This is a genomic window from Deltaproteobacteria bacterium (assembly GCA_028818775.1).
In the GTDB taxonomy this organism is placed as follows: Bacteria; Desulfobacterota; Binatia; order UBA9968; family JAJDTQ01; genus JAJDTQ01.
Genome location: JAPPNE010000155.1, coordinates 1 through 57,671, shown reverse-complemented (window position 1 = coordinate 57,671; position 57,671 = coordinate 1). Strand labels below are relative to the sequence as shown.

Annotated in this window: 47 protein-coding genes and 2 other RNA genes (1 of these 49 running past the window's edge); 14 read left to right on the top strand and 35 right to left on the bottom strand. The window is 67.9% G+C overall.

Translation table 11 applies throughout. From position 1 onward, the window contains the following. Positions 1-836, top strand: the 3' portion of a protein-coding gene (locus tag OXU42_17080; GenBank protein ID MDE0031102.1) for a hypothetical protein. Its footprint begins 13 nt before the window's first position; only the last 836 of its 849 coding nucleotides appear in the window; its start codon lies beyond the left edge, outside the window; it ends in the stop codon at positions 834-836. A gap of 65 nt (positions 837-901) precedes the next feature. After that, complete coding sequence (locus OXU42_17075; GenBank protein MDE0031101.1) at positions 902-1,963, top strand: NAD-dependent epimerase/dehydratase family protein; 1,062 nt, start codon at positions 902-904, stop codon at positions 1,961-1,963. A 58-nt stretch (positions 1,964-2,021) separates the two neighbouring features. Here the strand turns inward: OXU42_17075 and OXU42_17070 are convergent, their stop codons facing one another. The 7 genes from OXU42_17070 to OXU42_17040 form a co-directional block, all read right to left on the bottom strand. Continuing rightward, positions 2,022-3,053, bottom strand: a complete 1,032-nt coding sequence (locus OXU42_17070) for a tripartite tricarboxylate transporter substrate-binding protein (GenBank protein MDE0031100.1) — start codon at positions 3,051-3,053, stop codon at positions 2,022-2,024. 24 nt (positions 3,054-3,077) lie between these two features. Continuing rightward, a complete protein-coding gene (locus tag OXU42_17065) occupies positions 3,078-3,491 on the bottom strand; it encodes a heme-binding protein (protein ID MDE0031099.1) in 414 nt (137 codons plus the stop codon). A gap of 149 nt (positions 3,492-3,640) precedes the next feature. Further along, the gene (locus tag OXU42_17060; GenBank protein ID MDE0031098.1) at positions 3,641-4,867 is read right to left on the bottom strand and encodes an MFS transporter; all 1,227 of its coding nucleotides are present in this window, start codon (positions 4,865-4,867) and stop codon (positions 3,641-3,643) included. Positions 4,868-4,897: 30 nt separating this feature from the next. Further along, a complete protein-coding gene (locus OXU42_17055; GenBank protein MDE0031097.1) occupies positions 4,898-6,478 on the bottom strand; it encodes an acyl-CoA synthetase in 1,581 nt (526 codons plus the stop codon). After that, complete coding sequence (locus tag OXU42_17050) at positions 6,475-7,380, bottom strand: enoyl-CoA hydratase-related protein (GenBank protein ID MDE0031096.1); 906 nt, start codon at positions 7,378-7,380, stop codon at positions 6,475-6,477. The genes OXU42_17055 and OXU42_17050 overlap by 4 nt, the downstream gene beginning before the upstream one ends. A 33-nt stretch (positions 7,381-7,413) precedes the next feature. Then, positions 7,414-9,093 carry a UbiD family decarboxylase gene (locus OXU42_17045; protein ID MDE0031095.1) on the bottom strand — a complete coding sequence of 560 codons (1,680 nt, stop codon included), beginning with the start codon at positions 9,091-9,093 and terminating at the stop codon, positions 7,414-7,416. 92 nt (positions 9,094-9,185) lie between these two features. Continuing rightward, a complete protein-coding gene (locus OXU42_17040) occupies positions 9,186-10,376 on the bottom strand; it encodes an ATP-binding protein (protein ID MDE0031094.1) in 1,191 nt (396 codons plus the stop codon). Positions 10,377-10,516: 140 nt separating this feature from the next. On the opposite strand from OXU42_17040, the gene mfd reads away from it, so the two are divergent. The 9 genes from mfd (at position 10,517) to OXU42_16995 (ending at position 23,628) form a co-directional block, all read left to right on the top strand. Then, positions 10,517-14,017 (top strand): transcription-repair coupling factor, encoded by a 3,501-nt coding sequence (mfd, locus tag OXU42_17035; GenBank protein MDE0031093.1) that lies wholly within the window; start codon positions 10,517-10,519, stop codon positions 14,015-14,017. A gap of 68 nt (positions 14,018-14,085) precedes the next feature. Continuing rightward, entirely contained in the window at positions 14,086-15,312 is a 1,227-nt protein-coding gene (locus OXU42_17030; protein MDE0031092.1) for a peptidylprolyl isomerase, read from the top strand. A 34-nt stretch (positions 15,313-15,346) separates the two neighbouring features. Next, positions 15,347-16,342, top strand: coding sequence for a 4-hydroxythreonine-4-phosphate dehydrogenase PdxA (pdxA, locus tag OXU42_17025; protein ID MDE0031091.1), 996 nt, complete (start codon positions 15,347-15,349; stop codon positions 16,340-16,342). Continuing rightward, positions 16,339-18,888, top strand: coding sequence for an excinuclease ABC subunit UvrA (gene uvrA / locus OXU42_17020; protein ID MDE0031090.1), 2,550 nt, complete (start codon positions 16,339-16,341; stop codon positions 18,886-18,888). The genes pdxA and uvrA overlap by 4 nt, the downstream gene beginning before the upstream one ends. 95 nt (positions 18,889-18,983) lie before the next feature. Further along, positions 18,984-20,192: an IscS subfamily cysteine desulfurase gene (locus OXU42_17015; GenBank protein MDE0031089.1), complete on the top strand. Its 1,209-nt coding sequence runs from the start codon at positions 18,984-18,986 to the stop codon at positions 20,190-20,192. A gap of 59 nt (positions 20,193-20,251) precedes the next feature. Further along, positions 20,252-20,581: an iron-sulfur cluster assembly accessory protein gene (locus tag OXU42_17010; protein MDE0031088.1), complete on the top strand. Its 330-nt coding sequence runs from the start codon at positions 20,252-20,254 to the stop codon at positions 20,579-20,581. A gap of 5 nt (positions 20,582-20,586) precedes the next feature. Then, positions 20,587-21,783, top strand: a complete 1,197-nt coding sequence (nifS, locus tag OXU42_17005) for a cysteine desulfurase NifS (protein MDE0031087.1) — start codon at positions 20,587-20,589, stop codon at positions 21,781-21,783. A gap of 102 nt (positions 21,784-21,885) precedes the next feature. Further along, a complete protein-coding gene (locus OXU42_17000; protein ID MDE0031086.1) occupies positions 21,886-22,827 on the top strand; it encodes a lysophospholipid acyltransferase family protein in 942 nt (313 codons plus the stop codon). A 30-nt stretch (positions 22,828-22,857) separates the two neighbouring features. Continuing rightward, positions 22,858-23,628, top strand: a complete 771-nt coding sequence (locus tag OXU42_16995; protein MDE0031085.1) for an SDR family oxidoreductase — start codon at positions 22,858-22,860, stop codon at positions 23,626-23,628. 4 nt (positions 23,629-23,632) lie between these two features. On the opposite strand, the gene OXU42_16990 is transcribed toward OXU42_16995, so the two are convergent. After that, positions 23,633-23,959 carry a hypothetical protein gene (locus OXU42_16990; protein MDE0031084.1) on the bottom strand — a complete coding sequence of 109 codons (327 nt, stop codon included), beginning with the start codon at positions 23,957-23,959 and terminating at the stop codon, positions 23,633-23,635. A gap of 147 nt (positions 23,960-24,106) precedes the next feature. Between OXU42_16990 and msrA the strand changes: the two genes are divergently transcribed. Next, positions 24,107-24,718, top strand: coding sequence for a peptide-methionine (S)-S-oxide reductase MsrA (msrA, locus tag OXU42_16985; GenBank protein MDE0031083.1), 612 nt, complete (start codon positions 24,107-24,109; stop codon positions 24,716-24,718). A 587-nt stretch (positions 24,719-25,305) separates the two neighbouring features. On the opposite strand, the gene ssrA is transcribed toward msrA, so the two are convergent. From ssrA to OXU42_16850, 27 genes are all read right to left on the bottom strand, one after another. Then, positions 25,306-25,655: a transfer-messenger RNA gene (ssrA, locus tag OXU42_16980) on the bottom strand. Positions 25,656-25,678: 23 nt separating this feature from the next. After that, complete coding sequence (gene smpB, locus OXU42_16975; GenBank protein MDE0031082.1) at positions 25,679-26,152, bottom strand: SsrA-binding protein SmpB; 474 nt, start codon at positions 26,150-26,152, stop codon at positions 25,679-25,681. A gap of 59 nt (positions 26,153-26,211) precedes the next feature. Then, positions 26,212-27,075: a pantoate--beta-alanine ligase gene (gene panC / locus OXU42_16970; GenBank protein ID MDE0031081.1), complete on the bottom strand. Its 864-nt coding sequence runs from the start codon at positions 27,073-27,075 to the stop codon at positions 26,212-26,214. A 24-nt stretch (positions 27,076-27,099) separates the two neighbouring features. Beyond that, positions 27,100-27,903, bottom strand: coding sequence for a 3-methyl-2-oxobutanoate hydroxymethyltransferase (panB, locus tag OXU42_16965; GenBank protein MDE0031080.1), 804 nt, complete (start codon positions 27,901-27,903; stop codon positions 27,100-27,102). A gap of 310 nt (positions 27,904-28,213) precedes the next feature. After that, positions 28,214-29,557, bottom strand: a complete 1,344-nt coding sequence (locus OXU42_16960) for a glutamate--cysteine ligase (protein ID MDE0031079.1) — start codon at positions 29,555-29,557, stop codon at positions 28,214-28,216. 40 nt (positions 29,558-29,597) lie between these two features. After that, positions 29,598-30,635 (bottom strand): S-methyl-5-thioribose-1-phosphate isomerase, encoded by a 1,038-nt coding sequence (mtnA, locus tag OXU42_16955; protein MDE0031078.1) that lies wholly within the window; start codon positions 30,633-30,635, stop codon positions 29,598-29,600. A gap of 224 nt (positions 30,636-30,859) precedes the next feature. Continuing rightward, complete coding sequence (gene ftsZ / locus OXU42_16950; GenBank protein MDE0031077.1) at positions 30,860-32,083, bottom strand: cell division protein FtsZ; 1,224 nt, start codon at positions 32,081-32,083, stop codon at positions 30,860-30,862. A gap of 51 nt (positions 32,084-32,134) precedes the next feature. Then, positions 32,135-33,361: a cell division protein FtsA gene (gene ftsA / locus OXU42_16945; GenBank protein ID MDE0031076.1), complete on the bottom strand. Its 1,227-nt coding sequence runs from the start codon at positions 33,359-33,361 to the stop codon at positions 32,135-32,137. A 37-nt stretch (positions 33,362-33,398) separates the two neighbouring features. Continuing rightward, entirely contained in the window at positions 33,399-34,244 is an 846-nt protein-coding gene (locus OXU42_16940) for an FtsQ-type POTRA domain-containing protein (protein ID MDE0031075.1), read from the bottom strand. Then, complete coding sequence (locus tag OXU42_16935) at positions 34,237-35,202, bottom strand: D-alanine--D-alanine ligase (GenBank protein MDE0031074.1); 966 nt, start codon at positions 35,200-35,202, stop codon at positions 34,237-34,239. The genes OXU42_16940 and OXU42_16935 overlap by 8 nt, the downstream gene beginning before the upstream one ends. Further along, positions 35,199-36,113, bottom strand: coding sequence for a UDP-N-acetylmuramate dehydrogenase (gene murB / locus OXU42_16930; GenBank protein ID MDE0031073.1), 915 nt, complete (start codon positions 36,111-36,113; stop codon positions 35,199-35,201). The genes OXU42_16935 and murB overlap by 4 nt, the downstream gene beginning before the upstream one ends. Next, a complete protein-coding gene (gene murC, locus OXU42_16925; GenBank protein MDE0031072.1) occupies positions 36,110-37,519 on the bottom strand; it encodes a UDP-N-acetylmuramate--L-alanine ligase in 1,410 nt (469 codons plus the stop codon). The genes murB and murC overlap by 4 nt, the downstream gene beginning before the upstream one ends. Continuing rightward, a complete protein-coding gene (murG, locus tag OXU42_16920) occupies positions 37,516-38,646 on the bottom strand; it encodes an undecaprenyldiphospho-muramoylpentapeptide beta-N-acetylglucosaminyltransferase (GenBank protein ID MDE0031071.1) in 1,131 nt (376 codons plus the stop codon). The genes murC and murG overlap by 4 nt, the downstream gene beginning before the upstream one ends. Further along, positions 38,637-39,743: a putative lipid II flippase FtsW gene (ftsW, locus tag OXU42_16915; GenBank protein MDE0031070.1), complete on the bottom strand. Its 1,107-nt coding sequence runs from the start codon at positions 39,741-39,743 to the stop codon at positions 38,637-38,639. The genes murG and ftsW overlap by 10 nt, the downstream gene beginning before the upstream one ends. Beyond that, positions 39,740-41,125 (bottom strand): UDP-N-acetylmuramoyl-L-alanine--D-glutamate ligase, encoded by a 1,386-nt coding sequence (gene murD / locus OXU42_16910; protein ID MDE0031069.1) that lies wholly within the window; start codon positions 41,123-41,125, stop codon positions 39,740-39,742. Before murD ends, ftsW begins: the two co-directional genes overlap by 4 nt. Positions 41,126-41,145: 20 nt before the next feature. Beyond that, a complete protein-coding gene (gene mraY, locus OXU42_16905; protein MDE0031068.1) occupies positions 41,146-42,222 on the bottom strand; it encodes a phospho-N-acetylmuramoyl-pentapeptide-transferase in 1,077 nt (358 codons plus the stop codon). Between the two features lie 3 nt (positions 42,223-42,225). Beyond that, positions 42,226-43,623, bottom strand: a complete 1,398-nt coding sequence (locus OXU42_16900; GenBank protein ID MDE0031067.1) for a UDP-N-acetylmuramoyl-tripeptide--D-alanyl-D-alanine ligase — start codon at positions 43,621-43,623, stop codon at positions 42,226-42,228. Positions 43,624-43,653: 30 nt separating this feature from the next. Further along, positions 43,654-45,174, bottom strand: coding sequence for a UDP-N-acetylmuramoyl-L-alanyl-D-glutamate--2,6-diaminopimelate ligase (locus OXU42_16895; protein MDE0031066.1), 1,521 nt, complete (start codon positions 45,172-45,174; stop codon positions 43,654-43,656). Between the two features lie 5 nt (positions 45,175-45,179). Then, positions 45,180-47,123, bottom strand: a complete 1,944-nt coding sequence (locus tag OXU42_16890) for a penicillin-binding transpeptidase domain-containing protein (protein MDE0031065.1) — start codon at positions 47,121-47,123, stop codon at positions 45,180-45,182. Then, positions 47,120-47,467 carry a cell division protein FtsL gene (ftsL, locus tag OXU42_16885; GenBank protein ID MDE0031064.1) on the bottom strand — a complete coding sequence of 116 codons (348 nt, stop codon included), beginning with the start codon at positions 47,465-47,467 and terminating at the stop codon, positions 47,120-47,122. The genes OXU42_16890 and ftsL overlap by 4 nt, the downstream gene beginning before the upstream one ends. A 132-nt stretch (positions 47,468-47,599) precedes the next feature. Continuing rightward, positions 47,600-48,553, bottom strand: a complete 954-nt coding sequence (rsmH, locus tag OXU42_16880) for a 16S rRNA (cytosine(1402)-N(4))-methyltransferase RsmH (GenBank protein MDE0031063.1) — start codon at positions 48,551-48,553, stop codon at positions 47,600-47,602. A 12-nt stretch (positions 48,554-48,565) separates the two neighbouring features. After that, a complete protein-coding gene (locus OXU42_16875; protein MDE0031062.1) occupies positions 48,566-48,934 on the bottom strand; it encodes an STAS domain-containing protein in 369 nt (122 codons plus the stop codon). Between the two features lie 34 nt (positions 48,935-48,968). Next, on the bottom strand, positions 48,969-49,421 hold the full coding sequence (gene mraZ / locus OXU42_16870; GenBank protein ID MDE0031061.1) for a division/cell wall cluster transcriptional repressor MraZ: 453 nt from the start codon (positions 49,419-49,421) through the stop codon (positions 48,969-48,971). A 351-nt stretch (positions 49,422-49,772) separates the two neighbouring features. Continuing rightward, an RNA gene (rnpB, locus tag OXU42_16865) (RNase P RNA component class A) lies at positions 49,773-50,151 on the bottom strand. A 68-nt stretch (positions 50,152-50,219) separates the two neighbouring features. After that, on the bottom strand, positions 50,220-50,954 hold the full coding sequence (locus tag OXU42_16860) for a C4-type zinc ribbon domain-containing protein (GenBank protein ID MDE0031060.1): 735 nt from the start codon (positions 50,952-50,954) through the stop codon (positions 50,220-50,222). 184 nt (positions 50,955-51,138) lie between these two features. Then, positions 51,139-52,524, bottom strand: a complete 1,386-nt coding sequence (locus tag OXU42_16855) for an FAD-binding oxidoreductase (GenBank protein MDE0031059.1) — start codon at positions 52,522-52,524, stop codon at positions 51,139-51,141. Positions 52,525-52,556: 32 nt separating this feature from the next. Continuing rightward, positions 52,557-53,327 (bottom strand): 3-oxoacyl-ACP reductase FabG, encoded by a 771-nt coding sequence (locus OXU42_16850; protein MDE0031058.1) that lies wholly within the window; start codon positions 53,325-53,327, stop codon positions 52,557-52,559. A gap of 214 nt (positions 53,328-53,541) precedes the next feature. Here OXU42_16850 and OXU42_16845 point away from each other — a divergent pair, with 214 nt between their 5' ends. Beyond that, a complete protein-coding gene (locus OXU42_16845) occupies positions 53,542-55,611 on the top strand; it encodes a hydantoinase/oxoprolinase family protein (protein ID MDE0031057.1) in 2,070 nt (689 codons plus the stop codon). Between the two features lie 37 nt (positions 55,612-55,648). Further along, positions 55,649-57,433 carry a hydantoinase B/oxoprolinase family protein gene (locus OXU42_16840; GenBank protein MDE0031056.1) on the top strand — a complete coding sequence of 595 codons (1,785 nt, stop codon included), beginning with the start codon at positions 55,649-55,651 and terminating at the stop codon, positions 57,431-57,433. Positions 57,434-57,671 lie beyond the last annotated feature (238 nt).

The window sequence follows — 57,671 nt, the reverse complement described above, 5'->3', positions numbered from 1 at the left end:
CGCTTGCGCTGGTGGTATTGCTGACGGCCGCCTGTTCGGAATCGGACAAGAAGCGGGTGCTGGAAGGCCTTGGACACGTGGACGTGGTCGGAGGAATCGCGGAGGTGCTCGCCAAGTCCGATACCGTGATGGTGAGCGATGTGTTGTCCATTGAGGGGACCCCTTCGCTGACGCAGTACGAGTGCATCACCGAGACCAACACGTGCACGCGAGACAGCATGCCCTTGTTCGAGTTCGCCGATACGCTCGAAGGACTCGTCGCGGTGACGGCCAACCCTGATGTCGAGCGATCCGACATTCGCCAGCACAATGGCATCGACCTGGCCGAATACAGCGTCACGACGACCCGTCAGGGAGTCGAATGGACGACTTCCCACTACGGTGCATGGCTGGACTACAGCGCCTTCGAGACCAGCATCGCGCGCGGCGTGAAGCCCGACAACGTGAACGTGTTGGCGGCCTACAGTCTCTCTTTCGGTCAAAGGACGCCGGACGACGCCGCGCCCCTCCAAGGGGACGCTACGTGGGAAGGGATCATGTTGGGCCACACACGAGGGACCGGCGCACTCCACGCGCTCCAAGGTGACGCAACCATCGGCTTCGAGTTCGCCACGACGACCGTCGATGTCTCCTTCTCCAACATCACGATCGTGGAAAGCGGCGAGGCCCGACCCGGAGCAGAGTTTTCAGACGTCCCGGTCAGCAACGGGGCATTCACGAACCGCACGGCGACCGCCCACATCGCGGGGCGCTTCTACGGCCCCACCCATGAAGAGGTCGGCGGCGTGTTCACCCACCCAACGGCGTTGGGAGCGTTCGGCGCGCGCCGGCAATGACGGGGACCCGAGGAGCCGGGTAAGGGTCGGCGATGACCTCCACAGTCTCGGCGGAGGCCGGCGGGATGTCGTCTGGCCTCCGCTCCCCCTCCGAAGCGCCCAAGACCGCACTGGTCACCGGCGCCAGCGGCTTCATCGCCAAGCACGTCGTTCTTGAGCTGCTGAACGCGGGCTACCGGGTGGTGGGCTCGCTGCGGTCGGAATCGCGCCGGGACGAGGTGCGCGACGCGGTGCGGCCGCGTCTCACGTCGGCGGCCGGCCTCGACCGGCGCCTGCGCTTTGTCAACCTGGACCTCAACCAGGACGGCGGCTGGCTCGACGCCATGTCCGGCGTGGACGTATTGATGCACACGGCGTCGCCGCTGCCCATGGGGCAGCCGCGGGACGAGAACGAACTCATCCGGCCCGCCGTCGACGGCACTCTGCGGGCGCTCCGGGCCGCCTGCGCCGCGGGCATTCGCCGCGTGGTGCTGACATCCTCGTCCGCGGCCGTGACGAACCGGAAGCCCGTCCCCGGCAAACAACGGTTCGACGAGTCGGACTGGAGCGACCCCGCCTGGCCGGGCATCACGCCCTACACGAAATCCAAGACGCTGGCCGAACGCGCGGCTTGGGACTTCGTCGCCGACGAGGCGCCGGACATGGAGCTGACCACCATCAATCCATGCCTCGTGCTCGGCCGCCCCCTCGACGACCACTACGGCACCTCGCTAAAGGTGGTGGAGCGGCTGCTCCGGGGCCGGGATCCAATGCTGCCGAGAGTCGGCCTTCCCGTGGTGGATGTCGAGGACGTGGCGCACATGCACGTCCGCGCCGTCACCGCGGCCGGTGCCGCTGGCAAGCGCATCATCGGAGCCGACGAATTCATGTGGCTCACGGAGATGACGGGAGTCCTGAGGGAGGAATACCCCGGCCGGCGAATCCCTGCCAGGACGGCACCGGACTTCCTGATCCGTTTGACCGGCCTCTTCGACCGCACCATCCGTTCCATCGTCCCCCTGCTGGGACGACGCCAGGAACTTGACAATACCCGCGCGCGGGAACTCCTGGACATGGAGTTCACTCCGGCAGCCGACAGCCTCCGCGCCACCGCCCGCTACATCATGGAGCGCGGTCTGGTGCGTTGACGCGGGAGTCCGCCCTCCTGGATCCCTCTTCGGACCCTTCACCCACTCCGGCGACGCGCTACTTCCCGGACACGATCTCCTTGTACTTGTCGAGAAGCTCCTTCGGCGCGCCGTAGAGGCCGGCGACGGTCTTCTCGATGTCCTCCGGAGCGGCGGGCGAGATGACCAGGTTCTGCCGCTCGGCCTGCTTCAGGAGCTCCGGACTGCTCAGGGTATCCATGAAGCCCTTGCGCAGGATCGCCACGCGGTCCGGGGGCGTGCCCGGAGGCACGGCGAACAACCGCAGCAGCTTCCACGTCCCCACCAGGAAGTCCGCGATGCGTTGCTGCTCGGCATTGAGATTGAGATCCTTGAGCGTGGCGATGCCCTGGATCGGCTTGAGCCGCGGCTCCTCCCCCATGGAGAGGATCGGGCGCACGAGCCCGGCCTTCACGTAGCGCCGGTAGTTGCCCTGCATGGTCTGCTGGGACATGACCCGCGCGTCCAGTTCCTTGCGTTCCAGGGCGGCCATGACGTTGGACGTACCGCGATAGCCCATGACCGCCTTGATGGGATAACCCAGGTAGCGCAGGAAGAGGGTAGCCGCGGTGGAGGCCGACCCCAAACCGGTGGATCCGGCGTGCAGGATCTTCTTGGAGTTCCTGAAATCGTCGAACGTCTTGACGGGAAGGTCGCTACGGACCCAGAGAACCTCCGGCAGGCTTCCGATGGCCGGATCCGTGATCCAGATGTACTTCCGCGGGTCGAACTTGATGGACGAGTCGCCCACCACCGCATCCACAAGCGAGCCCGCGTTGAATGCAACGATCGTACGGCCGTCGCCCGGTTGCATGGCGTAGATGCGGTTGGCCGCGGCTTTGCTCCCTGCACCCGGCATGTTCATCACGATGATTGACGGATTGCCGGGGATGTGGGCGCTCAGGTAGCGGCCCACCAGGCGGGAGAACGTGTCGAAGCCGCCGCCGGGACTGTAGCCCACGACGATCCGGATCGTCTTGCCTTTGTAGAATGGCTCGTCCGCGGCCCAGGCGGCACCCGCCACCAGCGACAGCGCGACGAGTCCCATCAGCGTCGAACGCAGAATCTTCATCGGAAATTCCTCCTCTGGACCCATTCAGAGGCCCGCCTTCGCCTTCAACTTGTCGATCAGCCGCACGGCCACCTCGATGTCCTCCTCCATGGTGCGCCCGCTCACGCCCACGGCGCCGGCCACCGCGCCCTCCCCGTCCTTGACGAGCACCCCGCCGCCGATGGATGTCAGGTTGGCGTCGCCGTAGGCGGCGATGCCGCGGTTCCCAACCATCTTCTCGATCTCCACCGAGTCCCGGCCGAACCACAGGGCCGAGTATCCCTTGTTGTGGGAGAGGACACTGGAGCGGTAGGGCGCGCCGTCCATGCGCGTGTAATGCACCAGCTCTCGATGCGGGTTGAGCACCGCCCAGGACACCGGCCGCCCGGTTTCGTTGGCCAACTCGGCCAACAACTCGCCGGCCGCTTCGTGAATCACGCTGTGAGACAGTCCTGCCACTTTATCACCTCCCTTGGGGGTCACCGGTAAATGTGTTGTCTATTTTATCGCGGCCCGCGGAGTCAAGCCGATTCGTCGACCTCATGCCGTCGTCGATACGCAACCCGGAGACCGGGTTACCCGGCACGCACCGGAGGGCGAGTGGATGGCTACAGGTCCGCTCTCCGGAGGTCGCGCCGCCACGCGAGCATGCCAACCGTAGCGCCCGCGCACACGACCGCGCCGAGCAGCAGCGTGACCGCCGACCCCAGGAAGGACGCTACCAGCCCGGTCTGGGCCTCGCCGAGTCCGGGCATGCCCACGCTCAACATCCGGGTGAAGCTCGACACCCGGCCGCGCAGCGCGTCCGGCGTCACCGCCTGGATCACGGTGTTCCGCGGGATGGCCTGCATGGCGTCGAAGAAGCCGAGGAAGGCCACCATCGCGAACGACGCCCAGAACCAGGGAGAGAGCGCGAGGCCGGCCAGACATACCGCGTAGGCCAGAATGCCGCCCACCACCACCAGCCCCTTGTAGCGGATATCGCCCACGCCGATCATGGCCGCGGCACCCAGCAGCGCACCCACCGCCGGCGCGGACGAGAAGAGCCCGAAACCCGCCGCCCCCATGCCGAAGCTCGCCGCGATGATGGGCAGAAGCACGCGGAAGCTGCCGAAGTACACCGCCACCACGTCCATGGCCACCAGAACGGCGATGATCGACTCCGCGCGGACGAACGACAGGGCCTCCACAAGGCTCCTCCACGCCGACTGAGCGTCGCCCGCATACGTGGCCCGATAGTTGACGAACACCAGCACCAGCGCGCTCACGAGATAGACGCAGCCGTTCAAGCCGTAGGTTGCGCTCGTGCCCGCGAAACCGATCATCAGGCCGGCTACCGCCGGACCCACGAGTTGCGCCAGCTTCCATGCGGTGGAGGTGAACGCGAAGGCGTTGAGCAGCAGCCTCCTGGGCACCATGTTGGGCGTCATGGCGGTGCGCGCGGGCGCGCTGATGGCCACGAAGGCGGAGCTCACCATCGAAATGAGCAGGATGTGCCACAAACGAACCGCGTCCGCGGCGATCAAGGCCGCCAGCAGCAGGTTGGCCGCGGCGCTGGCGAGCTGCATCGCCATGATGAATTTCTTGCGGTCGATGCGGTCGGCGATGATGCCGCCGCCCAGCGAGAAGACCACGATGGGAATGCCGCGGGCCAGACCGGTGAGGCCCAGGAAGGCGGGCGAATCGGTCAGCTCGTAGACCAGCCACAGGTCCACGATCCGCTGGATCTGGTTGCCCATGGAGGCGCTGACCACCGCCACGTAGAAGTACGTGAAGTTGCGGTAGGCGAAAGAGCCCCCGGCCCGCTGGAGTCTCGCATGGATACCCTGGGGCATGAACCGAAGGGAGTCGGGCGTCGCCGAGGCTCAGCGCCGGCTTCGCGCCGCCACCTCGTTGCGCAGGATCTTGCCCACCGGACTCTTGGGAATCGCCTCGGCGAACGCGATGCGATACGGCACCTTGTAGTGGGCCAACTCGTCCCTGAGGCTCTGTCGCAGGGTCTCCGCCAACTCCGCCGACGCCCCCTGCCCCTCCGCCGGCACCACCACGCCGAGGACACGGTTGCCGATCTCGGGATCCGGCTCCGGCACCACCACGGCCTCGGCCACGGCCGGATGGCGCTGGAGCGCGTTCTCCACTTCGGTGGGCACGAGGAAGAGCCCGCGGGTCTTGAAGCAGTCGTCGCTGCGGCCGGCGATGAAGAAGTAGCCGTCCGCGTCCCGGTAGGCCAGGTCGCCGGTATCGTAGACGCCGTTGCGCCGGGCCGCTTCGGTGCGCTCGGAATCCCCGTAATACTCCAGGAACAGCCCGGGGTCCCGGGTGGAGATAACCGTGCGGCCCACGGCGCCGTCCGCCACCGGGCGGCCGTCTTCGTCGACGATGGCGATGCCCACGTCCGGAGCCGGCACGCCCACCGAGCCCGGCCTCACCGGGTGACGCGCCCCCTGCCCCACCACGAGCTGGTACTCCGACACCCCGTAGTGCTCGTACATCTCGCAGCCGAAGCGCGCTTTCCACTGGCGATACGTGGCTTCGCGAAGCGCCTCGCCGGTGGAGTGCACGCCCCGGAGCGTGCGGATGTCGTACGCGTCCTCGATGCCCTCCGTGGCCAGCATCCGGCGGTAGACCGTGGCCACCGAGTGCAGCAGCGTGACGCGGAAGGCGGCCACGTGCTCCAGCACGTTTTCGGGCGTGGCCCGGCCCGACAGCACCGCGCAGGTGACGCCGTTGCGCAACGGGAAGAGCAGGTTGTGGCCCAGGGCGCTGATGAAGCTCCACTCGCCCGTGGCCATCACCACGTCTTCCGGCTCGGGCGGAAGGCGATAGCGGTTGAGGTCCCCAAGCGCCACGATCCAGCGATGCGCGTGCACGATGCACTTGGGCCGGCCGGTGGTGCCGGACGTGCACACCATGAAGGCCGGCTCGTGGGCGGACGTGTCTCGCGTGGGGATATCGTTTCGTGATTCGTCGTCCGGGGCTTCGCCGCCGACGGTATCGAAGGGGACTTCGCCCTCCTCGGCCTCCCCGGCGCAGATCACGGCCTCCAGCCCCATGGGCGCGCGAAGCTCGCGCAACGCCCGGGCGCGGGAGCCCTCGGTGACGGCGAACCGGGGCTTCGTCTGCTCGAGGATGGCCTGGACTTCCCGCACCCCCAGGAGCGAGTTGACCACCACCGGGAGGGCGCCGAGCTTCACCGCGGCGAGGAAGGCCGTGGCGAACTCCGCCGAGTTGGGCATCCGCACGAGCACCCGCTCCCCGGGCACAACCCCCAACTCCTGGAGCCCGCGGGCGAAGCCGTGCACCCGGCCGCGCAACTCGCCGTAGCTCAGCGAGCCGCCGCGCCACACCATCGCGGTGCGCGCCCCATGGCCCGCGGCCACCGGACGCTCCAGCACCTCCTGGGTGATGTTGAGCCTGGGCGGGATCTCCCGATAACCGGCCGTCATTCCTTCTTGCCCGTCTTCTCGGGGAACGGCCAGTCCGCGTCGTAGGGGTAGGTGTAGCGTGGCGGACGCTTCTCCCGGAACGCGCGCATGCCCTCCTGGCAGTCCTTGGTGCGGGTGATCTCGAGCACGGACTCCAGCTCCTCGCGGTAGCCCTCGTCGGTGCGGTTCCAGTTCCAGTACATCTTCACCAGCCGCTTGGCGTGGCGCACCGACAGGTAGGGGTTGGCGGCGATGCGCCCGGCCAGGGCGAAGGCCTGCTCCATCAGCTCTTCGTGCGGGAACACGTCGTCCACGAGCCCGATGCGCAGCGCTTCGGCGGCGTCGATGATCTCGCCCGTGAGTATCAGGCGCATGGCGCGACCGATGCCGACGAGCTTGGGCAGGTTGCGCGAGCCGCCGCTCTCGGGCACGAACCCCGCCGGCACCGCCACCTCGCCGAAGCGCGCCCGCTCCGACGCGAGGCGCATGTCGCACAGCGTGGTCATCTCCAGGCCGACGCCCACCGCCGGCCCGTTCACCGCGGCGATGGTGGGCTGCGGCAGGTCCTCCAGCTTGCGCATGGCGCTCTGCAGCACCCGGTGGCGGAGGTCGTTCAGGAAATACTCCGCCAGCTCCTTGTACGGGCCTTCGATGCCGCTGGACCCCTCGAACGCCCCCAGCACGGTACCCTCCGACGTGAGGTCCCCGCCCGCGCAGAACCCCCGCCCCTCGCCCGTGAGGATCACCACCTTGAGCACGGAGTTGCGTGCGATCTCGTTGCACAGGGCGTCGAGCTCCAGCCGCATCAACGGGTCCACGGCGTTGAGCTGGTCCGGACGGTTGAGGGTGATCACGCCGATGCACGGCTCCCCCGCCCGCAACGGGTTGTCGTGCACCGTCCACTTGAGCGTCTTGTAGTCCATGGGCAACGATTCCTTTCGGTCACGCCGGCCCGCTCAGTCCTCGTCCTCGCCGTAGAACGACGTGTTGGGCGGGATGTCCTTGGTGGAACGGCGCTGGCGCGCGATCTTGGCGCCGGTCTTCCAGTACTCGCCGCGGGTGGCGAGGGCGGCCTCCTGCTCCAGCTCCTCGTTCCAGTCGCCGAGGGAGTAGCCGAACCACGGCGACTGAGGCTCCAGTTCCGGCAGCCCCAACTCCTCCCAGAGCTTCCGGCCCCGTTCCATGTACTCCCGCGTGGGAAGCGAGATGGGCGGGAGCTTCTCCTTCAGGGTAGCGTCCCACAGGAGGCACGAGTCCTCGGCCGAGCCGCGCGCGTCGTGCCGGGGTGCGTGGCCCACGTCCATGCCGTGCATGATCTGCACGTCGCGGTGCGGCTTGGAGCGGTAGCCCATGGCCCAGAACACCGCGTCGAGGTTGTCGGGATCGATGTCCTCGTCCACCGCGATGACGATCTTGGACATGGACGGGCGGAACGCCACCGCGCCCATGAGCGCGCGCCACACCTCCGCGGGCGTGGGCTTGCGCATCTGGATCACCGTGAGCTTCTGGGTGGCGGTCAGCGGCTCGTGCAGCATCACGCGCACCACGCTCTTGACGCCGATGCCGTCGCGCAGGTGCTCCAGGTAGATGGGCTCATAGGCCATCTTCTTGATGACGCTCGACTCCGACGGCGTCACCTGGCTGATGATGGAGCACAGGACGGCCTCGCGCCGGCGCGTGATGCAGGTGACCTCCATGAAGGGGTTGTACTCCTTGGGGTTCACGTGGCCGTGGGACTCGCCGAAAGGCGCCTCGGGCTCCAGCCACTCGGTGGAGACGAAGCCCTCGACGACGATCTCCGCGTCCGCCGGCACCATCACCGGCACCGTCCGTCCCTCCACCACCCGGATGGGCGCCTTCACCAGGCCCCCGGCCACCGAGAACTCGTCGAGGTCGTAGGCCAGCTTCTGCGCCGCCACGTAGGAGACGGCGGGCACGCCACCGATGCACAGCGCCACCGGCATCTTCTCGCCCCGTTCCCGGTACTTCTCCCAGTGCCGGTAGATGCCCTGCCCCAGCTCGATGGACGGGTTGCAGCCGACCCGGTCGCGCGCCTTGATCATGGCCCGGTAGGTGCCGATGTTGTGCCCGCCGTGGTCCGGATCGCGGGAGATGAAATGGGCCGCGCTCACGTAGGGCGCGTTGTCCCAGCCCGGGGAGGAGATGGGGACCGGAATGCCGTCCACGCCCTTGCCGCGGGTCTTGAGCTGCGCGCCCGAGTAGACCACCTCGTGCACCGGCGCGGCCGACGACGGGATCTCCACCGGCGCCACCGGGTTGGTCTTGGCCTCGGCCCACAGCGCGTTGATGTCCGTGTCCTCGCCGCACCCGAGCCCGATGCGGTAGATGCGCCGGTTGGCCGCGAGCACGCCGATGGCCACCGGGATGTCGTAGCGCTTGCCCTTGGCGTCCACCGGCCGCTCGAACAGGAACGCCTTGCGGTCGCGCTCCTTGATGCCGCCGCGGAACTGCCAGCGCACCAGCGGATGCATCTCCTGGTCTTTGTCCACCTCCCGCGCCACCCGGACCAGCAGACCGGCGTCGTCCAGCCGCTGGAGGTGCTCGTGAAGATCGGGATAGCCCCGCTCCGGTATAGCCTGCGCCGCGCTCGCGATCCTCGCGTTCGTCTTCGCCATGATCCGTCCTTTTCCGTGGGGAGTGGTCGTGAGTGGAGTGCGTCAATTTAGCCTACCGGCGCCGGGAAAGTCCAGGAAAGTCTCCTTTCTCCTCACGAAAGCGGCATCTCTTCATCGACCTCGAATCGTTCGAGAACTTCACTCAGTTGAGCCAGCGGCACGATGTCGCAATCGCCTCGGGACTGACGCGCTGTCCCGCCGTACACGACGCTTCTCGCGAAGATGTTCGGGACAAGATCGCTGATGCGGTTGAGCGAATCACAGTAGTCGGAGGCAACCGTGGAGCCGGACTTGACCTCGATGGCGCCAAGGCCGCGACCGGTTTCGTAGAAGATGTCGCATTCCAACCCTCTTGAATCCCGGAAAAAAAAGATATTGGACCGCCGGCCCCTGTTGAACCGATGCTTGAGCGTCTCGGCAACGACCATGTTCTCGAAGAGGGCCCCACGAAGGGGATGGGTGGCGACCTGCCCCTTGTTCTCAATGCCGATCAGGTAGCTGGCCAGCCCTGCGTCGTAGAAGTAAAACTTGGGTGACTTGACCAGACGCTTTCGGATATTGGCGTGAAACGGAGGTAGCTGAAAGATGATGTAGCTCGCCTCCAGCACGGTGAGCCACTCCCGTGCGGTCGTGTGGGACACGCCGGCGTCCGAACCCAGCGAGCTGAGATTCACCAGTTGGCCTACCCGACCGGCGCACAGGCGCACGAAGCGCCTGAAGCTCGAAAGGTTGCGTATCTCGCCCAACCGGCGCACGTCCCGTTCGACATACGTCTCGAAGTAGTCGCCGAGCGCTTGATGCGGGTCCAATCCCTGATCGAGAATCCGTGGATAGAACCCCGAGTAAATGATGTTGTCCAGGTCATCGTCCGGGCCCATGCGCTGCCGTTCGGCCAGAGAAAACGGCAGCAGGCGGAGCAACGCCGTGCGCCCCGCCAAGGACTGACCGATGGCGTCCGAGAGTCTGAACTGCTCGCTGCCCGTGAGCACGAAGAGACTGTTTCGACCTTTCTCATCAGCGAGAACCTGAAGATAGGACAGCAGTGCAGGAACATGCTGCACCTCGTCGATGACGGCCCCCTCGCTGAACTGCGCAAGAAAGCTCCGTGGGTCCGATTCTGCAAACTCCCGCTGGTCGGGCGCTTCCAGGTTGGCATACGCCAGATCGGGAAAGGCCGCGCGGCAGAGCGTCGTCTTGCCGGACTGCCGCGGCCCGGTCACCGTCACGAAGGGATACTGCCGGAACAACGCCGTCAAACGGGGCATGATTTCGCGCTCGATCATATAACAAAAGTACCCATGGTGTGCACATATTGCAAGTACAACCGTCAGATTGTACACAATCGAAGGACGACGTATCGTTGCGTGCAAGGCCTCCCATCGGGTACACTTCCTTCCCCGTCCCTCGCGAGGTAACCGGCTCGGTGGCGTCCCTTTCACTCGACAACAAGATCTCCCGACTGCTGAGCCATGAATGGCGCGGCGAAAAGCGCATCTCCGGGCTCCAGGGGAGCGCCAAGGCGTACGCGGTGTTCCTGGCGGCGCGGGGGCTCGACGGGCCGCTGCTCGTGCTGACGCCCACCGTGAAGGAAGCGGAAGCGCTCTTCCGCGACCTCCTGTTCTTCCTGGGAGAAGAGGAACAGGCCAAGCCGCTCGACAGCCGCGCGCATCTTTTCCCGGGCTGGGACATCCTGCCGTTCGAGAGCCTGTCGCCGAATCCCGACCACATGGCCGCGCGCATGGAGGGCCTCCACCGGCTGGCAGGGCAGCGCGCGCCGGTGGTGGTGACCACGCCGGCGGCGGTGATGCAGCGCGTGGTTCCGCGCGAGAGCTTCCACAGCGCGCGCTTCGTGGAAGGGCAGGAAGTGGACCGGGAGCACCTGCTGTGGCAGCTCTCGAACCTGGGTTTCGCGCGCGCCCCCCTGGTGGAGGAGCGCGGCGACTTCAGCGTGCGCGGCGGCATCGTCGACCTGTTCCCGCCGGGCTACGGACGGCCCGTGCGCCTGGAGTTCGCGGACGACCGCATCGAGTCCATCCGCGAGTTCGACCCGCGCACCCAGCGCTCGCGCTCGTACCGCGAGGAGCTGCTGCTGCTGCCCATCAAGGAGTTCACCGCGGGGCCGGGCACCAGCCGCGACACGCTCCTGCGCATCGAGGAACGCGCGGACGAGCTGGGCTTCACCCGCAAGGACAAGCGCGCGCTGCTGGAGTCGGTGCGCGAGGGGGTCGGCTTCGCCGGGATGGAGTTCCTGGTCCCCTATTTCTACGACCGCCCGCTGCCGTCGCTGCTGGACCACCTGCCGCGCCGCGGCATCGTCTGGTGCGACCAGCCGGCGCGGGTGGAAGAGGAGCTGGAGCGGTTCGAGAAGCTGGTGGCGCAGCGCGCGGCCAAGGCCGCGGCGGACGGGCGCTTCCACGCTCCCGCCGAAGCCCTCTACCTGGACCCGGACGGCTGGCGCGAGGAGGCCGCGGCGTTCCGGCAGCTCCACAGCGAAAGCCTGGACACCCTCGCCGCCTCGGAGGACCCCGCGTCGGGGATCTCGGTACGCTCCTACACGAATACCGACCTGCACACGGCTCTGACCGCCCCCCAGGGAGCGGAACGATCGCTGGCGCCGCTGGTGGAGCACCTGGAGCAGTGGCGCGGCCAGCGGGTGCTGTTCGTCGCGGGCCATCCCGGCGACGCGCAGCGCCTGCAGCAACTGCTGGCTTACTACGACGTGGACCTGCCCATCTCGGAGCGGTCCTTCCAGGAAGCGGCGGGAGCCTCCCGCAACGGTCCCGAGATCCTCCTGGGAGACCTGACCCAGGGAATCCGCCTCCCCGACGAGGGGCTGATCCTCGTCACCCTGGAAGAGCTCTGGGGGCGCAGGAAACGCGACCGGTCCGTACGCAAGCGCGAGAACGCCGGCCACTTCATCACCAGCCTGAGCGAGCTGCGCCAGGACGACGTGGTGGTGCACCTCGACCAGGGCATCGGCATCTACCGCGGCCTCAGGTACCTCAAGGTGGCGGGCACGGAGGGCGAGTTCCTGCACCTGGAGTACCAGGGCGGCGACCGCCTGTACCTGCCCATCGACCGCATCAACCTGGTGCAGAAGTTCATCGGCGCGGACGGCGCCGCGCCGGTGCTGGACCGCCTGGGCGGGACCTCCTGGCTCAAGCTCAAGGCGCGGACGCGCAAGTCCGTCGTGGCCATGGCCAAGGAGCTGCTGCGGGTCTACGCCGCCCGCGAGGTGCACGAAGGGCACACCTTCCCGCCGCCGGACCAGGCCTACCGGGAGTTCGAGGCCGCCTTCGAGTACGACGAGACGCCGGACCAGGAACAGGCCATCGCCGACACCCTGAAGGACATGACGCAGAGCAAGCCCATGGACCGGCTCATCTGCGGCGACGTGGGCTACGGCAAGACCGAGGTGGCCATGCGCGCGGCCTTCACGGCGGTGATGGACGGCAGGCAGGTGGCCGTGCTGGCGCCCACCACGATCCTGACCCAGCAGCACCTGGAGACCTTCCGCGCCCGCTTCGAGCCCTACCCGGTGCGGGTGGAGAGCCTGAGCCGCTTCGTCACCGGCAAGACCGTGCAGGAGTCGCTCAAGGACCTCGCCAACGGGCTCATCGACGTCGTCATCGGCACCCACCGGCTGCTGCAAAAGGACGTGGCCTTCAAAAACCTCGGGCTCGTGGTCATCGACGAGGAACACCGCTTCGGCGTCGGCCACAAGGAGAAGCTCAAGCAGCTCCGCGCCACCGTGGACGTCATGAGCCTCACGGCCACGCCGATCCCGCGCACGCTGCACATGTCGCTGTCGGGGATCCGCGACCTGAGCGTCATCGAGACGGCGCCGCCCAACCGGCTCGCGGTGCGCACCTACGTGACGCGCTACGACGAGGGCGTAATCCGCGACGCCATCCTGCGGGAGATCAACCGCGAGGGCCAGGTGTTCTTCCTGCACAACCGGGTGGAGAGCATCCAGCGTACGGGGCAGAAGATCATGGACCTGGTGCCCGAGGCCCGGGTCACCATCGCCCACGGGCAGATGACTCCGGCCGAGCTGAAGAAGAGCATGGACCGGTTCCACGAGAACGAGGCCCAGGTGCTGGTGTGCTCGGCCATCATCGAGTCGGGCCTGGACTATCCCAACGCCAACACCATCATCATCAACCGCGCCGACCGCTTCGGCCTGGCCCAGCTCTACCAGCTGCGGGGGCGGGTCGGGCGTTCGTCGCGGCGCGCCTACGCCTACCTGTTGCTGCCCGGAAGCGGCACCGTGACCAGGGACGCGGAAAAGCGCCTGCGGGCGCTGCAGGAGCTGGACGAGCTGGGCAGCGGCTTCAAGCTGGCGCTGCACGACCTGGAGATCCGCGGCGCCGGCAACCTGCTGGGCCGGGAGCAGTCCGGCCAGATCGCCGCGGTGGGCTTCGAGCTCTACACCCAGATGATGGAAGAGACCATCCACGAATTGAAGGGCGAAGAGCGCCGGGTCGCCGTGGAACCCGAGATCCGGCTGGGCATTCCCGCCTACTTCCCCGACGACTACATGCCCAGCGCCAACCAGCGGCTGCTGTTCTACAAGCGTTTGGCCAACCTGGAGGACGCGGAGCAACTGGGGGAGATCCGGGACGAGATCCGCGACCGCTACGGCCACTACCCCGAGGTGGTGGAGAACCTGTTCCGGGTCATGGAGCTGCGGCGCGCGCTGATCCGCGCCCTGGCGACCCAGATCATCTACCAGGACGGCCGCCTGTCGCTGAACTTCCACGCCACCTCCACCCTCGACGTCGACCGCCTGCTGAAGCTCGCGCAGGAGGATCACCGGAACTTCCGTTTCTCGCCCGAGGGACGCCTGTCGTACACTCCGGACCACGCGGACTGGCCCGGCCTCATCCGTGAGACCTGCGAGTTATTGCACGTGATTTCCTAGAAATGTATGGTTACCCTGCCATGAAGTTCGCTTGCCAACGCCCTTTTTCGAAGCCGGCCCTGGGTGCCGTGGCATTCGCCGCGCTCTGTGTCCTGCTCTCCGGCGCCGCTTCCGCGAATCTCGTCGAGAAGGTCGTCGTCGTGGTCAATGGTGTGCCCCACACCTTCTCGGACCTGAGGAAGTTCACCCGGGATCGGCTCGGGAAGGACGTGCGCCTCGACGAACTGACCGCGGGACGCGCCCCTCAGGAATGGCTGGAGGAGTTCATCACCGACGAGCTTGTCCAGGCCGAGGTGAGGGGCACGGGCATCCGCGTGCGCGACGAGGACATCGACGGCTACATCCGCGCCCTGCGGGAGCAAAACCGGCTCTCCCCCGCGCAGTTCGCCGGCCTTCTCGAGCGCCAAGGCAAGGACATGCGGCAATACCGCGACGAGGTCCGGCGCCAGATCGAGCGGGACGAGCTGATCCGCCGCAACGTGCGCCAGCGGATCCACATTACGATGCAGGACGCCAAGCGCTACTACGACGCCAACCCGCTCCTGTATCGCACCGAACTCAGGCTCCGTCTCCGCCACCTCATGCTGAGCGCGGGCGAAGGCGCTTTCACCGACCAGGAGCAGGCGGTGCGCGCACGCATCGAAGAATTGCGTCAGGAGATCGTGGACGGCGCCGACTTCGCCGCGCTGGCGCGCACCCACTCCGAGGGCGCGGGCGCGAGCGAGGGCGGCGACATCGGCTGGGTCAAGCCCGGGGATCTGCCCGATTCCCTGGCCAAGGCGGCCGCGGCTTTACAAAAAGGCGAGATCAGCCCGCCCGTCCGCACCAGCCTGGGCTACCACCTGGTCAGGGCGGAGGACCGCGAGGGCGGCGTGAGGCGGAGCTTCGAGTCGGTTTCCGAGCAGGTGCGCGACGAACTCTACACCAAGACGCTCCGGGAACGGTTCGCCAAGTGGCTCAAGACCGACCTGCGCAAGAAGCACCGCGTGGAAGTCAAGCTCTCCGAATACGACTTCGAGGCGCTGGAGGCCGAGCGCGGCACCGTCGGCAGCCTCATGGCCACCACCGCGCCGCCGGAAAAGCCAAAGGGCTTCTGGGACTATGTCAACCCGCTCACCTACATCTACGACGAAGAACCCCTCCCCGACCCTTCGGGCGTGAGCGATCGCAAGAGAGTCAAGCTGTTCGGCATACCGCTGTTCACCACCGAGGCGGGGGACGATCCGGACGTGCCGCTCAACGATCCCATCGAAGGCGCCCCGGCGGCACCCGCCGCGCCGGATGCCAACCCATAGGGTTCGGTCGCCAACAAGGACGCACCGGGTGGCCATGCCGAAACCGGTAGTCGCCGTGAGCATGGGCGATCCCGCCGGGATCGGCCCCGAAGTGGCCGTCAAGGCGGCCCGTGACGCGGCGGTGCGACGCGCCTGCCGCGTGGTTCTCGTGGGCGACCCCTTGATGCTCGAACAGGCCCGTGCCCCGCGATGGCCGGTTCGGAAGCCGGATGAACCGAGGGCGGCAGGCGCGCCCGTCGTCGTCGAGGAGGTCTCCGGTCTGAAACCCGCCCAGGTGCGGCCAGGCCGGACCAGTCGCGCCGGCGGCGAAGCCGCGTACCGCTACATCCTCCGGGCGGTGGACCTCATCAAGGAGGGCACCGCCGACGCCATGGCCACGGCGCCCATCAGCAAGAAGGCCCTGAACGACGCGGGCCACCTCTATCCCGGCCACACCGAGCTTCTGGCCGACCTCACCCGTACCCGGGAAGTGCGCATGATGCTCCATGGAACACGCCTCAAGGTGGTGCTGGTGACGGTGCACCTGCCGCTGACCGAGGTCGCCGCGACGCTGACCCGCGGGCGCGTGCGCACCACCGTCGAGCTGACCCATCGGGCATTGCGGGAATGGTTCGGCATAGCCGAGCCGCGGGTGGCGGTGGCCGCCCTGAACCCCCACGGGGGCGAAGACGGAATGTTCGGCGGGGAGGAGCGGCGGGTGATCCGGCCGGCGGTGCGCGAGTGCGCCGCCCGCGGCATGGACGTGTCCGGTCCGATCCCGGCGGACAGCCTGTTCCACCGCGCCGCGCGCGGGGAGTTCGACGCGGTGGTGTGCATGTACCACGACCAGGGGCTCGGCCCGTTCAAGCTGCTGCACTTCACCGACGGCGTCAACCTCACCCTGGGCCTGCCGCTCATCCGGACCTCCGTGGACCACGGCACCGCGTACGACATCGCCGGCAAGGGAGTCGCGGACAGCCGCAGCATGAAGCAGGCCATCCTGCTGGCGGCGGAACTGGCGCGCGGGCGGACGTCCGACGGAGGGGCATGAGCATCCTCATCGAGGGCGCGCGCGTCCACAATCTCAAGAACGTCGACGTCGAGATCCCGCGCGGCAAGCTGGTGGTGATCACCGGGGTTTCGGGGTCGGGGAAGTCGTCGCTGGCGTTCGACACGGTGTACGCGGAAGGGCAGCGGCACTACATGCAGTCGCTGTCCACCTACGCGCGCCAGCTCCTGAACCCGCTGGCGCGGGCGGACGTGGACTCCATCCGCGGGCTTTCCCCGGCCATCGCGGTGCCTCAACAGCGTTTCCACGAGAACCCCCGTTCCACGGTGGGGACGCTGACCGAGATTCACGACCATTTGCGGCTGCTGTTCACCCACGTCGGACGCGCTCATTGCCTGCGTTGCGGCCAGCCCATCGTCGTGCACACGGTGCAGCAGATGGTGGACGCGGTCCTGGAGCGGCCGGCCGGCGCCCGCGTCGAGGTGCTGGCTCCCTTGCGTTGCGGCGGCCCGGACGAGTTCCGGCGCGAGATCGAACGGGTGGTGCGCGCGGGATTCGTGCGCGTCAAGGTGGGCGGCGAGGTCGCGGAGTTGGCCGAAGTGGCGGAGGCGGCCGGCTCGGCTCCGCCCGACCGGGCCGAGTTGGTGGTGGACCGGCTGGTGGCGCGGGAGGGCATCGCCAAACGGCTGGCGGACTCCCTGGAGGTCGCCCTGGAACACGGCGACGGGGTCGTGGCCATCGAGGTGCGTGACGGCGCCGGCGCGGAGTCCTGTCGCTATACCCAACGCGCCGCGTGTCTGGAATGCGGCACGCCGTTCCCCGAGACGGTGCCGCAGCTCTTCTCGTTCAACAGCCCGCACGGAGCCTGTCCGGCGTGCCGCGGGCTCGGCGTCCAGGCGCGCGGGCGGTCCCGCAAGGACGACGACGGCTCCGCGGAGGCCGGCCAACCGCCGTGTGCCGAGTGCCACGGGACCCGCCTGCGGCCGGAAAGCCTGAAGGTGAAGATCGGCGGGTTGCACATTGCCCAGGTTTCTGCGTTGCCGCTGAACGACTTATACCGATTTATCCAAGAACTGACCCTGGAGGAACGCGAGTCCGCGGTGGCTGGGAACGTCCTGCGCGAGATCCGCGAACGCACCGATGCGCTGCTGCGGCTGGAGTTGGGTTACATGACCCTGGCGCGGCCGTCGGACAGCCTTTCGGGGGGCGAGTGCCAGAGGATTCGGCTGGCCGCCCACATCGGCGCGCATCTCTCGGGCGTGATCTACGTGCTCGACGAACCCACCGTCGGGCTCCACCCGCGCGACACCGCGCGGCTCCTCGACATCCTGCGGCAACTCAAGGACGCGGGCAACACCGTGCTGGTGGTGGAGCACGACCGGGACGTGATCCTGGCCGCGGACCACGTCATCGACATGGGGCCGGGAGCGGGGGTCGAGGGAGGAGAGGTGCTCGCCACCGGGTCGGTGGAGGAGATTCGCGCGAACCCCGCGTCCCGCACCGGACCGTATCTGGCCGGCGCGCCGCCGCCGCCCTCCCCTCGGCGCCGAACCGGCACCGGCACGATCTCGATCAAGAACGCAACGCGCCATAACCTGAAGAACATCGACGTAGACTTCCCAATGGGGGCGATGACCTGTGTCACCGGCGTCTCCGGCTCGGGCAAGAGCAGCCTCGTGGCGGACACCTTGTACGAGGCGGCGCAACGGCATCCGCGCCACGCGGCAAGGGCAGCGCCACGCGGTCCAACGCGTTCATCTCCCGCCGTCGCCGGCCTCGACGCCTTCGACCGCGTCCTCTACGTCGATCAGGCGTCCATCGGGCGCAACAGCCGCTCCACTCCCGCCACCTACGGCGGACTCTTCGACCCCTTGCGGAACCTGTTCGCGCGCCTGCCCGAGGCCCGGCTGCGGGGCTACGGCGCCGGACGCTTCTCCTACAACGCGGCGGGCGGGCGATGCGAAGCGTGTCAAGGCGCGGGCACGGCCGGCATCGAGATGCAGTTCCTGCCGGACGTGTCCGTGACCTGCGACGTGTGCGGCGGGCGCCGCTACAATCGCGAGACGCTGGAGATCCGCTACAAGGGAGCCAGCATCGCCGACGTGCTCGATCTCACCGTCACCGAGGCGCTGGAGCTTCTGGGCAACGTGCCGCTGGTGCGGGCGCGGCTGGAGACCCTGTGGCAGGTGGGACTCGGCTACCTTCGGCTGGGACAGCCGGCCACGACGCTCTCGGGCGGCGAGGCGCAACGGGTGAAGCTCGCGCGGGAGCTGAGCAAGCGGCCCGGAGGCCGCGCCCTGTATCTCTTCGACGAGCCCACCACCGGCCTCCACTTCGAGGAGGTGACCCGGCTGGTGGAGATCCTCGACCGGCTGGTGGAAGCCGGCCACACGGTCATCGCCATCGAGCACAACCCGGACTTCCTCCGCTGCGCCGACTACATCGTGGACCTGGGCCCCGAGGGCGGCGAGAACGGCGGCCACGTGGTGGCGTCAGGGACCCCCGAGGAGGTCATGCGAAAGGGCGAGTCCGCCACCGGGCAATGCCTGAGGGAGTTGCAAAGCCCCGACCGCTCGGCCCGCGCGTAGCCGGCGCGGCCGCGCCACGTCGAGGAGCCATCCCGGCTCTTTCTTGACAATCGCCGAGCCGGCAGCCTAAATGAAAGGTTCTGGAGGTATTTCTCGTGAAGCTCCCTGTCTACTTCGACAATCATGCGACGACGCCGGTGGACCCGCGGGTGGTGGAGGCCATGCTGCCGTTCTTCACGGAACAGTTCGGCAACTCGGCGAGCAAGCACGCGTTCGGCTGGGAGGCGGATGCGGCGGTGTACGAGGCGCGCAAGAACGTGGCCGCGCTGATCGGCGCCGCGCCCAAGGAGATCGTCTTCACCAGCGGCGCCACCGAGTCGGACAACCTCGCCATCCAGGGGGTGGCGGAAATGCACCGCGACCGGGGCGACCACGTCATCACCTGCGCGGCCGAGCACAAGGCGGTGCTGGATTCCTGCAAGTTCCTGGAACGCCACGGCTTCCGCGTCACCTACCTCCCCGTGGACGCGCGCGGCACGGTGAACCTCGAAAAGCTGCGCGCGGCCATCGACGGCAGGACCCTGCTCATCTCCATCATGGCGGCCAACAACGAGGTCGGCACCATCCAGCCGCTGGAGGAAATCGGCCGGATCGCCGCCGAACACGGCATCCTGTTCCATTCCGACGCCACCCAGGCGGTGGGCAAGATGCCCATCGACGTGGAAGCGTCGGGGATCCACCTCCTTTCCATGACCGCCCACAAGCTGCACGGCCCCAAGGGGATCGGCGCGCTCTACGTCAGCGCGCGCAAGCCGGCGGTGCGCCTGAGCCCCACCATCCACGGCGGCGGCCACGAGGGGGGCATGCGCTCGGGCACGCTCAACGTGCCCGGCATCGTCGGCTTCGGCAGGGCGTGCGAGATCGCGCGCGCGGAGATGGCCGAAGAACTGCCGCACATCACCCATCTGCGGAACCGCCTTGAGGCCGGCCTGTTCGCGCGCCTGGACGAGCTGCACCTCAACGGGCATCCCACGGAGCGCCTGTGCGGCAACCTGAACGTGGCCTTCGGCTTCGTCGAAGGCGAGTCCCTGATCATGGGGCTCAACGACGTGGCGGTCTCCGCCGGTTCCACCTGCACCTCCGCCGCGCTGGAGCCCTCCCACGTGCTCAAGGCCATGGGATTGCGGGAGGATCTCGCCCACGGTTCTATCCGCTTCGGCCTGGGCCGGTTCAACACCGAGGAAGAGGTGGACTACGTGCTGAACCGGGTGGAGGAAGAAGTCAACCGCTTGCGCGGGCTCTCGCCGGCCTACGCCAGGCGGGCCGGGGCGGCCAGGCCGGCGCGGGCGGCCGCCGGGAAATAGCGCGCCGGCGGGCCGGACTCGCCCAAGGGGGACACGCCCACGGCGCACGGGAACACGCAATGGCCACAGAAGTCCAGATCACGGAGAGCGCGGCCAACCGCATCAAGGAGCTGCTCGAACAGGACGAGCGCGACTGTACCGGCCTGCGCCTGAAGGTCGTGGGCGGAGGCTGCTCCGGGTTGCAGTACAAGATGGATCTCGACGACCCCAAGCCCACGGACCGCATCTTCGAGCAAGGCGGCGCCAAGGTGATCGTAGACCTGAAGAGCCTGCTCTACCTGGGCGGCACCGAGCTGGACTACAAGGAGACCCTGATGGAGGCGGCCTTCGTGTTCCAGAACCCCAACGTGAAACGCAGTTGCGGGTGCGGCGCCTCGTTCGTGGTGTAAGAGCCATGGCCGACGTCATCTACTTCGACAACAACGCCACCACGCGGGTCGCGCCGCCGGTCTACGAGGCCATGGCGCCCTACCTCAAGGAGCTCTACGGCAACCCGTCCAGCATCCACGGCTTCGGGACCCGGGTCGGCCGCGCCCTCGACCGCGCGCGCAAACAGGTGGCGGGGCTGCTGGGGGCCGACGACGAAGTCGAGGTGATGTTCACCAGTTGCGGCTCGGAGGGGGACAACACCGCCATCCGCGGCATGCTGGAGGGCTCGCCGGACAAGCGTCACTTCATCACCACCGCGGTGGAGCACCCCGCGGTGCACGGTCTGGGCCAGCACCTGGAGAAGAAGGGGTACAGGGTCACCTGGCTCGGAGTGGACGAGGAGGGGCGGCTGGACCTGGACGAGCTGCGTGACTCCCTCACCGATGACACCGCCCTGGTCTCCATCATGTACGCCAACAACGAAACCGGGGTCGTCTTTCCCGTGCAGGAAGCCGGCGAGATCGTCAAGGCCAGGGGCATTCCCTTCCACGTGGACGCGGTGCAGGTGCCGGGCAAGATCGACCTCGACGTGAAGAACAGCCCCATCGACCTGCTGACCATCTCGGCCCACAAGTTTCACGGCCCCAAGGGCGTGGGGGCCCTGTACGTGCGCCGCGGCATCGCGTTGCGGCCGTTCATCATCGGCGGCCACCAGGAGCGCAACCGCCGCGCCGGCACCGAAAACGTCGCCGGCATCGTGGGCATGGGAGAGGCCGCGAAGCTCACGGCCCGGGACATCCCGGCCGAACGCGAGCAGTTGACCGCCCTGCGCGACCAACTGGAGCGTGCGCTTCTGGCCGCCTGTCCGGGCGCCCGGGTCAACGGCGGGCGCGCGGAGCGCCTGTCCAACACGCTCAACATCGCCTTCGAATACCTGGAGGGCGAGTCGATCATCGTGCTGCTGGACGAGTTCGGCATCTGCGCTTCCACCGGCTCCGCCTGCACGGCGGGCTCGGTGGAACCCTCCCACGTGCTGCGCGCCATGAAGGTGCCGCCGCGTTGGCTGCAGGGAGCCGTCCGGTTCAGTCTCAGCCGCTACAACACGCGGGAGGAAGTGGCGTTCGCGGCGGACAAGATCCCCGGCATCATCGGCCGGCTGCGCGGGTTGTCGGCGCTGGGCCGGGTGGGCGCGAAGGAAGGCCAGCCGGATCACGCCTCGTAGCGTTTCCGTTCCAGTTTTCATCGGGATGTCCGTGACATGGAGGTCCGGAGCCGCGCGAGTATGCCGCACCCTCACCTTGCGCGCCAGGACCGCAGGCAAGACATGAGACGGGGTCGACGCAAAGGCCTGCTGTACCGCGCCCGCTATCGCGCCGGCGAGTACCTGCTGCGCGCTTTTGTCGGCAGCCTTCGCTGGCTGCCCGGGTGGGCGATCCCGTACATTGCCGGAACCGTCGAGCGGGTCAGCCGCGTGCTCTTGTGGCGCTATCGGAGGCGCATGCAGGACACCCTGGCACAGACCATGGCCGGGGAGTTGCCGACCGAGTCCGAGCGCCGCACCGTGGTGCACCGGGCATGGCGCAACTTCGCGCAGAGCTTCCTGGAAGCGCTCGCGACGCTCCACATGCCCGACGAAGAGATTTGCTCGCACATCGAGATCGACGGCCAGGAGCACCTGCGCGCGGCGCTCGCGCGCAACAAGGGGGTGCTGGCGTTGAGTGCCCATCTCGGCAATTTCCCCATGATCGGGCCGCGCCTCGCGGCCCAGGGCTACGACTTCAGCGTCGTCCTCAAGCTCGCCGAGGAAGAGGGTTTCGCCGCGCTGCAACACGAGTACGTCACGCGCGCCGGGGTCAAGATCATACCCGCCCGTCCCCGGCGCGAGTCGGTGCCGCGGATCATCCAGGCGCTGCGGCGCAACGGGATCGTCTTGGTGGTGCCGGACGAGTTCAGGAGCGCCGGAGTCGAAGTGGACTTCCTGGGACGCCGCGCACCCGCGCCCAAGGGTCCCGTCACCATCGCCCAGCGCACGGGGGCCGCGGTGGTGCCGCTCTTCATGGTGCGCGGCCACGACAACCGCCTCATGCTGCACGTCAAGCCCGAGCTCCGCTTCGTGAATACCGGCGACCGGGAAGCGGACCTGCGGACCAACGCGGGGCTGTTCGTTCAGGAAATCGAGGACATGGTGCGACGCCATCCGGACCAGTGGAGCTGGATGAGCTTCCGCAATCCCCGGAAAGGGGACGCCTCCCATGCGCTGCCGTAACAGATGCGGCCAGTCAGGTAAGGAGCACGGATGGATCTCGGGCTGACGGGCAAGGTGGCCATGATCACCGGCGCCAGCCGGGGCATCGGCAAGGACATCGCGAGGGGCCTCGCCGCCGAGGGCTGCCGGCTGAGCGTTTGCGCGCGCGGCCGGGAAGACCTCGAAGAGACCGCGCGGGAGCTGCGCGGACGCGGCGCGGAAGTCCTCGCCTCGGCCCTGGACGTCACCGACGAGGAGGCCGCGCGCGCCTGGTTTGCCGAGACCCGGGAGCGGTTTCAGGCCGTCGACATCCTGATCAACAACGTCGGCGGCTCGCGTCCGGGCGGCAACCTGTCCGCGTCCGGCGAAGACTGGCAGAGCGGTTTCGCCCTGAACTTCTTTTCGGCACTCGACCTGTGCCGCGTGGTGGTGCCGTCCATGCGCGAGCGCAAGCACGGCTGCGTCATCAACATCGCGTCCATCTACGGCCGCGAGTGGGGCGGCCCCATGACCTACAACGCGGCCAAGGCCGCCATGATCAGCCTGTCCAAGGAAATGGCGCGGGAACTGGCGCCCGACGGGGTTCGCGTAAACAGCGTGGCGCCGGGCTCCATCCTCTTCCCCGGCGGTTCGTGGGACCGGCGGCGGCGGGAGCAACCCGTGGAGATCGCCGCGTTCGTGGAACGCGAGCTGCCCGCGGGCCGTTTCGGAAAACCCGAGGAAGTGGCGGACGTGGTGGTCTTTCTCGCCTCGGAGCGCGCCAACTGGATCTCGGGCGCGTGCATCAACGTGGACGGCTGTCAGTCGCGGTCGCTGATCTGAAGCGTCACAAGCGCGCCTCCAGGTCCTTGAACTCCTTGTTCAAGGTTTCCACTTCCTCCCTGGCCTGCTTCTTGTACCGCACCACCTTGTCCAGTTCCTCGATGGTGGGTAAAGCCAGTTGCCGCTGCGGCACCCCACTCTTCGCGCGCGTGTGGACGTGGTAGGCGCCTTTGTCGTCCATGTGCCCGGTCTCCTTGCCGCTCAAGAGCTGGATCGCCATGTTCAGGTCCGCGATCATCTTCTTCGCCTTCCCGTCCAGGACGGTCAGCCGCTGTTTGGCTGCCAGGAGCCGCAGGAAATTGGCACCGATCTTTTCTTCCAGTTCCCCCATCGCATCGCTCCCTCGGTTGGTGCATCCATCCTCGCCGGTCGCCGGACCGTCGCCTGCCAGACAATATGAAGGATCGGGACGGAATACAAGAGTGTTTCCGCTTGAGGCCGTCCCGGCATTCTGGTTAGGTGAATAGGGAGGTAGACAATGAAGCAAATCATGCTCACCGTTGCCGCGGCGCTCTTGCTCGTCGCCCACACCGCAAGCGCGCAACAACTCCCAAAGGCCGTCTTCGCCGGCGGCTGCTTCTGGTGCGTCGAGTCGGACTTCGACAAGGTGCCCGGCGTGGTCTCGACCGTCTCCGGCTACACCGGCGGCAAGACCGCCGACCCGACCTACAGGCAGGTCACGGCCGGCGGCACCGGCCACTACGAGGCCGTGGAGATCACCTACGACCCGGCCAAGGTCGGCTACGAGGCGCTGCTCACCGCGTTCTGGCACTCGGTGGACCCCACCGACGACGGCGGCCAGTTCTGCGACCGCGGCCAGTCCTACGAGACCGCCGTCTTCGTCGCGAACGACAAGGAGCGCCGGCTTGCCGAGGCGTCCAAGGCCGCCGCGCAGAAGCAGCTCGACCGACCCATCGTCACCCCGATCCTGCCCGCCGGCCCGTTCTTCGCCGCGGAAGACTACCACCAGGACTATTACAAGAAGAACCCGGTCCGCTATCGCTACTACCGCTTCAGTTGCGGCCGCAACCGCCGGGTGAGGGACGTCTGGGGCGAGCACGCCTACGAAGGGATACCCGGCCACGGGTGAAGAGGCGTGAGGTTTGATGCGAGAAGTGGCTCCGTAGAGCGTCAACGCATTCAGAAGCTGCGGGTATCGGGTTGCTTGCTTGAATTGGTCCGTATGTTATAGAATTCAAACATGGACGCCACACATCACTACGCAACGCGCGAGGACTTGGCCAAACTGGAGACCCGGCTGGTTGAGCGCATTGCCGGCGTTGAAACTGCCTCACGGCGCAGATAACAAACCTCACGTGGCGCCTTCTCGGCTTGTTGACAGCCATAGCCGCAGTCGCCATAGCCTTCATCAAGTACCTGTAACTCACTCAATACGTTCAGCGTTTTATCGGCTCACGCTCCCACCCAATACTCTACCGGTCTCGACAGGAACTCCTCGACAGCGATGCCGTCGCCCCCGACGAGCAGGCTGCGCGGGAGGCGTATACGACAAATACTCAATACCATGAGTAAATTTACTCAGTCTGCTGAGCAAATGGGGCAGAGATTGGCTCAACGCTGTTCAGGGCGTCGCGTGTTGCGTGACGGAACAGGGTTTATGCCGGGACGGTACAGGCTTGCGGCGCTGTCGGGTTGGACCCAACACTTGGGAGATGTTGGTGGAGGCGGGGGGAATCGAACCCCCGTCCGAAGGCTTTCCGCCGAAAGTGACTACATGCTTAGTCGCCGTTTTGCTCTCATCGTCCAAGCCCCCGGCGACGGGGTCTTGTGCGACCAGCCGGTTTGGATCTCGACCTCATCCCCTCCGGCAGAGGAATCGGTCCATCCCGCTGAATGACGCCTTGTCCGACCCCGCGGGAGAAAGCCGGCAAGACGCTGGCTGTCTAAGCAGCCAGAGCGTACTCGTGTTCGTCTGCAGTTACTTGCAGTCCTGCGTTTTTGACGAGGCCGCAGGACCCCGGCATGCCACTTTGACTTCCCACCCCCGTCGAACCCATATCGCCCCCAATGATGCGCCCTGGTCCGCCGCTCAACTTCTGCGGCTCTTCATGGAGCGTTCCATCTCGCGCCGGACCATCTTCTCCTTGACCGTGGCGCGCTTGTCGTAGAGCTTCTTTCCGCGGGCCAGGCCCAACTCCACCTTGGCGCGCCCGTCCTTGAAGTATAGCTTCAACGGAATCAGGGTCAAGCCGCGCTCCTTGACCTTGCCGGTGAGCCGCATGATCTCGCGCTTGTGCAGAAGCAGCTTCCGCGGCCGGGTGGGCTCGTGATTGAACATGTTGGCCGCCGGATAGGGGCTGATGTGGGAGTTGACCAGGTACACCTGGCCCTTGTCGACCCGGGCGTAGCTGTCGGCGAGATTGACGCGGCCGTCCCGAAGCGCCTTCACCTCGCTGCCCAGCAGCACCATCCCGGCCTCGAAGGACTCGTCGATGAAGTACTCCCGGCGCGCCCGGCGGTTGACGGTGACGGTCTTCTCGGCGGTTTCCTTGGTCGAGGCCATGGGATCGTATTCCGGTTCGTCGGCCCTGCGCCCGTGAGTTCGGCGAGTAGCGGCGCCGTCTACGGTCCCGGCACCGCCAGGATCCGGTTGTCGATCAGGCGAGCCTTGCCGACCCACGCGCAGACGGCCAGGAGCGTGGGGCCCGTAACCTCGTCCACCAGGCGAAGCTCCCTGGGGTCGCACAGGTCGGCGTACTCGAGACGCGCCAGGGGCTGCCGGGAGATCTCTTCCACCACCGCCTCACGGATCCGCGCGGCCGCGGTCTCGCCGCCGCGGACCAGCGCCTCGGCCCTGCCCAGGGCGCTTTGCAGACAACGCGCGGCCTCCCGCTCGGCCGGCCCCAGGTAGCGGTTCCGCGAGCTCATGGCCACGCCGTCGTCCTCCCGCACCGTGTCGCATTCGACGATCTCCACCTCCAGGTTCAGGTCGTCGCGCATCCGCCTGATGACCTGGACCTGTTGGTAGTCCTTGCGGCCGAACACGGCCACGTGCGGGCGCACGATGTTGAAGAGCTTCAGCACCACCGTGGCCACGCCGCGGAAATGTCCCGGCCGGTGAGCGCCGCACAACGGCCGGCTGACCTCTTCCACCTCCACGTAGGTCTGATATCCCGGCGGGTAGATGTCCTCGACCGAGGGATTGAAAAGGAGATCCACTCGCTCCTCCACAAGCAGCCGGACATCGCGCTCCAGATCCCGCGGGTAGCTGTCGAAGTCCTCGGAGGGAGCGAACTGGGCGGGATTGGCGAAGATGGAGACCACCCGGCAGTCGCCGTGCTTCACGGCCTCACGCACGAGGCTCAGATGGCCTTCGTGCAGGTATCCCATGGTGGGCACCAGGACGATGCGCTTCCCCTCGCGCCGGGCACGGCCGCTCCATGCCTGCATCTCCGGGATGGCGCGGATGTTGGGTAACGCTTGCATGGCGCGAGGCGCCGCCGCCCGTCCTCAGTGGAACGTGTGCTCCTCCGCCGGGAACGCCTCGGTCCGCACCTCTTCCATGTAGCTCTGCACCGCGCCGCCGATGGTTTCCTTGAGATTGGCGTAGCGCTTGACGAACTTGGGCGTGAAGTCGTCGAACAGGCCGAGCATGTCGTGGACCACGAGGATCTGCCCGTCGCAGTGCATGCCGGCGCCGATGCCGATGGTGGGAATGGTCAGGCGCTGGGTGATCTCCCTGGCGAGTTGCACGGGGATGCCTTCCAGCACGATCGCGAACGCGCCGGCTTCCTCCACCGCCACGGCGTCCTCGAAGATGGCGCGGGCGTCGGCTTCGCCGCGCCCCTGGATGCGATAGCCGCCGAACTGGTGCACGGACTGGGGAGTCAGCCCCACGTGCCCCATGACGGGCACGCCCATCTTCACCAGCGCCTCGATGGCGGCCGCCTGAGTGACGCCGCCTTCGAGCTTGACCGCTTCGGCGCCGCCCTCCTGCACGAGCCTCCCCGCGTTGCGCTTGGCTTCGTCCACGCCCAACTGGAAGGTCATGAACGGCATGTCGGAAACCACCAGGGCGCGCCGGCGTCCGCGGATCACCGCGCGCGTATGGTAGATGATGTCCTCGACGGTGACGGGCAGCGTGCTCTCGTGCCCCTGCACCACCGAGCCCAGCGAATCGCCCACCAGCAGGAGGTCGATGCCGGCCTCGTCCAGGATACGGGCGAAGCAGTAGTCGTAGGCCGTAAGGCAGACGATCTTCTCGTCGCGTTCCTTCATGCCCCGGATTTCCGGCGCCGTCATTTTCCGTCCCATTCGTTTTCCTCCTCGGAACAATCCACGACCGACAAAGCCACCGACAAGGCCGAAAGCAAAAAAGCCTCCCGGACCGATCCGGAAGGCCATCCCGCTACCGTGGAAACGATAGACGCCAGAATGTCTCATCCGTCTCGGTCCGGCGCTTCCGGATCCAAGCGGCAACGCGCGTCTTCCCGCTGCCCCCTCGTGGAGTCGGCCGGCTCGGCCTGACCGCTCCGGGGCTTGGCGTGACGCATCACACCGACGGAAAGATGGGACGGATACTAGCGCGATGGACGGGAAAAGTCCAGCCGGTTGATAGCCTGGTTTACGGCAGCTTGTACGAGCTGTCGTCGATAAGGCGGCGGAGGTCCTGGCGGAACTCGCCCTGCCACTTGGAAAGGACGACGTCCGCGGGGCAAAGGCCTTGCTGCACCAGGTCGCGCAGAGCTTTCAGGTGAATGGTCTCGTCCTCGCCGCGCCGGCTCAGGGCACGCTGGCGCGCGAGGCCCTCCCAGGCGATGTCCACCATCTCCTTGGCCACGTCGCCCAGGGTGTAGCGGCGGAAGCGCGCGGCGGGCCCGTGCTTGTGGGAGTCTTGGTAGGCGGTCATGCGCTCGTCGAAGGACCACCCCTTGACCAGGTCCCAAGCGGCGCCCAGGCAGTCGGCGTCGTAGCAAAGACCCTTGATGAGGGCCGGCAGGGCGGGCATGAGCTCGGGCGCCTGGCTGTCCGCGGAGCGGAACTCCATGTAGTGCTTCAGGCGTACCTCGGGGAAGAGCGTGGTCAAGTGAAGCTGCCAGTCGGCCATGGTGGCGTACTCGCCCTGGTGCCCGTGCTCCAGGAAGTGGCGGAACGGGATCCCGGTCATGTCGATGTAGTTACCCTCCCGGGAGATGAGGTACATGGGGACGTCGAGGGCGTACTCCACGTAGTGGTGGAAGGTGGCATCGGGGGAGAAACAGAACTCCAGCAGGCCGCACCGGTCCGTGTCCGTGTGTGTCCAGATGTGGCCGCGGTAGCTCTTGAAGCCGTTGGGCTCGCCGTCCGAAATGGGCGAGTTGGCGAACGCCGCGCCGATCACCGGCGCCAGGCCCATGGTCGTGCGCAGCTTCGCCATGGCGTCCTTCTCGTCGCCGTAGTCGATGTTGGCCTGCACCGTGGCGGTCTGCTTCATCATGCGATGGCCCAGGGTCCCCACCTTGGACATGTAGGGTCCCATGATGCGGTAGCGCCGCTTGGGCAGCCACTCGATCTCGTCCACCCGGCTGAAGGGCTGGATTCCAAGCCCCAGGAAGGCCACGTCGAATCGCTCCGCCACGTCGATCAGCTCGCGGATGTGCTGGGAGAACTCGGCGTTGCTGCAGTGGATGTCGTCGCACGGCTCGCCGCTCAACTCGATCTGGCCGCCCGGCTCCAGGGTGATGGCGTGGTTGCCGCGCTTCAGACCGATGAGAAAACCCTCCTCTTCCTGCGGCTCCCAGTCGTAGTCGCTTACCAGCCCTTCGAGAATGGCCCGCACGCCGCGACGCCCGGAGTAGGACAGCGCCTTGGCGGTGTCGCGCTCGATGCCGACCTTCTCGTACTCGGTGCCCACGCGCCACTGCTCGCGTGGCTTGCCGGCCTCGTGAAACCAGGCTTCCAGTTCGTCGTGTCTTTCGATGACTGCCATGGTGCGGATTCTCGTGACGGGATGGGAAACTCGCGTGCCCCTACGGAACACAGACGTTCCGCAGGTTCTTGGGATAGGGCGCGGTGACCACGGCCTTTTCGGTGATGATGGCGGACACCAGCGAATGATCGGTGACGTCGAACGCCGGGTTCAGGGTGTTCACTCCGTCGGGCGCGATGCGCCGTCCGGCGATGTGGGTCACCTCGTCCTCCGCGCGCTCCTCGATGGGAATCTCCGCTCCGGAGGGACAGGACAGGTCCACGGTGGAAGTGGGGCAAGCCACGTAGAACGGAATCCCGTGGCGCCGGGCCATCACCGCCACGGTGTAGGTACCGATCTTGTTGGCCACGTCGCCGTTGGCGGCCACCCGGTCGGCCCCCACCACGACGGCGTCCACACGGTTCTGCTGCATGACGTAACCCATCATGTTGTCGGTGATGAGCGTGACCGGGATTTCTTCCTTGCGCAGCTCCCACGCCGTCAGTCTGGCGCCCTGCAGGAACGGCCGCGTTTCATCCACGAACACCTCCTCGAGGGGCATTCCCGTTTCCTTCATCGCCCGCAGCACCCCGAGCGCGGTGCCGTAACCCGCGGTCGCCAGGGCGCCCGCGTTGCAATGGGTCAGGATGCGCCGGGAGTCCTTCAGCAGCGCCGCGCCCAGACCGCCAAGCCTGCGGTTCGCGGCGATGTCCGCGTCGTACATCTCGACGGCCGCCTCCTCCAGCCGCTGTTGCAGCGTCCCCAGGTCCCCGTGCCTGTTGGCCTCGTAGACGCGCCTCATGCGTTCCAGCGCCCAGTGCAGGTTCACGGCCGTGGGCCGGGTGTCCGCGAGCGTCTCGAACACGTTCCGCATGACGGCCTCGACGTTCTTCGCATCCCGGACGTGCCGCGCCCCCAGGGCGACCCCCATGGCCGCGGTGACGCCGATGGCGGGCGCGCCGCGCACGACCATGTTGCGGATGGCCTGGGCCACCTGGCGGTAGTTGCGGCAAACCCGGTAGACCTCCTTCCGGGGCAGGCGCCTCTGGTCGATGAGCAGCAGTTCTCCGTCGCGCCACTCGATGGTTCTTACGGACATGTCGGTTCTTTCGGCGGCCGTTTCTTCATCCGGAGGTCGATTGTCTTTGCTCCTTGCTCAAATATAGTACCCATGGAAGGAGGGTCAAGGGTAGCCGGACACGGCGCACCCGGCGGCCCCGGCCGCACCATGACCGACCTGATCTTCGGAGTGTGGGGAAACCTGCCGCTCCTGTTGCGGCGCCGCGTCGCCGAGACGCGGGGGGACGCGATGCCCCCCGAACCCTAATCCATCCGTTTGCGCAGAAACGTCGGGATGTCGAAGTCGTCCTCGGCCACGTCCTTCTCTTCGAGATCGATGGGCTGAGGAGCGCTCGACTCCTTTTCCTCGCCACGCTGCCAGTTCGGACCGCCGTACTCGTCGTCCACCAGGGTGCCGAGATGCACGATCTTCTTGTCCCGGGCATCCCGCACGCCCAGACCCAGGGATCCCTGCTTTTGCTGCGGCGCCTCCTTCTTGTCCACGGTCGCCGGCTGCGGCGCGCGCGTTCCTTCGTCGCCGAAACCCGTGGCGATGACCGTGATGCGCAGCTCGTCCTCGATGGTTTCATCAATGACCGCGCCGAAGATGATGGTGGCGTCGTCGTGGGCTTCGCCCTGGATCAGGGTGGCCGCCTCGTTGACCTCGAACAGGCTCATGTCGGCGCCGCCGGTGACGTTGATCAGCACGCCGCGCGCGCCGTTGATGGACACGTCCTCCAGCAACGGGCTCGAGATCGCCTGTTGCGCCGCCTCGAGGGCGCGGTTCTCGCCGGTGGCCGAAGCCGCCCCCATGAGTGCGAATCCCATCTCCCTCATGACCGTGCGCACGTCGGCGAAGTCCAGGTTGATGAGCCCCGGCGTCACGATCAGGTCGGCGATGCCCCGGACCGCCTGGGTCACCACGCCGTCGGCCACCTTGAAGGTCTCCAGCAGCGTGGTGGACTTGCCGGCGATGCTGAGCAGACGCTGGTTGGGGATGACCACGAGGGTATCCACCTTGTCCTTGAGCTCCCGGATGCCTTCTTCCGCCTGTTGCATGCGGCGCTTGCCTTCGAAGATGAAGGGTTTGGTGACCACGCCCACCGTGAGCGCTCCCACCTCGCGCGCGACGCTGGCGATGATCGGCGCGCCGCCCGTGCCCGTGCCGCCGCCCATCCCGGCGGTGATGAAGATCATGTCGGCGCCGGTGAGGAATTCACGGATGCGCTCCCTGTCCTCCATCGCGGCGCGGCGGCCCACTTCCGGATTGGCGCCCGCCCCAAGCCCCTTGGTCATGGAGTCCCCTATCTGGACCTTGATCTCGGCCTTGTTCGCGTCCAGCGCCTGGCTGTCCGTGTTGGCTACGATGAAGTCCACGCCCTTGAGGCCCTCTTCGATCATCGTGTTGACCGCGTTGCCGCCGGCCCCGCCGACGCCGATCGCCTTGATCCGGGCTCCCGATTCGATCGGATCCACCATCTCGAACATGACATGCCCTCCTTTTGCGGATGTCTACTCCTGTTTGACTTCAGTGCCGTACTAAAAAAATTCCTTGAACCATTCGGTCATGCGCCCGCGCACCTTGAAGAAAACGTCGTTGTCGCGCACGCGGAAGAGGTTGCGGTCCTGCTGCCCGAGGCCGTAGAGCAGCAGGCCGGTGGCGGTGGAGTAGACCGGACTGGACACCACGTCCACCAATCCGACGACGTTGCCCGGCACGCCCTGGCGCACCGGCACGTCGAAGATCCTCTCCGCCATCTCGACCATGCCCGGCAGCAGCGTGGACCCTCCGGTCATGACGATGCCCGACACCACCTGCCGCGCGTAGCCCGACTTGGTGAGCTCGCGGTGCACGAGATGGAAGACCTCCTCCAGCCGCGGCTCGATGATCTCGCACAGCACCTGCCGCGACACCGTCCGCGGGCTGCGCCCGCCGACGCTGGGCACCTCCAGCATCTCGTTGCGGTTGACGACGTCGGGCCCCACCGCGCCGTAGCGCTGCTTCAACTGCTCCGCCGCCGCCATGGGCGCGTGCAGGCCCGCGGCAATGTCGCTGGTGAGGTGGTTCCCGCCCACGCTCAGCACCGCGGTGTGCTTCACCGAGCCGCCGTGGAACAGCGCGATGTCCGTGGTGCCGCCGCCCATGTCCACCAGCGCCACGCCCAGCTCCCGTTCCTCCTGGGTCAGGGTCGCGTCCGCGGAGGCCAGCGGCTCGAGGACGAAATCGGCCACGTTGAGACCGGTGCGGTTGCAGCACTTGATGATGTTCTGCGCCGCCGCCACCGCGCCGGTGACGATGTGCACGCTGGCTTCGAGGCGCACCCCGGCCATTCCCCGCGGTTCCTGGATGCCTCCCTGGCCGTCGAGGGCGAACTCCTGCGGCAGCACGTGCAGCACCTCCTGGTCCAGCGGGATGGCCACCGCCTTGGCCGCGTCGATGACCCGGTCGACGTCGGCGTCGGCGACTTCCTTGTTCTTGACCGCCACCACCCCCTGGCTGTTGAACCCGCGGATGTGACCGCCCGCGATGCCCGCGAAGACCGTGTTGATCTCGCAGCCGGCCATGATCTCGGCCTCCTCCACGGCCTTCTTGATGCCCTCGATGGTGGCCTCGACATTGATCACCACGCCCTTGCGCAGGCCGTTGGAGGGATGGATTCCGACCCCCACCACCTCGGGGCCCTGCTCGGTCTGCTCTCCCACCACCGCGCAGATCTTGTGGGTGCCGATATCGAGTCCAACGACGAGATTGTTCTTCTTGGCCATAGCGTGTCACGCCCCTTCGTTTGATCGCGATCGTGGCTCACGCCCGCTTTCGCGGACGCGCCACCACCTGGCCCTTGAAACTCAAGTCCACGGCCCTGAAACGGGCCCCTTGTTCCCGGAACTCGCGCAGGAACCATTGGAGCCTGCGGAGCTTGTCGTCCCAGTCGCCCCAGCCCATGTGGAACGGCACGGCGTAGGAAACCGGATAGAGCACGACGCCGCCGCCCGACCGGAAGCGGATCTCCGACAGATCCAACCCGGCTCGCTCCACCGTGTGCGCCAGCTCCAGCACCTGCGACAGCTTCTTTCGGGTGTCCGGCGCTTCCGGCACGAGACCGGCGGCGCGCAGGCCGGTGACGAACGGCAAGTCGACGGAGTCCTCCTCGTCGAGGGCCTTGAAGATAACGCCGTCGTCCGCCACGTAGTACAGCCGGTCCAGGGCGACGATGCCGCCGGGGCTCCACTCTTCCACGGTGATGGTCAGCCGCGCCGGCAATTCCCGCCGCACCAGCGCCCGCTTCACCCAGGGATGCCGCTCCACCTTCCGCCCAAGCTCCACGGGGTCGGTGCTCCAGATCCCGGTGTGCGGCCCCAACCCGGTCATCACCACGATGTCCTCGCCTTTCACCCGTTGCGCTCCCAAGACCTTGACCTCGCGCACCGTGAAATGGGGATGCGTGAGGACGAACTCCGAGATATCCCTTGCCGTGCCGCGAATGGCCGCGGACGCCTCGATCACGACACGGGACTGCCGGTAGACCCCGGCGAAGGCTTCCGGGTAAAGCCACGCGGCCAAGGCCAACGCGCACGCCGCGGCGGCGCCCGCGGCCAGCCCCGCCCGGCGGCGGCCGAACCTCCTGAACCTGGCGCGCCGATCAATCATGGGCCGCCTCCGGCGCCGGGGCATTCCGGGTTCCGTTCCTGAGCACGGCCCGGTCGAGGATGCGCTCCACCAACTCGCCGAACCCGATGCCGACCCCCGCGGCGATCTCCGGCAGCAGGCTCAGCGGCGTCATTCCCGGCAGTGTGTTGACCTCGAGCGCGTACAGGCGCCCCTCCGGGGAGATGCGGAAGTCCACGCGCGGCGCCCCTTCGCAGCCGAGCGCCGCGCACGCGCGTGCCGCCAGCCGCATCGCCCGGCGGTAGAGCGGGCGCGGCAGGGGCGCGGGAAAGACGTGGGACGCCATGCCCGAGGTGTACTTGGTCTTGAAGTCGTAGAACCCCGTCACCGGTCGGATCTCCGTCACCCCGAGCGCCTCGCCGTTGAGGATGCCCACCGTGATCTCCTTTCCGGACACGTAGGTTTCCACCAGCGCGTCGCGGTCGAAGCGGCAGGCCTCGCGCACCGCCCGCGCCATGTCCCGCCGCCGGCGCACGATCGAGACGCCGATGGTGGACCCTTCGGCGCGCGGCTTGACCACCACGGGCAACGGCAGCCGGACGTCCTGCCAGCGGTCCGCGGCCACCACCTCGCAGGCCGGCGTGGGAATGCGGTTGCGCACCAGCACCTGCTTGGCCAGCACCTTGTCCATGCACAGGGCCGACGCGGTCACCCCCGAGCCCGTGTAGGGAATCCCCATGACTTCCAACAGCCCCTGCACGCAGCCGTCCTCGCCGAGCTTGCCGTGGAGCGCGATGAAGGCCACGTCGATGCGCTCCTCGCGCAGGCGCGCGGGCAGGTCCGGGCCGACGTCGATGAGCGCCACCGACGCGTAGCCGCCATCGCGCAAGGCGCCGGCCACCTCCTTGCCCGACACCAGCGAGACCTCCCGTTCCGCGGAAGGCCCGCCGTAGAGGACCCCCACGCGGCCGGAGCGGTATGTCCCCGCCCGTGCGCTCATCGCGGCCATTCCCCCACGAATCGAACCTCCGGCTGCAGGGTGACGGCGAAGCGGCTCTCCACCGCGCCGCGCACCTGCTCGACCAGGCGCCACACGTCCTCGGCGCGCGCGCCGCCGAGGTTCTGTATGAAATTGGCATGGCGCCGGGACACCTCCGCGCGCCCCACGCGCAGGCCCTTGAGCCCGGCCGCCTCGATCAGCCGTCCGGCGTGGTCCCCCGGCGGATTGCGAAAGACCGAACCGAAGTTGGGCCGGCCCGACGGCTGGCTGGCGCGGCGCCGGGCCATGATCTCGCGCATCCGCGTCTCCGCCGCCGCCGGCGCGTCCGGCGTGAGCGTCAGGTCCACGCGGGTCACCACCGCGCCCGCGGGAAGGCGCGTCTCGCGGTAGGCGAAGTGCAGCTCGTCGCGCTCGAGCGCCAAGGGCGCGCCCGCGGCGGTCAAAGCCTCAACCCTGGTCACCACGCGTTCCATCTCCGATCCGTAAGCGCCGGCGTTCATCACCAGCGAACCTCCCACGCTGCCGGGAATCCCTTCGGCGAACTCCAGTCCGCCGAGGCCGCGGCGCACGGCCTCGCGCACCAGCCGGCTCACGGCGCAGGCCGCGCCCACGCGCGCCCCGTCGCCCAGCCAGCGCACCCGGCGGAACTCCCCGCGCAACCGCAGCACGGTGCCGCGCACGCCCCGGTCGCTCACCAGCATGTTGCTGCCGTTGCCCAGCAGCAGCACCGGCGCGGCGCGGCGCGCCAGGAGCTCCAGGCACGCGCCCAGGCCCGTTTTCGTGTGCGCCTCGACGAAGCAATCCGCCGGTCCCCCGACCTTGAAGGAGGTGTAGCGAGCCAGGGGCTCGCCCGCCTTCACCTCCAGGCCGGGGATGCCGCTCAGCTCCACGGCCAGCCGGTTCGTGCTCATGGGCGCTGTTCCCGCAGGCGCTCAAGCAAAGACTCCCCTACCTTGTAGACGTCCCCCGCCCCGAGGGTGAGGACCATGTCCCCTTCCGCCAGTCGCGGCAGCAGCCCGCCGGCGATGTCCTCCCGGGTGGCGACGAACTCGACGTCCATGTGACCCCGGCGCCGAATGGCCCGATACAGTTCCTCGCCGCCGACACCCGGCACCGGCTCCTCGCCGGCGGCGTAGACCTCCGTGAGGATCAGCCGGTGGGCGCGGTCGAAGGCCGGCACGAAGTCCTCGAACAGGTCCTTCGTGCGGCTGTAACGGTGCGGCTGGAACACCACCGTCAACGGCCGGTCCCAGCCTTCCGTAATGGCCTGCAGCGTGGTCTCGATCTCGGCCGGGTGATGCCCGTAGTCATCCATGACCAGCACCCCGGCCGCCTCTCCCTTGATCTCCGAGCGGCGGTGGATGCCGGCGAAGGCGCCCAGGGCCGCGGACGCTTCAGCGAACTCCACTCCCAGCTCCACCGCCGCCGCGATGGCGGCCAGCGCGTTGGCGACGCTGTGACGGCCGGGCATGGGCAGCGTCACGGTCCCGAGCGCGCGGCCGCGGCGCAGCACCGAAAACGTCGACTCCATGCGCCGGGTCGCCACGCACTCGGCGCTGAAGTCGGCGTCCGCCGACAGGCCGTAGGTCACCACCCGCTTGTTGACCCGCGGGATCAGCGCGCGCACCGTCGGGTGGTCCAGGCACAGCACGGCGACGCCGTAGAACGGCACCTTGTTGACGAAGGCCAGGAACGCGTCCGCCAGGGCTTCGGGAGTGCCGTAGTAGTCGATGTGCTCGCGGTCGATGTTGGTCACTACCGCCACCACGGGCGAGAGCAGCAGGAAGGTGCCGTCGCTTTCGTCCGCTTCGGCCACTAGGATGTCGCCCTTGCCCATCTGCGCGTTGCCCGCCAGCGAGCGCACCCGGCCGCCGATCACCAGCGTGGGGTCCATGCGCGCCTCGGTGAGCACGTGGCCGATCATCGACGTGGTGGTGGTCTTGCCGTGGCTTCCGGCCACCGCGACGCCGTACTTCATGCGCATCAGCTCGGCGAGCATCTCCGCCCGCGGAATCACCGGGATCTGCCTTTCCTTGGCCGCCGTTACCTCGGGGTTGGCGAACTTCACCGCCGTCGAGATCACCACCACCGAAAGCTCCTCCGGCAGGTGGGCGGCGTCGTGGCCGATGTGCACCGCCGCCCCCAGCGCGGCGAGCCGCCGGGTGGCGTCGCTTTCCTGCAGGTCGGAGCCGCTGATCTCGTAACCCAGGTTCAACAGCACCTCCGCGATGCCGCTCATGCCCACGCCGCCGATGCCGACGAAGTGCACCCGGTGACGCCGCTCGAACGGTCTGATATCACGGCGCGCCGGGCTCATGAGCTTGCCGCCTCCTTGCCGGCCGGCCCGGGCGCGGCGCCGGATTCGTGCCGCGACCACGCCGGCACCAGCGCGTGGCACTCGTCGACGATGCGCTCGGCGGCGTCGCCCCGGCCCAGGCGGGCGGCCGCCTCGCCCATGGCGCGGCGCCGGCCGGCGTCGCCGTGGAACGTGCGAAGAGTCTCCGCCAGCCCCGTGGCGCTCAGCTCCCGCTCCACGATCATCACCGCGGCGCCCACCTTTTCCAGCGCCAGCGCGTTGAGGCGCTGATGGTCGTGGGCCGCGTAGGGATACGGGATCAGCACGGCGGGCTTGCCGAACAGCGTCAGCTCCGCCAGGGTGGAGGCGCCCGCCCGGCAGACCACCAGGTCCGCCGCGGCGTAGGCCCGGTCCATCTGGTCGATGAACGGCAGCACCTCGGCCTCGCACGGCAACGACGCGTAGCCTTGCCGCACCCGATCCTCGTCCGCGCGCCCGCTCTGGTGCGTCACCCGAAAGCCCGCCGCCTCCTCCCCCATGTGCGCCAGCGCGCCCAGCACCGTCTCGTTGATGCGGCGCGCCCCGGCGCTGCCGCCGAAGACCAGCAGGTGGAAACGCTCCGCTTCCCGCTCCACCTCCGGCAACTCGCGCCAGCGCACCGGCGTGCCGGCGAGCACCACCTTGTCCGCGGGGAAGTAGTCCACGCTCTCGCGGAAGCTGGTGAAGATCCGGTCCACGAGCCGGCCCAGGACGCGGTTGGTGAGGCCCGGGCGCAGGTTCTGCTCCAGCACGGCGCAGCGGATGCGCCGCGACACGCCGGCGAGCAGCAGCGGACCCGAGGCGTAGCCTCCCAGGCCGATGATGCACTGCGGATCGAAGCGGCGGATGATGGCGCGTGAGCGCCACAGGCTCAGGGGGATGCCGTACAGGCCTTCCACAAGTCCCTTGAGGCCGCGCCCCTTGAGGCCGCGGATGGGCAGCAGCTCCAGCGGGAACTCGGTCCGCGGGATCACCCGGCTCTCGATGCCCCAGCGGCTTCCCACGAAGAGAATGCGCGCGTCCTCGTGGCGCCGGAGGAACTCCCGAGCCACGGCGAGGCCGGGGAAGAGATGGCCGCCGGTGCCGCCGCCGGCCACGATCAGTCGCATGGCGGGTCCCTCCGGAAGGAAGCGCTCAGGAGCATCCCCGCCACCGTGAGGTGCACCACCATGGCCGAGCCGCCGTAGCTCACGAACGGCAGCACCAGGCCCTTGGTGGGCACCAGGCCCATGACCACGCTCATGTGCACCAGCGCCTGCAGGCCCAGGAGCAGTGTCAGGCCGAACACCATGAGGCGCGTGAACGAATCCTCGCGTTCCAGCGCCAGCCCCATGCCGCGGAGCAGCAGGATGCCGAACAGCAGCACGACCAGGAGCGCGCCCCACAGCCCCAGTTCCTCGCCGATCACCGAGTAGATGAAGTCCGTGTGCGCCTCCGGCAGGTAGTGGAGCTTCTGCCGGCTCTGCCCCAACCCCCGGCCCCACAACTGGCCGGAACCGAAGGCGATGTAGGACTGGATGATCTGGAAACCGCTGTTGGCCGAATCGCTCCAGGGGTCCAGGAAGGCCAGCAACCGCTTGACCCGGTAGTCCGCGGTCATGATCAGGAACGCGGCGACGGGCAGCGCCGCCATGGCCACGGCGGCGAGGTGCGTCGTCCGGCCGCCGGCGACGAAAAGCATCGCCATGGCGATGATGGCGAGGATGAACGCGGAGCCGAAGTCCGGCTCGGCCAGCAGCAGCAGCACGAACAAACCGGTCACCAGCAGCGGCGGTAGCAGCCCGGACACGAACTGCTGCAACCGTTCGCCCTTCCTGGACAGCGTGTAGGCCAGGTAGAGAACGAAACTCACCTTGGCCAGCTCGGACGGCTGGAACACGAACGGCGCCACCCCGAGCCAGCGCTGGGCGCCGCCCCGGACCAGGCCGACGCCCGGCAGGAGCACCAGCACCAGGGAAGCCAGCGCGACCACGAAGAGCGGCACGGTGAGACGGCGGTAGACCGAGGGGGGCAGCACGACGGCGGCGCACAGGCCGATGACGCCGGCCGCCACCGCCACCAACTGCTTGCGGAACAGGTAGGTGCCGTCGCCGAAGCGTTCCTGGGAATAGAGGTAGCTGGTGTTCAGCACCATGGTGATGCCGATGGCGAGCAGCACCACGAGGCTGATGACCATCCAGCGGTCCATGTCGCGGATCGCGCTCATAGGGCCTGCACCAACTCCTTGAACGCGCGTCCGCGCTCGGCGTAGTTCTCGAACATGTCGAAGCTCGAACACGCCGGCGAGAGCAGCACCACGTCGCCCGGGCGGGCCGCCGCCCGGGCGACGCACACGGCGGCGGGGAGGTCATTTACCACCACCGTGTCCGCGGACGCGCCCAACGCCTTTCGCATGAGCGGCGCCGACGCGCCCAGCAGGATCAGTTTGCGCACGCGTTCCCGCACCAGCGGTGCCAGGGTGTCGTAGCTGCCGCCCTTGTGCACGCCGCCGGCGATGAGCACCACGGGCGCGTCGAAGCTCGCCAGCGACTTCTCCACCGCGCCCACGTTGGTGCCCTTGGAGTCGTTGTAGTAGCGCGCGCCGTCCAGCTCGCGCACCAACTCCAGCCGGTGCTCGATGCCCGGGAAGCGCCGTGCCGCGGTCGCCACGGCGCGCGCGCCGGCGCCGGCCGCCCGGGCCGCGCACAGGGCCGCCATGACGTTCTCGACGTTGTGCACCCCAAGCAGCCGCAGATCCCGCAACGGCAGACGCTCCTCCGCGCCGCCGCCGCGCCACACGATCCCGTCTCCCGCGACGAACGCCCCCGCGTCCACTTCGGACCAGCCGAAGGACACCACCCCGGCGCTCAACCGGCGCCGCAGGCCCCACACCCAGGGATCGTCGCGGTTCAGCACCGCGACGTCGCCCGGCTGCTGGGCGGCGAAGATCCGGGCCTTGGCCGCGCCGTAGCTTTCCAGTCCGTCGTAGCGGTCGAGGTGGTCCTCGCTCAGGTTCAGGAACAGGGCGACGCGCGGGCGGAACTCCCGCACCCATTCGAGCTGGAAGCTGCTCACCTCCACCACGCCCCAGTCCCAGTCCTCGTCCACGTGGTCGATGAAGGGCTTGCCGATGTTGCCGCCGGCGAACACGCGCAGGCCCGCCGCCTCCAGCATGGCGGCCAGGAGGCTCGTGGTGGTGGTCTTCCCGTTGGTGCCGGTGACGGCCGCCAGCGGCATGGACGCGAACCGCGCCGCCAGCTCGATCTCGCTCAACACCTCCATGCCGCGGCGCGCGGCCTCCACGAGAAGCGGATTGTCCCGCGGCACCCCCGGACTCGGCACCACCGCGTCCACGCCGTCGAGCCAAGCCGGATTCTCCGCGCCGAAGTGGCATACCGCGGGCAGCGGCGCCAGCTCCGCCCGGGCCTGTTCCATTTGCCCGGCGGCGCGCGCGTCCACGCCCACCACCGTGGCGCCCCGGCGCGTCACGAATCGCGCCACCGCCAGACCCGTGCGCGCCAGGCCCAGCACCATGATGTTCTTGCCTTCCAGTTCCATGACCGGCTTGCCGTCCGTGACCGGCTCCACGCTCGTTGCGACCGACGACACCTTCGCCACCCTCGACGCCTTCAGCGCAGCTTCAGCGTGCTCAACGCGAACAGCGCGCAAATGATCGACACGATCCAGAACCGCACGATGATCTGCGGTTCCGGCCAACCCTTGAGCTCGTAGTGATGGTGGATCGGCGCCATGCGGAAGACCCGTTTGCCGCGCGTCTTGAACGACGCCACCTGTACGATCACGGACACCGCCTCCACCACGAAGACCCCGCCCACCAAGACCAGCAGGATCTCGTTCTTGCTGATGACCGCCACGATCCCGAGGGCGGCTCCGAGGCCCAAGCTGCCGACGTCGCCCATGAAAATCTGCGCGGGATAGGTGTTGAACCACAGGAAACCCATGCCCGCCGCCACCACCGCGGCGCAGAACACCGTCAACTCGCCCACCCGGGACACGTAGGGAATCTGCAGGTACTCGGCGAACTTCACGTGGCCCGCGAGGTAGACGATGATCGCGTAGGCGGCGGCGGCGGTCATCACCGGGCCGATGGCGAGGCCGTCGAGGCCGTCGGTCAGGTTCACCGCGTTGGAGGCGCCCACCACCACCACCACCGCGAAGGGCACGTACCAGAGCCCCAGGTCCGGTTGCACGTTCTTGAAGAACGGCACCGCCACCGTGCTGTTGAAGTCGGGCTGCGCCAGCAGCACCGCCACCGCCGCCGCGGCCACGGCGGTCTGGGGCACGAGCTTGCTCCACATGGACAGCCCGCGGCTGCTGCGGCTCCTGAGCTTGAGCCAGTCGTCGACGAGACCGATGGCGGCGAACGCCACGGTCACGACCAGGGCCAGCAAGACGTACACGTTGGTGACGTCCGCCACCAGCAGCGTGGACAGCGTCAGGGACAGGACGATCAGGGTGCCCCCCATGGTGGGAGTGCCGGCCTTGCCGGCATGGTGCGCGGGGCCGTCCTCGCGAATGTGCTGGCCGATCTGCCAGCGCTTGAGGGAGCGGATGAGCCAGGGGCCGATGACGAAGGAGAGCAGCAGCGACAGGAGCGCCGCCAGCGCCGCGCGGAACGTGATGTAGCGGAACACGTTCAGCACCGGGAACGTGGAATGCAGCGGATAGAGCAGCAGGTACAGCACGGGTCAGGCTCCTCCATCCTTCATGGCCGCCAGCACCTGTTCCATGGCCGCGCCGCGCGAGCCCTTGAGCAACACCCAGTCGCCCTTGCGCAGCACGCCGCGCAACTCCTTCCCCAAGGGTTGGTGGGCGCGCGCCACGCGCACCGCCGACCGCTCCATGCCGGCGCCGACGGCGCCGTGGCGGATCTCGCGGGCGAAGCGGCCCAGCACGTAGAGGGCGTCGAGGCCGCTGCGCGCCGCGGTCTCGCCCAACTCGCGGTGGCACGCGCTCTCGTTTTCGCCCATCTCCAACATGTCTCCCAGGACCGCCACGCGCCGCCCCCGCGCCGGAATCCCGCGCAGCGCGGCCAAGGCCGCCTCCATGGAGGCCGGATTGGCGTTGTAGGCGTCGTTGATGATGCCGATGCCGCGCCAGCGCTCGACTTCCATGCGCATGGGCACGGGCCGCACCGCCTGGAGTCCCTTGCGGATGGCCGCCGGGTCCACTCCGAAGGCGTGTGCCATGGCCGCGGCGCCCACCGCGTTGCGCACGTTGTGCAGCCCGCACAGGCGCAGGCGCACCGGCTCCCGCAGCCGGCCCACGCGCAGGTTGAAGCGCAGGCGCCCGCCGGCAAGCATCTCCGGGTCTTCGCCGCGCACGTGGCCGCCCGTGCCATAGGTCACCACGCGCCCCTGGAACGCGCGGCTCTGGCGCACCACCCGGGCGTCGTCGAGATTGACCACGGCGGTGCCGTGCGCCCCCAGGCCGCGGAAGATCGCACCCTTCTCCCGCGCCACTCCGGCCACCGTCTTCAAACCGGAAAGGTGCGCCGGGCCCACCGAGGTGATGGCCGCCACCTCCGGTTCGGCGATGGCCGTGAGCCGGCGGATCTCGCCAGGGCGGTTGGTGCCCAGCTCCACCACCGCGACGCGCTCGCGTTCGCCCAGGCGCAGCAGGGTCAAGGGCAGACCCACGAGGTTGTTGTAGTTGCCCTCGGTCTTGAGCACCCGGCCGCGCAACGGGCGGTCGTCCAGGCGCGCGCGTTGCAGAATCGAGAACAGCATCTCCTTGGTCGTGGTCTTTCCGTTCGAACCGGTGATCGCCAGCACCCGCGGCGCCAGCCTCCGCCGATGGAAACGGGCGACGTCTCCCAGCGCCCGCAAGGTGTCGCGCACGCGAATCACCGCCACCTCCGAGGCCGGGACCACGTTCTCCTGCACGATGACGCAGCCGCTCCCGCGCCGCGCCGCCTCGGTGACGAACGCGTGTCCGTCATGCAGCTCGCCCCGGAGCGCCACGAACACGCCGTTCCGCGCCACCCGGCGCGAGTCCGTGCAGATCTCGCCGACCCGAAGCGCGGCGCCGCGCTGGACGATGGTCCCCCCGGCCGCCCGCGCCAACTCTTCGATGCTCCAATCCATGACCCTTCGCGCACCGTCATCCCTCGACCGTCAAGCCAGTGATCTGGCGGCTTCCTCCCGCAGCACTTCCCGGTCGTCGAAATGGACCCTGCTCCCGCCGACGATCTGGTAGTCCTCGTGCCCCTTGCCCGCCACCAGCAGCACGTCGCCGGGATCCGCCAGCGACAGGCCCAGGCGAATCGCGGCGCGCCGGTCGGGCTCCACGCGGTAACCGCGGTGCGCGCTCCCGGCGCCGTCGTCGATGCGTTGCATGCCGCCGCGGCGCACGCCGTCCTCGATGCCGCGGATGATCGCCAGGGGCTCCTCGCCGCGAGGGTTGTCCGAGGTAACCACCACGGCGTCGCTCGCGCCGGCGGCGACCTCCCCCATGAGCGGACGCTTGCCGGCATCCCGGTCGCCGCCGCAGCCGAACACCGTGATCAGCCGTCCCCGGGTCAACGGCCGCAAGGCACGGATGACCTTGTCCAAGGCGTCCGGCGTGTGCGCGTAGTCCACCACCAGGGTGACCCCCAAGCCGTTGGGCACGCGCTCCAGCCGCCCCGGCACGCGCTCCAGCCGGGCAAGTCCGGAGACGATGGCTTCCGGCGCCGCCCCCAACGCCCAGGCCGTCCCGGCCGCCGCCAGGATGTTCTCCAGGTTGATCTCGCCCATGAGCGGCGACGCGAACTCGATCTCTTGCCCGCCGCATGCCAAGGTGCCGCGCAAGCCGTCCACGTCGCTGTCCAGGCGCACCGGATGGACGTCCCAACGGGACGAGCGGCCGTAGGTGAGGGCCGCCAGCCCGGCGTCCCGGGTGAGCCGCGCCAGCTCGAGCCCGCGCGCGTCGTCCGCGTTGATGACCGCGACCGGCCGTTCCTTGACGCTGGCGCGCAGGCACTCCGTGAACAACCGCGCCTTGCTGCGGAAGTACGACTCCATGTCGCCGTGATAGTCCAGGTGGTCGCGCGACAGGTTGGTGAACACCGCCGCGTCGAAATCCAGCCCGTGCGCCCGATGGAGGTCCAGCGCGTGGGAAGAAACCTCCATGGCGACGAAGCCCACGCCGGCGCCTGCCATCTCCGCCAGCAGCTCCTCGATCTCGAGGGACTCGGGCGTGGTAAGGAGCGCGGGCTGCTGCCGTCCGCCGTAACGCCGGCTGATGGTGCCGATGACCCCGCAGGCGCGCCCCGCCGCGCCGAAGATCGCCTCCAGCAGGTAGGTGACCGTTGTCTTGCCGTTGGTCCCGGTGACGCCCACCAGGACGAGCGAGCGGCTCGGACGGCCGAAGAACACCGCCGCCGCGTGAGCCATGGCGCGGCGCGCGTCGGACACCCTCACGCAGGCGGTCCCGGAAGGCACCGCCACGGGCCGCTCCACCACCACCGCCGCCGCGCCCCGCCGCACGGCGTCGCCGACGAAGTCATGGCCGTCGGCGCGCTGCCCCGGCAGGGCGAAGAAGACGGAACCCGGACGTACCCGGCGTGAATCGCACGCGAGCCCCTGGACCTGGTGGTCCACGGGGCCCCGTTCGTCCCGGACATCCGGTGTATGCAGCAGCTCCCGCAGCAGCATCGGCATCATTCCTTGAGCGTCAGGACGAGGCGGCGGCCGCCCCGGTCCATCCTTTGCGCCGCGACGTAGCCGTGCCCCCGGAGCACCACCGAGAGCCGGAGCTTCCTGGCCTCGTCGACGGCTTGGCGCATGCTCATGCCGATGAGGTTCGGCCCGCCGGAACCGGCCTTCCCGCGCCGGGTCCCTGCACGCGACACCCGGACGACGCCAACCTTCCCGGCCGAGGACGGCGCCTCGAGAAGGCGGCGGTCGGGCTTCTGTCCGAGCGCGTGCAGCGCCGGGCCGGCGATGCGCTGGAACAGCGGCGCCGCCACCAGGCCGCCGTAGACTTGAACCGTCGGTTCGTCCACCAGGGTCAGGAGCACGAAGCGGGGCTCGTCGGCGGGCACGAACCCGGCGAACGAGGCCACCCGCTTCTTCGAATAGCCCCCCTTGACGCGGTCGGCCTTCTGGGAAGTGCCGGTCTTGCCCGCCGTTTCGAACCCCGCGAGGGCGGCACGGGAGCCGGTGCCGCCCTCGGCCACGACGCCCTTGAGGATGTCGACCACCTTGCGGGCGGTCTCGCGCGAAACCACGCGGCGCAGCATTTCCGGCTTGTTCCGGAACAGCACGCGGCCGTCCTCGCCCACCACCCGGTCCACGAGGTAGGGACGCATGAGCAGGCCGCCGTTGGCGATGGCGGAGAAGGCCATGACCATCTGCAGGGGGGTCACCCCGATGGACTGCCCGAACGAGGCCGCGGCAAGGTCCACCTTGTACCACTGGTGGTGAGGGCGCACCGTCCCTTTCCGTTCTCCCAGGAGGTCGATGCCGGTCTTCTCTCCAAAGCCGAAGCGGCGAATGTAACGGTGGTAGCGCTCCTTGCCGAGCTTGTGCGCCACCTTCGCGACGCCGATATTGCTGGAGAGCTGAAGGACCTTGGCGAACGACAGCCAGCCGTATTCCTTGAAGTCATGGATGGTACGGCCGCCGTAGACGTACTTGCCGTACTCGCAGAAGATCAGGTCCTCCTGCCCCACGACACCGTCCTCCAGGGCGGCCGCCGCCAGCACGGCCTTGAAGACGGAACCCGGCTCGTAGGTATCCGTGACCGCGCGGATGCGCCAGCGGCTCCGTTCCTGGGTCTGGTACTGGTTGGGATCGAAGAACGGGTAGCTGGCCAGCGCCAGGATCGCGCCCGTATAAGGGTCGGCCATCACCACGGTCCCGCCCTTGGCGCGGTAGCGCTTGACCGTCGCTTCCAGGTGCTTTTCCGCCAGATGCTGGAGCGCGGTATCCAGCGTCAGGTGCACGTCAGGCCCGGGCTGGAGCTTCAACTCGTCCAGGCCCGCCACCAGCATGCGGCGGCCCAACGCGTCGCGCTCCACCACCCACGAACTGGTCTCCCCGCGTATGTAGCGGTCGTAGCTGCGCTCGACCCCTTCGAGGCCCTGGGCGTCCCTGCCCACGACCCCCAGGGCCTGCCCGGCGAGCCGCCCTTGCGGGTAATACCGTTTGGGCTCGTGGTAGAAACCGACTCCTTCGATCTTGAGCCGGCGCACCCGCTGCGCCTCGCGCGGCGTCACCTGGCGCTTGAGCCATACGAAGGGCTCGCTGGCGGTCATCCTGCGGCGCACGTCGCCGCGCTTCATGTCCAGCGCCCGCGCCACGTCGGCCACGACCTTGCCGGTGACCTTCAGGCGCCGTGGGCGCACGTAGACCGACTGGGCCTCGATGCTGATGGCCAGTGCATCGCCGTCGCGGCCGAAGATGGTGCCGCGCTCGGGCTGGACGATCCATTCCTGGAGGTGCTGCCGCTCGCCCATGCGCGCGAGCCGCTCGCCGTCGAAGGCCTGGAGCTGTATGGCGCGAAGCGCCACCGCCAGCAACAGCACCAGGAGCAGGCCCCCGGCCAGCCGCAACCGGAAGCGCATTCTCGCGGCAAGATCCTGTGGGTTTTCCTTGGTCATGGCACGACGACGACCCGCTTACCCTCCGGGTCCTTGAGTCCGAGACGCTTCCGCGCCATGGTCTCCACGCGGTCGGGAGCCGTCAGGGACCCCAACTCCAGCTTCAATTCGCGATTCGTCTGCTCCAGCCGGCGCTCCAGCTTGGCGGCGGTGGAGAGCACGTAGCCCAGTTGCACGACGCGCAGCCGCTGCCACACCAGCAGCAACGCCAAGGCCACCAGCAGGCAACTCAACACGATGGGCCACAATGCGTCGCCGCGCCGCGCCGCGACCCGGGCTTCGGCCACATCCTGCCGATCGAGAACGCCCGTTGCCTTGGTCGGTTCCTGACCGGCTCTGAACATGGCCCCTCCTAGATGGCGTCCTTCGACTTCGCTTCGCTACGCTCAGGACGAACGGAAACAGGTTTCCAAAACCGTTCGTCCTGAGCGTAGCGAAGCGAAGTCGAAGGACGCCAAACCAAATCCGACAGGCTCCTAGACCCTTTCGACCGCCCGGAGCCGCGCCGAGCGCGCCCTGGGATTGGCCCGCACCTCTTCCTTGCCGGGCACGCGTGGTTTGCGCGTCACCACGGCGGCCTTGCGGCTCCAGCCGCAGACACATCCGGGGAGGCGCGGTGGGCACACGCAATCCAGACCCCATTTGTGGAAGGCGCGCTTGACCAGCCGGTCCTCCATTGAATGGAACGAGATGATGACGAGCCGCCCGCCGGCGCGCAGCATCTCGTAGGCCGTTTCGAGAAACGTCTCCAGGTTTTCCAACTCCCGGTTCACGGCGATGCGCAGGGCCTGGAACGTCCGGGTGGCCGGGTGAGTCGCCGGCGTGCGCGCGCCCCGGGGCCGCCCGCCCGCGCCACCCAGGGCCCGGGCCACGATCCCGGCCAGTTGCCGGGTGGTCTCGATGGTCGTTCCGCGCCTTTCCGCGCCGATGGCGCGCGCGATCCGGCGCGCCCCCGGTTCCTCGCCGAACTCGCGTATCAGTTCCCCCAGCTCACTCACCGGCAGCGTGTTCACCAGCTCGTGCGCGTCCGGTGACCGGCGCCGGTCCATGCGCATGTCGAGCCGCGCATCGTTGGCGAAACCGAAGCCCCGGTCGGGAACGTCGAGTTGATGCGAGGACAGCCCCAGGTCCAGCAGCATGCCGTCCACGCCCGCCCAACCCAGCTCGTCGAGCACCGCGGGCGCCTCGGTGAATCCCGCCCGGCGCAGGACCACGCGCCCGCCGAATCCCGCCAGGGCGCGCCCGGCCGCGTCCACGGCGTCGTCGTCCCAGTCGAGACCCAGAAGTTCGCCGTCCGGAGACGACCGGCGCAGGATCTCGCGCGCGTGTCCGCCGCCTCCCACGGTGGCGTCCAGGTAGCGCCGCGACGGCGACGGCGCGAGAATATCCAGCACCTCATGAAGCATTACGGGCTCGTGCGCGTAGCTCATGGCGGCGGCCGTTCAATGACAGGTGGCCGCCCCCTCCCAGTCGTCATCGAAACTTTCGATGGCCTCGTCCAGCGAGGCGTAGTATTCGAACACCCCGTCCATGCCCACCACCCGGAAGATGTCCTTCAGGTGCGGACTCATGCCCGAGATCTTGAGGTCGCCGTTCATCTCGCGCAGCAGTTTCAGGCGGTCCAGCAAGACCCCGATGCTCAGGTAGTTGATGTGATCCACGGCCTTGAGGTTCAGCACTACCTTGTGCCGTTCCTTCTCGATCAGGCCGCCGATCATGTCCTTGATCCGAACCATCTCCCGGAGGTCGATGTCGCCGTTGACGTCGATCACGGCGATATCCTGAATGGCCTTTCGGTCGAGTCCGATCATGGATCGCTCCTTTCTTCCGGTATCGCCTCGTGACTCACAGGCCCAAGTCCGAGAACGAGCCCGGATCCTCCATGAGTTGCTCTTCAGCCTCCGTGAACACCGTGTCCCAGGCGTCCTTGTCCCAGATGCGAAACTTCTCCCCCGCCGATACCAGCATCACGTCGCGCTTGAGGTCCGCGTACTTGCGCAACGTGGGGGGAATGAGAATGCGTCCGTGCGTGTCCACCTCGCATTCCATGGCTCCGCCGAGATAATAGGTCTGAAACCGCACCATGTTGGGATCGAACTTGGGCCTCTGACGCACCGCCTCCTCCAGCGCCGTCCATTCGTCCAGCGGATAGACGTCGAGGCAGCGTTTGGAGCTGACCACGAAGTTTGTGATAATGAGGCGAGGATCTCCCTTGCCCAGGAGGACTTCGCGATACTTGGCCGGAATGCTCAGCCGCCCCTTGGTATCGACCGTATGCTCGTAACGTCCGCGGAACATTGCCTTGCACTCTCGGTGAGACCGAGCTGAAACCATGGGATTTTATCCCACTTTATCCCACCTGAAGGCGAATATACCGTTGCACCAACCCCTCGTCAACACGAAAACGTCACAATTTTCGGGATCCGTGGTGTAGCCCGACGGGCATCGAAGGCATGGGTTGTTCCCACATCTGGCTGGTCCCGACCCGAAAAGGGGGGGAACGGCCACAAGATGTGGACTTGAGGACTTGGTCGCGAGCCTGCGCGGGCGGAAATAAACTTGACGGCGCGGCCTCGACGGCGCGCCGGTCGGCGGAATGGGTGGGACGGTGTGTATGTTCGCGGCGGGTCGCCGCCGAACGGGGGGAGGGGGACCAGCGGACCGGTAAGCCGGATTCTGTGACGCTTCCCAACGAGAAGCGGGACGGTCATTCATCTAGCCCCGTGATTGCTCGCGGGGTCCAGCGACCTTACCCGAGGGCTTCAGGCGGACGACCCAACCCTCCTATTTGGTCTTGCTCCGGGTGGGGTTTACCAAGCATCCGCCATCACTGGCGGACCGGTGAGCTCTTACCTCGCCTTTTCAACCTTACCCGAGGGTTCGGCGTGAAGCCGGAACCCGCCGGGCGGTGTGTTTTCTGTGGCACTTTCCCCCGATCGCTCGAGGCCGCCGTTAACGGCCACCCTGTCCTGTGGAGTCCGGACTTTCCTCCTCCACGCAAGGCGGAGGCGACCGTCTGGTCCGCTGGTCCAGGCCTCAGTTTCCCGCTTGCGGGGCCTGGACGCAACCCTAGTGTCCTGTCTCACAGACAGGACACTAGGGTTGGCCGCCCTGTTCGGGAGCCGGCGGGTTGTAGAAGAGAATGCGCTGGCAACTCGGACAGAGGTTCACGCGCTCGTTGCGCAGCACGTCGTTCCAAAGCTGCGGCGGAATGTTCATGTAGCAGGCCTGGCAGATGGCCGACGACACCACCACCACCGCCGTGCCGCCGCGGCGGTTGAACAGCAGCTCGTAACGACCCACCAGATCGTCGTTCAGGCGTGACGCGGTGGCGGCGCGCAGGTCACGAGTCTGGTCGATCTTGTGCTCCAGGTCCGCGATTTCCTGCACCAAGGGCCCTTTTCTCTGGTTCCAGTCGTCCTGGAGGCCGGTCAACTCCTCTTCCTTCTGCTTGAGGATCCCCTCGTGTTCCTCGAGGTCGGTCATCACCTCGATCAGTTCCTCTTCCAGGATGGCGTTGGACTCCTTGATGACGCCGATCTCCCGCTGGAGCGCCTGGAGTTCCTTGAGGTTTTTCACATGGCTCATGCGCATGCGCTTGTCGGTGGCCTTCCGGTTGGCGTCGTGGATTACCTGCTCCTTGTCGCGGCGTACGCGGTCCCGGTCCTCCCACGTCTCCTTCAACGTCTTCACCTCGGCCGCCAGTCGGGCGATATCGCGCTCGCGCGTCTCCATTTCCTGGCGCCGTTCGGTCTGCGCGTCCTTGTGCTCCTTCACTTCGAGATCGATGTCCTGAAGAACCGCGAGTGTTTCCAACTGCTCACGCAACACGGTACCCTCCCGTCGGCGGCCATCCGACAAAAAAAGGAACCGCCCCCGTGGGTGCAGTTCCTTCTTGACCGTTCAGGCTGTCCGCCCGTCTCCGATAGATTTGTCGTCTCATTCCTGAACCGGAGGGTATCCACATTTGAATAAATTGTCAAAGGGCGGGGTATGGGGCGCGACACTCAGCGCGTCACAGGGCCAGCTTGCCGGGATTCATGATGCCGTTGGGGTCCAGGCAGCGCTTGAGCGAGCGCATCAGCTCGAGGCTCCGGCCGTGCTCGCGGGCCATGAAGGGGGCCAGCTTGACACCCACGCCGTGGCAGTATTCCACGGACCCGCCGTAAGCGTGAACGCGGTCCAGCAGCGCCGCTACGGCGTCGCCCAGTTCGGCCCGGGCCCGGTCGCCGCCCTCCTTCGCGAGCCGCAGGGAGAACAATTCGGGGCCGGTCCAGAGCCCGCTCTCGCGGAAACGCACCCCGCGGGCCGCGGCGAGGGCGATGGCCTCCCGCCGGAAGGTCAGCACTTGCCCTGCCGGCAGGGCCACGTGGACCCAATCCTGGTGCACCCCGTCCCCGCCACGTTTACGGCGCTCGCTCCGGTTGGCGGCAAAGCGCCGGGCCGCGGAGTGGCGTTCGCGCCAGAAGCGCTCCGCCCGCTCGCCCGCGAGTTTCCGGGCGCCGCGGCGCCTGCAGCCGTCCAGCGCCACGCGCTCTTCCGCGCCCGCCAGATCGGCGTTCCCTTCGAAGCCCAGATACAGGACCGAGGGCCCGTCCGGGTCCTCGGTCTCGTCGCCGTAGTCGAGGAGGATCGGCCGGCAGCCGGCGCGGGCAAGGTCGCGCACCGCCTCGAAGCCCGCGGCGAAGGAGCCGAACCGCAAGGCATGGAGGGAGCGTGTCTCGGGGACCGGAAAGAGCCGGAGCGTTACCTCGGTGAGGATTCCGAAACAGCCTTCGCCGCCGATGAACAGGTGCTTGAGATCGACGCCCGTGGAGCGCTTGCTCACGGCGGGAGTGCGGCACACCTCCCCTTGGGGCAGCACCGCCTCCAGCCCCAGCACCTGGCTCCCCATGGAGCCGTACTTGCCGCCGCGGTAGCCGAGACTGTCGGTGGAGACGGTGCCCCCCACCGTGGCCACCGGCAGGGTCCAGGGATCGTGGCCCAGCATGAGCCCCAAGGCCCGCAGCGCCGCGTCGACGGTCTCCAACACGGCCCCGGCCTGGACACGGACCGTGAGCGAATCCGCATCGATCTCCAGGATGGCGCCCATCCGCCGCAGGTCCACGACGATGCCCGGCGTGAGGGAGGCCGCCGCGCCCATCAGTCCGGAGCCGCCGCCGTAGGGCACCAGCGGGACCCGGACCTCGTTGGCCAGCCGCACCACGGCCTGGACCTCGCCGGTGTCCGCGGGGGTGCAGACGCACAGTGGATGAACGGGGACGATGGGGTGTGCGGGGTGGATGCGGCTGTCGCTCAGGGCGTCCCACGCGTGCAGATCCAGCTCGGCCGGATCGGTGAGGACGGCGGCCCGGCCGAGCAGGTCAACGAGCCGGCCGATGGTGCCGGCATATCCGGCCATGCGCCATCCCCGCCTTACCCCGCCCTGAATTGTCAGTGCATGTTCTGGCCGCCGTCCACCACCAGGGTCTGGCCGGTCATGAAGTCGGCCAGGGGCGAAGCCATGAACAGCACGCCGCCGACCAGGTCCTGGGGGACCTGAACGCGCTTGATAGCGCGCTGTCCGATGCTGCTCTCACGCATCTTGAGGATCTCCTCGGTGGGGTTCACCTCGGACAGGGTCGATCCGGGGCACAGGATGTTGACCTGGATGTTGTCGTCCCCCACCTCCCGCGCCAGCGTGCGGCTGAAGCCCATGACGCCGGCCTTGGAGGCCACGTAGTGAATGCGTCCCGGAGGGCCGGAGAGCGCGGTGCCGGAGGCCACGTTGATGATCTTGCCGGACTTCTGCTGGCGCATCTGCGGCAACACCGCGCGGCAGCAAAGGAACACGCCCTTGAGGTTCACGGACATGAGCTTGTCCCATTCCTCAATGCTGATCTCCTCGATGCGGCCCCGGTTCATGGGAATGGTGGCGAAGATCGACGCGTTGTTCACCAGCACGTCCACGCGGCCGAACTGCTCGACGGTCTTGGCCACCATCTGCTGGGTGGAGTCGTCGTCGGACACGTCCACGCGCACCGCCAGGGAACCCGCCTCGCTCATCTTGCCCAGGTCGGCGGCCACCTGTTCCGCCGCGTCCTTGTCGATGTCCGCCACCACCACGCGCGAACCGGACTTGGTAAACCCTTCACAATACGCCTTGCCGATGCCGTGCCCGCCGCCCGTGACGATCACCACTTTTCCCTGCAAACCTTCGATCATGAGTGCTCCTCTCCGGCCGCCGCGGCCCGCGGCGGCTCCTGTGGCCGCGTAGTTTTCCAGCACTGCTCTATCGGGAAACCGCGGCCACTGTCAAGCAGCGCGGCGCGGTGGAAACCCCCATCCGGCGGTGTTCGCACCCCGGTCTTCCGGTCGATCGGCATCGTGGCGCGCACGGAAATTGAACGCCCCCACAAATCATGTTAACGCAACTCCGATGGCGCGATATCGAGTAGCGGTGGACACCGGCGGGACCTTCTCCGACTTCGTATTCTTCAACGAGGACAGCGGCGAGATCAGCATCACCAAGGTGCCCTCGACCCCGAAAGAACCGTTCCAGGCGGTGCTCAACGGGGTCCGGGAGCTGCTCGACCAGGGCGTGCCGGCCGGCGACGTGAGCTTTTTTTCCCACGGCACCACGGTGGGCACCAACGCCCTGCTGGAGGAGAAGGGAGCGGTCACCGGGCTCTTGGTGACCGAGGGCTTCCGCGGCATCTACGAGGTCATGGAGCAGAGCCGGGGCTACGGGCCGGTGACCTACGACCTGTTCTTCGAGAAGCCGCGCCTGTTGGCCGCCCCCTACACCACCGAGGAGGTGCGCGAACGAGTGGATTTCCAGGGCAACGCGCTCACGCCGGTGGACCCGGCGCAAGCGGCGGAAGCCATCCGCCGGCTCAAGGCCAAGGGCGTCGAGTCCGTGGCCGTGTGCTTCCTGTTCTCCTTCCTGAACCTCGAACACGAGCTGGCCGTCAAGGAGATCATGGCCCAGGAGTTCCCGGAGGCGAGCCTGTCGCTGTCGTGCGAGGTGCTGCCCCAGATCCGCGAGTTCTACCGGATGAGCACGACGGTCATCAACGCCTACATCGCGCCGGTGATGAGCCGATACCTGGGCAGCCTCGAAGACCGCCTGCGGGAGATGGGGGTCACCACGCCGCAACTCTACATCATGCAGTCCAACGGCGGCGTGTCCACGTTCAAGACCTCGGCGCGCATCCCCGTGGCCACGGTGCTGTCGGGACCGGCGGGCGGCGTAATCTCGTCGTTGGGCGCCAGCGGCAAGGTAGGCATCGACAACATCATCACCTTCGACATGGGCGGCACCAGTTGCGACGTGGCGCTGATCCACCAGGGCCGCCCGGTGGTCACCACCCAGGGGCGCATCAGCCAGCGCCCCATCAGCCTGCCCATGCTCGACATCCACACCGTGAGCGCCGGCGGCGGCACCATCGCGCGAATCGACTCGGTGGGGGCGCTCCAGGTGGGGCCCGACAGCGCCGGCGCCGATCCCGGCCCCATCTGCTACGACCGGGGCGGCGAGAACGCCACCGTCACCGACGCCAACGTCATCCTGGGCGTGCTGGACCCCGACCACTTCCTCGGCGGGCGGCTCACGCTGGACAAAGGCAAGGCGGAGTCGCTGGTGGAGGAGAAGATCGCCAAACCGTTGGGGCTGAGCCTGCACGAGGCCGCCGACGGCATCCTCAAGATCATCAACGTCAAGATGGAGGAGGCCATCAAGGCGGTGTCGTCCCAGCGCGGCTACGACACCCGCGAGTTCACCCTGGTGGCCTTCGGCGGCGCGGGGCCCATGCACGCCGGCCGGCTGGCGCTGGACCTAGGGATCCCGACGCTGCTGGTGCCGCTGACGCCGGGGGTCAACTCGGCCCTGGGGCTGCTCATGTCGGACGTGAAGCACGACCACGTGCGCTCCAAGCTGGCGCCGATGCAGGAGCTGGCGCCCGACGACATCAATTCGCTGTTCGACCAACTCGTGGAGCAGGCGCGGGAAGAGCTGTCCGGAGAGGGTTTTTCGGACGAGGACATCGTGCTGACGCCGTTCCTGGACCTGCGCTACGCCGGCCAGGGCTACGAACTGACGGTGCCGTGCCCCTCTCCGCCGCTCAAGCGCGAAGACATGGAGCTGGTACAGCAACGTTTCCACGAGGTCCACGAGCAGGCCCACGGCCACAAGGCCGAGTCCGAGCCGGTGGAGCTGGTGAGCGTGCGGCTGGTGTCCGAGGGACGGGTGCCGCAGACCCGGCTGTCCCCGTTCAAGGCCACCGGGAGCAGCGTGGACGACGCCCGCACCGGCGAGCGCCGAATCTTTTTCGGCCGCGACCTTGGCTTCCACGACACTCCCATCTACGACCGGGACCGCCTGGAGCCGGGGCACGAGCTGGCCGGCCCGGCCGTCGTGGAGCAGATGGACACCACCACCGTGATTCATCCCGAGCAACAGGCGCGGGTGGACGACTACAGGAACTTGATCATCACGGCGAAGGAGTAGGTCGGATTAGCGAAGCGTAATCCGACAAGGACGACCCATGGCACATCCCGAATCCAGCGCGGCAAACGCGGCCTCCGCAGACCCCATCACCCTCCAGGTGATCCAGGCGCGGCTGGCCGGCATCGTGCAGGAGATGCAGACCTCGCTCTTCCGCACCGGCTTCTCCACCATCATCCGGGAATCCCAGGACGCGAGCTGCGCGCTCCTCACCTGTGACGGCGAGGTGGCGGCACAGCACGTGGTGCTGCCGCTCCACATGGGCGCGTTCCCGGCCTGTGCCCAGGGGGTGCTGCGGAACTATTCGCCGGAGGAGATCCACGAGGGCGACGCCTACATCACCAACCATCCCTACCTCGGCGGCAGCCCCCATGCCCCGGACATGTGCGTGATGACGCCGATCTTCTTCGACGGCGAGTGGGTGGGCTTCTCCGCCACCATGGCTCACAAGAGCGACATCGGCGGGCCGGTGCCCGGGAGCTGCTGGAGCCAAGCGCGGGAGGTCTATCAGGAGGGGCTCCAGGTGCCGCCGGTCAAGTACATCGACCGCTTCAGGACCAGCAAGGACATCGAGGAGATCATAGGCTGCAACAGCCGCACCCCCGAGCTGGTGGTGGGCGACATCCGCGGCCAGGTGGGGGCGGCACGCCTGGGCGAGCGGCGCTTCGGCGAGATGATGGCCAAGTACGGCCGCGAGGCCGTTCTGGCCTGCTACGACCGGCTGTTCCAGCTCACCGAGGAGCGGGTGCGCAACGAGATCGCCACCTGGCCCGACACGAGCGCCGAGGGCGAGCGCTTCCTGGACAGCGACGGCATCGACCTCGACAAGCCCGTGCGCATCCGGGTGCGCATCGACAAGAAAGAGGACCGGCTGCTGTTCGACTTCACCGGCAGCGCGGACCAGACCCGCGGCCCGGCCAACATCCGGCCGTCGGTGGTGCGGGCGGCGTGCTCCTACTGCCTGACGGCCCTCACCGACCCCGCCCTCCCCACCAACCAGGGTCTTGCCCGAGTGGTGGAGGTGAACTGCCCCGAAGGCAGCGTGCTCAACCCGCGCTTCCCGGCGCCCGTGAACACCTACAACCCCACGGTGCATGCCTTGGTGGAGGCCCTGTTCGAGGCCCTGAGCCAGCTCACCCCGGTGAAGAAAATCGCCGACGGCTGCGCCAGCCGTTCCATCATCATCGGCGGCAGGAACGAGAAGACCGGCCGCAGCTACGTGCAATACGAGATCTTCGGCGGCGGCTCCGGCGCCCGCACCGGCAAGGACGGCGTGTCCGGCACCAACGTCAACCAGTCCAACGCCCGCATCGCCCCCATCGAGATCATCGAGTCGGAGTTCGATACTCGGCTGCGCCGTTTCGAGCTGGTGCGCGACTCCGGCGGCCCCGGCAAGTTCCGCGGCGGGCTGGGCTTCGTGCGCGAGTACGAGTTCCTGAACCCAGAGGGCCGCTTCTCACTCCGCTCCACCAAGCACGTGGTCGCCCCCAAGGGAGTGGACGGCGGCGGCACCGGCCGCACCGGCAAAGGCATCTTGAACCCCGGCTCGGAGGAAGAGCGGGAAATCCCGTCTCGCTGCTCCGACGTCGCAGTGCGCCGAGCCGACGTCTTCCGGCTGGAGACACCGGGCGGCGGCGGGTTGGGCGAGCCCCTGGAACGCGACGCCGAGGCGGTGCTGAGGGACGTAAAAAACGGCTACGTCTCGGCGGAGTATGCCCTTGAGGCGTATGGGGTGGCCGTAGTGGAGAGCGGCGGGGTATTCGCGTTGGACGAGGCGCGGACGGCCGCGGTGCGGAGGGGGCGCGCAAAGGCCGTGCGAACATGAAATGGCGTCCTTCGACTTCGCTCCGCTACGCTCAGGACGAACGTAAGAAAGACTCTCCGCCAACCGTTCGTCCTGAGCGTAGCGGAGCGAAGTCGAAGGACGCCATTTCAAACAACGACAACCGACCAAACATGACCCAAACTGCCGATCCCATCACCGTCCAGGTCATCCGCGCTGCGCTGGACGGCATCGTGCAGGAGATGCAGACCTCGCTCTTCCGCACCGGCTTCTCCACCAT

Coding starts and splice junctions, on each gene's coding strand:
- ftsW (MDE0031070.1), bottom strand. CDS start 39,743: ATGAGCGCGATCCGCGACATGGACCGCTGGATGGTCATCAGCCTCGTG.
- ftsL (MDE0031064.1), bottom strand. CDS start 47,467: ATGTTCAGAGCCGGTCAGGAACCGACCAAGGCAACGGGCGTTCTCGAT.
- OXU42_17000 (MDE0031086.1), top strand. CDS start 21,886: ATGAGACGGGGTCGACGCAAAGGCCTGCTGTACCGCGCCCGCTATCGC.
- OXU42_17010 (MDE0031088.1), top strand. CDS start 20,252: ATGGCCACAGAAGTCCAGATCACGGAGAGCGCGGCCAACCGCATCAAG.
- ftsA (MDE0031076.1), bottom strand. CDS start 33,361: ATGGCCAAGAAGAACAATCTCGTCGTTGGACTCGATATCGGCACCCAC.
- msrA (MDE0031083.1), top strand. CDS start 24,107: ATGAAGCAAATCATGCTCACCGTTGCCGCGGCGCTCTTGCTCGTCGCC.
- rsmH (MDE0031063.1), bottom strand. CDS start 48,553: ATGAGCTACGCGCACGAGCCCGTAATGCTTCATGAGGTGCTGGATATT.
- OXU42_17050 (MDE0031096.1), bottom strand. CDS start 7,380: ATGGACTACAAGACGCTCAAGTGGACGGTGCACGACAACCCGTTGCGG.
- smpB (MDE0031082.1), bottom strand. CDS start 26,152: ATGGCCTCGACCAAGGAAACCGCCGAGAAGACCGTCACCGTCAACCGC.
- OXU42_16850 (MDE0031058.1), bottom strand. CDS start 53,327: ATGATCGAAGGTTTGCAGGGAAAAGTGGTGATCGTCACGGGCGGCGGG.
- OXU42_17045 (MDE0031095.1), bottom strand. CDS start 9,093: ATGGCGAAGACGAACGCGAGGATCGCGAGCGCGGCGCAGGCTATACCG.
- OXU42_17055 (MDE0031097.1), bottom strand. CDS start 6,478: ATGACGGCCGGTTATCGGGAGATCCCGCCCAGGCTCAACATCACCCAG.
- murC (MDE0031072.1), bottom strand. CDS start 37,519: ATGAGCCCGGCGCGCCGTGATATCAGACCGTTCGAGCGGCGTCACCGG.
- OXU42_16840 (MDE0031056.1), top strand. CDS start 55,649: ATGGCACATCCCGAATCCAGCGCGGCAAACGCGGCCTCCGCAGACCCC.
- OXU42_16855 (MDE0031059.1), bottom strand. CDS start 52,524: ATGGCCGGATATGCCGGCACCATCGGCCGGCTCGTTGACCTGCTCGGC.
- mtnA (MDE0031078.1), bottom strand. CDS start 30,635: ATGTCCGTAAGAACCATCGAGTGGCGCGACGGAGAACTGCTGCTCATC.
- OXU42_16995 (MDE0031085.1), top strand. CDS start 22,858: ATGGATCTCGGGCTGACGGGCAAGGTGGCCATGATCACCGGCGCCAGC.
- ftsZ (MDE0031077.1), bottom strand. CDS start 32,083: ATGTTCGAGATGGTGGATCCGATCGAATCGGGAGCCCGGATCAAGGCG.
- OXU42_17060 (MDE0031098.1), bottom strand. CDS start 4,867: ATGCCCCAGGGTATCCATGCGAGACTCCAGCGGGCCGGGGGCTCTTTC.
- OXU42_16935 (MDE0031074.1), bottom strand. CDS start 35,202: ATGAGCGCACGGGCGGGGACATACCGCTCCGGCCGCGTGGGGGTCCTC.
- panB (MDE0031080.1), bottom strand. CDS start 27,903: ATGGGACGGAAAATGACGGCGCCGGAAATCCGGGGCATGAAGGAACGC.
- OXU42_16845 (MDE0031057.1), top strand. CDS start 53,542: ATGGCGCGATATCGAGTAGCGGTGGACACCGGCGGGACCTTCTCCGAC.
- uvrA (MDE0031090.1), top strand. CDS start 16,339: ATGAGCATCCTCATCGAGGGCGCGCGCGTCCACAATCTCAAGAACGTC.
- pdxA (MDE0031091.1), top strand. CDS start 15,347: ATGCCGAAACCGGTAGTCGCCGTGAGCATGGGCGATCCCGCCGGGATC.
- OXU42_16960 (MDE0031079.1), bottom strand. CDS start 29,557: ATGGCAGTCATCGAAAGACACGACGAACTGGAAGCCTGGTTTCACGAG.
- murB (MDE0031073.1), bottom strand. CDS start 36,113: ATGAGCACGAACCGGCTGGCCGTGGAGCTGAGCGGCATCCCCGGCCTG.
- panC (MDE0031081.1), bottom strand. CDS start 27,075: ATGCAAGCGTTACCCAACATCCGCGCCATCCCGGAGATGCAGGCATGG.
- mraZ (MDE0031061.1), bottom strand. CDS start 49,421: ATGTTCCGCGGACGTTACGAGCATACGGTCGATACCAAGGGGCGGCTG.
- OXU42_17040 (MDE0031094.1), bottom strand. CDS start 10,376: ATGATCGAGCGCGAAATCATGCCCCGTTTGACGGCGTTGTTCCGGCAG.
- OXU42_16900 (MDE0031067.1), bottom strand. CDS start 43,623: ATGGATTGGAGCATCGAAGAGTTGGCGCGGGCGGCCGGGGGGACCATC.
- OXU42_16875 (MDE0031062.1), bottom strand. CDS start 48,934: ATGATCGGACTCGACCGAAAGGCCATTCAGGATATCGCCGTGATCGAC.
- OXU42_16890 (MDE0031065.1), bottom strand. CDS start 47,123: ATGACCAAGGAAAACCCACAGGATCTTGCCGCGAGAATGCGCTTCCGG.
- nifS (MDE0031087.1), top strand. CDS start 20,587: ATGGCCGACGTCATCTACTTCGACAACAACGCCACCACGCGGGTCGCG.
- OXU42_16895 (MDE0031066.1), bottom strand. CDS start 45,174: ATGCTGCTGCGGGAGCTGCTGCATACACCGGATGTCCGGGACGAACGG.
- OXU42_16940 (MDE0031075.1), bottom strand. CDS start 34,244: ATGATTGATCGGCGCGCCAGGTTCAGGAGGTTCGGCCGCCGCCGGGCG.
- OXU42_17075 (MDE0031101.1), top strand. CDS start 902: ATGTCGTCTGGCCTCCGCTCCCCCTCCGAAGCGCCCAAGACCGCACTG.
- OXU42_17070 (MDE0031100.1), bottom strand. CDS start 3,053: ATGAAGATTCTGCGTTCGACGCTGATGGGACTCGTCGCGCTGTCGCTG.
- OXU42_16990 (MDE0031084.1), bottom strand. CDS start 23,959: ATGGGGGAACTGGAAGAAAAGATCGGTGCCAATTTCCTGCGGCTCCTG.
- murG (MDE0031071.1), bottom strand. CDS start 38,646: ATGCGACTGATCGTGGCCGGCGGCGGCACCGGCGGCCATCTCTTCCCC.